Origin of the sequence: Massilia cavernae (assembly GCF_003590855.1) — a bacterium.
Lineage (GTDB): Bacteria > Pseudomonadota > Gammaproteobacteria > Burkholderiales > Burkholderiaceae_D > Telluria_A > Telluria_A cavernae.
In genome coordinates this window covers 1-40404 of record NZ_QYUP01000201.1, presented here as the reverse complement: position 1 = coordinate 40404, position 40404 = coordinate 1, and the positions used below count along the sequence as shown (strand labels likewise).

33 protein-coding genes, 1 tRNA gene and 7 pseudogenes are annotated in these 40404 nt (G+C 60.8%); 18 read left to right on the top strand and 23 right to left on the bottom strand.

The features are described from left to right. From D3872_RS25125 to D3872_RS26900, 4 genes and pseudogenes are all read right to left on the bottom strand, one after another. The coding region (locus tag D3872_RS25125; RefSeq protein WP_119813314.1) for a DUF885 domain-containing protein at positions 1–1324 on the bottom strand (1324 nt) is incomplete at its 3' end. 46 nt (positions 1325–1370) lie between these two features. After that, positions 1371–2282: a dihydrodipicolinate synthase family protein gene (locus D3872_RS25120; protein ID WP_119813313.1), complete on the bottom strand. Its 912-nt coding sequence runs from the start codon at positions 2280–2282 to the stop codon at positions 1371–1373. 41 nt (positions 2283–2323) lie between these two features. Next, positions 2324–2695, bottom strand: coding sequence for a bacterioferritin-associated ferredoxin (locus tag D3872_RS26905; protein WP_229459525.1), 372 nt, complete (start codon positions 2693–2695; stop codon positions 2324–2326). After that, a pseudogene (locus tag D3872_RS26900) lies at positions 2677–2961 on the bottom strand (proline racemase family protein); the annotation flags it as partial. The pseudogene D3872_RS26900 and the gene D3872_RS26905, both read right to left, overlap by 19 nt. 293 nt (positions 2962–3254) lie before the next feature. Here D3872_RS26900 and D3872_RS26895 point away from each other — a divergent pair. Further along, complete coding sequence (locus D3872_RS26895; RefSeq protein ID WP_229459523.1) at positions 3255–3590, top strand: hypothetical protein; 336 nt, start codon at positions 3255–3257, stop codon at positions 3588–3590. After that, positions 3575–4233: pseudogene (locus D3872_RS25110) on the top strand (DUF885 domain-containing protein); the annotation flags it as partial. The gene D3872_RS26895 and the pseudogene D3872_RS25110, both read left to right, overlap by 16 nt. Before the next feature lie 122 nt (positions 4234–4355). On the opposite strand, the gene D3872_RS25105 reads toward D3872_RS25110, so the two are convergent. From D3872_RS25105 to D3872_RS25095, 3 genes and pseudogenes are all read right to left on the bottom strand, one after another. Further along, positions 4356–6044 (bottom strand): M14 family zinc carboxypeptidase, encoded by a 1689-nt coding sequence (locus D3872_RS25105; protein WP_119813311.1) that lies wholly within the window; start codon positions 6042–6044, stop codon positions 4356–4358. A gap of 75 nt (positions 6045–6119) precedes the next feature. Continuing rightward, complete coding sequence (locus D3872_RS25100; RefSeq protein ID WP_119813318.1) at positions 6120–7697, bottom strand: aldehyde dehydrogenase (NADP(+)); 1578 nt, start codon at positions 7695–7697, stop codon at positions 6120–6122. Between the two features lie 36 nt (positions 7698–7733). Further along, positions 7734–8583: pseudogene (locus tag D3872_RS25095) on the bottom strand (proline racemase family protein); the annotation flags it as partial. Positions 8584–8958: 375 nt separating this feature from the next. On the opposite strand from D3872_RS25095, the pseudogene D3872_RS26890 reads away from it, so the two are divergent. Both D3872_RS26890 and D3872_RS25080 read left to right on the top strand, forming a co-directional pair. Then, a pseudogene (locus D3872_RS26890) lies at positions 8959–9165 on the top strand (PAS domain-containing protein); the annotation flags it as partial. A gap of 535 nt (positions 9166–9700) precedes the next feature. After that, positions 9701–9779: transfer RNA gene (locus D3872_RS25080), tRNA-Cys, on the top strand. Between the two features lie 183 nt (positions 9780–9962). On the opposite strand, the gene D3872_RS25075 is transcribed toward D3872_RS25080, so the two are convergent. Together D3872_RS25075 and D3872_RS25070 are read right to left on the bottom strand one after the other, a co-directional pair. Next, a complete protein-coding gene (locus D3872_RS25075; RefSeq protein WP_119813309.1) occupies positions 9963–10595 on the bottom strand; it encodes a cysteine hydrolase family protein in 633 nt (210 codons plus the stop codon). 53 nt (positions 10596–10648) lie between these two features. Next, on the bottom strand, positions 10649–11614 hold the full coding sequence (locus tag D3872_RS25070; protein WP_119813308.1) for an alpha/beta fold hydrolase: 966 nt from the start codon (positions 11612–11614) through the stop codon (positions 10649–10651). Positions 11615–11967: 353 nt separating this feature from the next. Here D3872_RS25070 and D3872_RS25065 point away from each other — a divergent pair, with 353 nt between their 5' ends. After that, positions 11968–13692, top strand: a complete 1725-nt coding sequence (locus tag D3872_RS25065; RefSeq protein ID WP_370660993.1) for an FAD-dependent oxidoreductase — start codon at positions 11968–11970, stop codon at positions 13690–13692. A gap of 66 nt (positions 13693–13758) precedes the next feature. Here D3872_RS25065 and D3872_RS25060 read toward each other — a convergent pair. Both D3872_RS25060 and D3872_RS25055 read right to left on the bottom strand, forming a co-directional pair. After that, positions 13759–14944 (bottom strand): annotated as a pseudogene (locus D3872_RS25060) (thiolase family protein). Between the two features lie 220 nt (positions 14945–15164). Then, positions 15165–15752 (bottom strand): TetR/AcrR family transcriptional regulator, encoded by a 588-nt coding sequence (locus tag D3872_RS25055; RefSeq protein ID WP_119813307.1) that lies wholly within the window; start codon positions 15750–15752, stop codon positions 15165–15167. A gap of 248 nt (positions 15753–16000) precedes the next feature. On the opposite strand from D3872_RS25055, the gene D3872_RS25050 reads away from it, so the two are divergent. From D3872_RS25050 to D3872_RS25020, 7 genes and pseudogenes are all read left to right on the top strand, one after another. Further along, the gene (locus D3872_RS25050; RefSeq protein WP_119813306.1) at positions 16001–16954 is read left to right on the top strand and encodes an alpha/beta hydrolase; all 954 of its coding nucleotides are present in this window, start codon (positions 16001–16003) and stop codon (positions 16952–16954) included. A 35-nt stretch (positions 16955–16989) separates the two neighbouring features. Beyond that, positions 16990–17298 carry a c-type cytochrome gene (locus D3872_RS25045; protein ID WP_119813305.1) on the top strand — a complete coding sequence of 103 codons (309 nt, stop codon included), beginning with the start codon at positions 16990–16992 and terminating at the stop codon, positions 17296–17298. A gap of 232 nt (positions 17299–17530) precedes the next feature. Continuing rightward, the gene (locus D3872_RS25035; RefSeq protein WP_119813316.1) at positions 17531–18055 is read left to right on the top strand and encodes a hypothetical protein; all 525 of its coding nucleotides are present in this window, start codon (positions 17531–17533) and stop codon (positions 18053–18055) included. A 21-nt stretch (positions 18056–18076) separates the two neighbouring features. Then, on the top strand, positions 18077–18556 hold the full coding sequence (locus D3872_RS25030; RefSeq protein ID WP_119813304.1) for a (2Fe-2S)-binding protein: 480 nt from the start codon (positions 18077–18079) through the stop codon (positions 18554–18556). Position 18557: 1 nt separating this feature from the next. Then, positions 18558–20717 (top strand): annotated as a pseudogene (locus tag D3872_RS25025) (xanthine dehydrogenase family protein molybdopterin-binding subunit). Positions 20718–20958: 241 nt separating this feature from the next. Beyond that, positions 20959–21261, top strand: a pseudogene (locus tag D3872_RS27610) (winged helix-turn-helix domain-containing protein); the annotation flags it as partial. Positions 21262–21336: 75 nt separating this feature from the next. Next, positions 21337–23748 carry an ATP-binding protein gene (locus tag D3872_RS25020; protein WP_229459520.1) on the top strand — a complete coding sequence of 804 codons (2412 nt, stop codon included), beginning with the start codon at positions 21337–21339 and terminating at the stop codon, positions 23746–23748. A 7-nt stretch (positions 23749–23755) separates the two neighbouring features. On the opposite strand, the gene D3872_RS25015 is transcribed toward D3872_RS25020, so the two are convergent. Together D3872_RS25015 and D3872_RS25010 are read right to left on the bottom strand one after the other, a co-directional pair. Beyond that, positions 23756–24460, bottom strand: coding sequence for an SDR family oxidoreductase (locus D3872_RS25015; protein ID WP_119813302.1), 705 nt, complete (start codon positions 24458–24460; stop codon positions 23756–23758). 100 nt (positions 24461–24560) lie between these two features. Continuing rightward, positions 24561–25460 carry a LysR family transcriptional regulator gene (locus D3872_RS25010; protein ID WP_119813301.1) on the bottom strand — a complete coding sequence of 300 codons (900 nt, stop codon included), beginning with the start codon at positions 25458–25460 and terminating at the stop codon, positions 24561–24563. A gap of 169 nt (positions 25461–25629) precedes the next feature. Between D3872_RS25010 and D3872_RS25005 the strand changes: the two genes are divergently transcribed. The 3 genes from D3872_RS25005 to D3872_RS25000 all read left to right on the top strand — a co-directional run bounded on the left by D3872_RS25005 (position 25630) and on the right by D3872_RS25000 (position 27953). Further along, entirely contained in the window at positions 25630–26508 is an 879-nt protein-coding gene (locus D3872_RS25005; RefSeq protein WP_119813300.1) for an SDR family oxidoreductase, read from the top strand. A 415-nt stretch (positions 26509–26923) separates the two neighbouring features. Further along, positions 26924–27220 (top strand): HAMP domain-containing histidine kinase, encoded by a 297-nt coding sequence (locus D3872_RS25445; RefSeq protein ID WP_147374012.1) that lies wholly within the window; start codon positions 26924–26926, stop codon positions 27218–27220. A 22-nt stretch (positions 27221–27242) separates the two neighbouring features. After that, the gene (locus D3872_RS25000; RefSeq protein ID WP_182915939.1) at positions 27243–27953 is read left to right on the top strand and encodes an ATP-binding response regulator; all 711 of its coding nucleotides are present in this window, start codon (positions 27243–27245) and stop codon (positions 27951–27953) included. A gap of 360 nt (positions 27954–28313) precedes the next feature. Here the strand turns inward: D3872_RS25000 and D3872_RS24995 are convergent, their stop codons facing one another. Then, a complete protein-coding gene (locus D3872_RS24995) occupies positions 28314–28733 on the bottom strand; it encodes a DoxX family protein (RefSeq protein WP_119813298.1) in 420 nt (139 codons plus the stop codon). Between the two features lie 36 nt (positions 28734–28769). Continuing rightward, positions 28770–29471, bottom strand: a complete 702-nt coding sequence (locus D3872_RS24990; protein ID WP_119813297.1) for a pirin family protein — start codon at positions 29469–29471, stop codon at positions 28770–28772. Between the two features lie 108 nt (positions 29472–29579). Between D3872_RS24990 and D3872_RS24985 the strand changes: the two genes are divergently transcribed. Beyond that, the gene (locus tag D3872_RS24985) at positions 29580–30533 is read left to right on the top strand and encodes a LysR family transcriptional regulator (RefSeq protein WP_119813296.1); all 954 of its coding nucleotides are present in this window, start codon (positions 29580–29582) and stop codon (positions 30531–30533) included. 311 nt (positions 30534–30844) lie between these two features. Here the strand turns inward: D3872_RS24985 and D3872_RS24980 are convergent, their stop codons facing one another. After that, positions 30845–33610 (bottom strand): ATP-binding protein, encoded by a 2766-nt coding sequence (locus D3872_RS24980; RefSeq protein WP_119813295.1) that lies wholly within the window; start codon positions 33608–33610, stop codon positions 30845–30847. A gap of 377 nt (positions 33611–33987) precedes the next feature. Between D3872_RS24980 and D3872_RS24975 the strand changes: the two genes are divergently transcribed. Beyond that, entirely contained in the window at positions 33988–35391 is a 1404-nt protein-coding gene (locus D3872_RS24975) for an aldehyde dehydrogenase family protein (RefSeq protein WP_182915938.1), read from the top strand. A gap of 479 nt (positions 35392–35870) precedes the next feature. Here the strand turns inward: D3872_RS24975 and D3872_RS25440 are convergent, their stop codons facing one another. Next, entirely contained in the window at positions 35871–36053 is a 183-nt protein-coding gene (locus D3872_RS25440; protein WP_147374011.1) for a hypothetical protein, read from the bottom strand. Between D3872_RS25440 and D3872_RS24970 the strand changes: the two genes are divergently transcribed. After that, entirely contained in the window at positions 36052–37020 is a 969-nt protein-coding gene (locus D3872_RS24970; protein ID WP_229459519.1) for an alpha/beta fold hydrolase, read from the top strand. The genes D3872_RS25440 and D3872_RS24970 overlap by 2 nt on opposite strands. A 158-nt stretch (positions 37021–37178) precedes the next feature. On the opposite strand, the gene D3872_RS24965 is transcribed toward D3872_RS24970, so the two are convergent. The 6 genes from D3872_RS24965 to D3872_RS26155 all read right to left on the bottom strand — a co-directional run. Then, positions 37179–38377, bottom strand: a protein-coding gene (locus tag D3872_RS24965) for an IS3 family transposase (protein ID WP_119810116.1) whose coding sequence is annotated in 2 segments (ribosomal slippage) — positions 37179–38092 and positions 38092–38377 — 1200 coding nt in all. Because the reading frame shifts where the segments join, the coding sequence is not laid out codon by codon here. A 33-nt stretch (positions 38378–38410) separates the two neighbouring features. Next, entirely contained in the window at positions 38411–38803 is a 393-nt protein-coding gene (locus tag D3872_RS27605; protein ID WP_147374010.1) for a methyl-accepting chemotaxis protein, read from the bottom strand. After that, positions 38785–38928, bottom strand: a complete 144-nt coding sequence (locus tag D3872_RS27600; RefSeq protein WP_370660992.1) for a methyl-accepting chemotaxis protein — start codon at positions 38926–38928, stop codon at positions 38785–38787. Before D3872_RS27600 ends, D3872_RS27605 begins: the two co-directional genes overlap by 19 nt. Positions 38929–39045: 117 nt before the next feature. Continuing rightward, positions 39046–39405, bottom strand: coding sequence for a HAMP domain-containing protein (locus D3872_RS27595; RefSeq protein WP_182915937.1), 360 nt, complete (start codon positions 39403–39405; stop codon positions 39046–39048). Positions 39406–39416: 11 nt separating this feature from the next. Continuing rightward, on the bottom strand, positions 39417–39665 hold the full coding sequence (locus D3872_RS24955) for an MCP four helix bundle domain-containing protein (protein WP_119813293.1): 249 nt from the start codon (positions 39663–39665) through the stop codon (positions 39417–39419). A 470-nt stretch (positions 39666–40135) separates the two neighbouring features. After that, a partial coding sequence (locus tag D3872_RS26155) for a hypothetical protein (protein WP_119813292.1) occupies positions 40136–40404 on the bottom strand: 269 nt, incomplete at its 5' end.

Here is a 40404-nt window from a genome sequence, read left to right as displayed (position 1 = left end):
ACAGCGCCCAGCCTTCGCCATACGCGGAGATATAGGCGCGGCGGAAGGCCGGGCGGCCCTTCTGCTCCAGCGCGACCGGCATCTGGAATGCGTGGCCCGGCGCCGACTCGTGCAGTGTCAGCGCCGGCAGGCTATACAGCGCGCGCGACGGCAGGTTGTAGGTGTTCACCAAATAGACGCCCGGCCAGCCCCGGCCCGAGGTGTAATACGGCGCTATGTCGTCCGGCACCGGCGTGATGGCAAAGCGGCGCCGCGGCAAATAGCCGAAGTACTGGCCGGCCTTTGCGTCGAACTTCTTGGCGATGAAGGCGGCGCGCATCAGCAGTTCTTCCGCCGTCTTGGCGTAGAAGCGCGGGTCGCTGCGCAGGAATTGCAGGAAGGCCGGGAAGTCGCCGCTAAAGCCGGTCTGGCGGATCGCCACTTGCATCTCGGCGCGGATCTTGGCCATTTCGGACAGGCCGATCTGGTGGATGCGGTCCGCGTCCATGTTGGTGGTGGTGAATTCGACGATCTTCGACTGGTAGTACGCTTTCCCGTCCGGCAGGCTCTCGGCGGCCAGCGCTTCGCTGGCGCGCGGCACGTATTCGTTGCGCATGAACTTGAGCAGCTCGGCGTGCGCCGGTATCACCGCTTCGCGGATCGCCTGCAGGCCGGCCTCGCGCAATGCGCGCTGCTCGTCGGCGGAAATGGTCGACGGCATCGACTTGAACGGCAGGTAGAACACGGTGTCCTGCGGGCTGGCCGCTTCGGTCACCGAGCTCAGCGAGATGTCGCGCCCCGTCAGCGTGACCTTCGGCGGCGTGAAGCCGCGCTGCAGGCCGCTGCGCATATTGGCGACCTGCTCGCGGAAGTAGCGCGGCACGTCGTTCAGTTGCGCGATGAATTTGCGGTAATCGGCGGCGCTGCCAAGCGGCTTGCGCGCGACGCTGGCCGTGCTCGACCAGAACGAGCTGTCGGCGTTGAGCGGCTTTTCGTATTCGCGGAATTGCTGGCTGCTGGCCAGCGCCTGGATCTGCGCCCGGTACACGGCGTAGTTGATGCGCTCCTCTGCCGACAGGCGCGCCGGCGCGATGCCGGCCAGCCGTTGCAGCACGCCGCTCCAGTACTGCAGCCGCGCAAGTTGCGTGACCGGGTCGATCTTGGGCAGTTCGGCGCGGATCGGGTTGTCATCATCCTCGCCGTCTTCCAGGCGCTGCGTCAGGCGCCATTTCCATTCCTGCGTGTAGATCTCTTTAAAACGCTCGTCCGCGGTGGCCGCATGCGACGGCGCACTAGCGGCCAACAGCAGGTATGCGCCAAGCAGCGCAGCACTCAGCTTTTCCATTGATTTTTCCTTGCGATGGGGAGGTAGTGTCTTGCTCCGCGCTTTCCTAAAGCAGTCGGCTGACGTCGGGACGCGTTGCCAACGCCTGTTGCACGATGAGCGCGACGCGTTCGCGTTCGGCGCCTTGCAGCGGCTGGCGCGGGCGGCGTACGTTCTCGTTGCCGACGCCGACCAGGAATTCGACCAGCTTCAGGTTTTGTACGAGCTTGTTGGAGACATCGAGGTGCATCAGCGGCATGAACCATTGATACAGCTTGAGCGCTTCATCCCAGCGCTTGGCCTGCATCAGCTTATACAGGGTGACGGTTTCTTTGGGGAATGCGACGACCAGGCCGGCCAGCAAGCCGTCGGCGCCCACTGCCAGGCCTTCGAACGAGAGGTCATCAACGCCCATAAACAGCTGGTAGCGATAGCCCACCGCGTTGCGCAAGTCAGTGATGCGGCGGATGTTCTCGGTCGACTCCTTGATTGCGACGATCCATTCGCAGTCGGCCAGGTCTTTGAAATCGTCCGGCGTCAGATCGACTTTATACGAGACCGGATTATTGTAGACCATGATTGGCAACTGGGCTGCTTGTGCAATCGTGCGCAGATTGTCCTTGGCCTCGCGCGCATCGGCCGCATACAGTACCGACGGCATGACCATGAAGCCTTGCACGCCCATCGCGCGCGCCTGCTCGGCGAAACGGCAGGCGTTCGCAGTGCGCGTCTCGCTGACGTTGACGAGCACCGGCACCCGCCCGTTGGCGACGTCGAGCGCGGTGCGTGTCACGGCCAGCTTTTCGTCGAACGACAGGGTGCTCGCTTCGCCCAGCGAACCGCAGGTGAGTAAGCCGTGCACGCCGTTTTCGATCTGGAACTCGAAATGCCGTTCCATCTCGGCGTGATCGAGGTCCTCGTTCGGTTTAAACTTGGTCGTTACTGCAGGGAATACCCCTGCCCATTTTGCTGCGGTCATGCTGTTCTCCTTGAAGGTGAAACGGACAGAACTCGGATGCTTTATGAAGTAATGATGCTGTCGATGCGCGCCGGCGACAGCGGCACGCGCACGGAATCGGGGCGCCAGTCGTAGAGGAAATCGGTGGCGCCGCCGCAGATGCGGCCCTGGCACGGCCCCATCCCGCAGCGTGTGTGCAGCTTGGCGCTGCGCCAGTTGCTGTGCTGCCGCAGCTCGCCGTGGCAGACGTCTTCGCAGCGGCAGACGCTGGTGTCGGCATCGGCCAAGCCGCGCAATTCGGAACGCAATGCAAACGCCCGCGCGAGCCGGCCCGCAAATTTTTGCCAGCGGGCGCGTTCGGCGAAATGCCGCTGCGCCAGGCTGTGCTGGCCGACCGCGGCGAGGCCGGCGATGCGATGGCGCCATGCCCGCACATGCCCAGATAGCCGACATTGTTGAAGAAGATGACGCCAGCAGCACAGTCGGGCGCGTGCGGCGGGCACAATAGCGCGCCGACCATCGCCTCCGATCCGCGCGGCTCGCACGCGATGGCGGTGCGAAAACGGTCATGCTGGCGGCGCAAGATCTCGAGGCGCTCAGACAAGGGGCCGTTACCAAGCGCCGGGCCGCCGTCGGTGACGAGGCGGGTCGGCTTGCCGCCGGTATGGGAATCGGAATCGATGATGGTGATTGATTGCATGCCCAAAGCTTAACCGGATGGCGCGCCGCCGTCTTGCTCGGGCAGCGCGTCTTTGATGACGAAATAGGCATAGTCGCGGGCGCGGCGGCACTCGCGCCGATGTTGTACCCGGATGTCGCGCATGTGGGAAAATAAGTGCCGGGATCAACCAGACCGGCACAATTGAGGCCACGAAGAAAGGCAATCAGCGGGCGCTGTTCGGCGCGCAGCCAGTCCGGAAGGTGCTGGACCAGCCGCGACAGGGGCACGCTGTGCGCCGCGCGCCCGCTCCATTCCGGCGCGCCGCCGGCAGCATGTTCGTAACTCTCGCGCACGTCGATCAGCATGGCGTTCGGATGGGTGAGCAGCAAGCGCACGAGCGCGTCCGCTTCGAGGTGCATTATGCTGTCCATCGGCGGCAGCAGCGGCCGGGCGAGACGTGGCTGCAGCGCCAGCAGTTCGGCCAGCGGGCCGCCCGCATGCCCCTCCGCGCCGGGCGTGGTGCAGGCCAGCGTGCCGGCATCCAGCGCGCCGCACAGGATGGTGTCGCGGTCGACCAGCGCCGCCAGCCGCTGCACGGCCCCGCGCAGTTGCGCCACCGGCTGCGCACGGCCGCTGTATCCGGGAATCGGGCCTGGCCGGTGAACTGAGCCGCGCGACGGCGTCCGACCACTACACGTCGCCGGCCACCAACGGCTCGCGCCCCGGCGTGTACTGGGCGGTGGTGAACGATCCGAAGGAATACAGCACCACCGAAATGACCACCCTGTTCCTGCATGAGGGTCAGCCTGGCCACCACTTCCACATCGCGCTGATGCAGGAACTGAACCTGCCGAACTTCCGCAAATTCGGCGGCAACAACGCCTTCACCGAAGGGCTGGGCAATGCACGCGGGAACGCTGGGCTAGGAGATGGGGCTGTACGAGAAACCGGACGACTATTTCGGGCACCTGAACCAACGAGATGCTGCGCGCGGTGCGGCTGGTGGTCGACACCGGCATGCACGCTCAGGGCTGGACGCGCGAGCAGTCGATCCAGTACATGCGCGATACGCTCGGCTATACCGAGCAGCTGGCGAAGAACCAGACTTAACGCTGCATGGCGCGGCCGGCGCAGGCGCTCGGGTACAAGATCGGTGCGCTGAGGATCGCCGAGCTGCGGGCACGTGCGAGCGCGGCGCTGGGGCCGAAATTGAGCCTGCCGAAGTTCCACGAGATCGTGCTGGGGGAAGGCACGCTGCCGCTGTCGCTGCTCGAAGCGAAACTCGATCGTTGGATCGCCGCGTCGAAGTAATCATCAATCCGCGTGGGGTCGGCATGTATGCCGACGAGCCCTCCAACGGCGTATCGGCGTGGGCACGCGCCCACCCTACGGACAGGTAGAGTGGGCACGGCTTGCCGTGCCCACGCGGACAATCAAAACACCGAGAATACCGGATAGCGGCGCCACTCCGGTTCCGCATACCGTTTGCAGTTGGCGAAGATGAAGTCGAGCACCGCGTCCTGGTCTTTCAGCAGCGCCGGATTGGCCGCCTTCCACGCATCGAACTTGACCTTCAGCTCAGGCTCGTCGCGCAGCAGCTCCATCGCGTGGTCTTCGAACACGTAATCCGAATATGCTTCCTTTTTCTCCAGCACGCTGTTGAAGAAACCCCAGCGGAAGAAGCTGTCGTGCCCTTCCGGCTCCAGCGTTTCGATCGCGTAGCGCGCGTTGTCCTGGTCCAGCGGAATCCAGTAATCGCCGGCGCGCAGCTTCACCTGCGCGCTGCGCTTCTCCAGCTTCACTTCGTCGTGGAACATGTGGCCTTCGTACGCGTTCGCGCGCGAGCACACCGATGCGACGTGGTAGTACTGCACCTCCTGCATCCGATCAGCCTCGATCCGCTCCATCTTCACGCCATTCCATTCGAGCCGTTCGATCGCCTCGCGCCACTCTTGCGGCACCACGTACGCGCGCGGCGCGTTCACCACCACATCGGCCGGGAACCGGTTGTAGTAGGCGATATCGCGTTCCCACGGTGCGCTGCGATCGTACGACAGGCGCGTGTAGTCGCCCAGCAGGCTTGGGCTGTAGCGTGCCGCATAACCCTTGAAGCGGAAGGTCGACGGCCGGCTCTCGTCCATCGCCCAGTGCACCGGCCACTCGCGCGCGCGCTTGCCCTGCTCGCGCGCCTCGCGCCGCAGCGCCTGGATCTGCGCGGCGTGCGCGACGGTGAAGTCGAGCGCCGTTTCGACCAGCGCGCGCATCGATGCGTAGCGGTCGGCGAACGGTTTGAGCATGTGCGTCTCGGGCATGAAGCCGATAGTGTGGTGCAGCGCCGCGTAGCCGGTCGAGAAGCGCGGCGTTTCGAGGAAGTCGGCGATGCCGTGATCCGGGCTGTCCTTCACCGGATTGACGTACGGGCAGGTCGGCCAGCCGCGCCGCTCCATCTCGCCGAACATATGCGGCAACATGGTATCGCGCAGGAAGTCGCCCAGCCCGCCGCCAAGCTTGTCGGCCTGGGTGTGAATCAGCGTCATCGTGTACGTGTAGTCGGCGCCGTTCGAAGTATGGGTGTCGACCATCACGTCCGGGTCCCACTCGGTGAACAGGCGGTTGAATGCCTGCGCGGTCAGCGTGTCGCATTTGACGAAGTCGCGATTCAGGTCGAGGTGGCGGCTGTTGCCGCGAAAGCCGAACTGCTCCGGACCGTCCTGGTTCACGCGCGAAGTGTTGGCGCGATTCAGGCTGCCGTCGACGTTGTACAGTGGGACGAACAGGAACACGGTCTTGCCGAGCGCCGCCAGGCGCGTCGGCTCGAGGCAGAAGTCGCGCACCAGCGCCATGCAGGCATCGACGCCTTCCGGTTCGCCCGGATGGATGCCGTTGTTGTTGAAAAAGACGGGGCGCCCTTCGCGCTTGACCTGCGCGCGGTCGAACACGCCGTCGGCGCTCACCACGCCGGCGTAAATCGGGACGCCCGCATCCGAGGTGCCGATCACCTCGAAGCTCAGGATCGCGGGAAAGCGGCGTGCGAGGTCCTGGTACCAGGCGCTGCATTCGGCCAGGGTCGTGGTCTGGTTCTGGTTGCCCAGTTCATAGGGCGTGCGGAGTTCGTTCAGCATGTTGGATATGGAATGAGGTTGTACGAATGACTCTACGATACACTGGTTAAGCGCGCCGGCCCGGACGGCGAGGCGTCAGGCTTGCGCCAGTTCGCCGTCGCGCACGCGCCACAGGCCCAGCGGGTTGTCGTCCTGCAGGGCTGCCGGCAGCAGGTAGGCCGGCAGGTCCTGATAACTGACCGGACGCAGGAAACGGTCGATCGCGCCGGCGCCGACCGACGTGCTGCGGCTGTCGGAAGTGGCCGGGAACGGCCCGCCATGCACCATCGCATGCGACACTTCCACCCCGGTCGGGAAGCCATTGATAAGGATGCGGCCAGCCTTGCGTTCGAGCACGGGCAGCAGGGCCAGCGCGGCGTCGCGGTCGTTCTCGGTCAGAAACATGGTGGCGGTCAGTTGGCCGTCGAGGTGTTCGGCGATCTGGCTGAACTGGCCGATGTCGCTGCAGCTGACGATCAGCGATGCGGCGCCGAAAATCTCGTCTTCGAGTGCCGGATTGGCGAGGAAGTTGGCGGCGTCGGTCATGAACAGCGCCGCCTGGCCTGCGCTGGCGCTGGTGCCGTTCTGGCCGCGCGCCAGCAGTGTCACGCCGGCCGCCTTGCCGAGCTTTTCGACGCCGTCGTTGAAGGCCGCGTGGATGCCGGGCGTCAGCATGGTGGTGCCGGTCTTGCCCTGCAGTGCGGTCGCGGCGGCGTCGCGAAACTTGTTGAGCGCGTTCCCTTCAACGGCAATCACTAGGCCTGGATTGGTGCAGAACTGGCCGGAGCCGAGCGTCAGCGAGTCGACGAACCCGCTGCCGATCTTGCCTGCGCCTTGGGCCAGCGCGTCTGGCAGCATGAACATCGGGTTGATGCTGCTCATTTCCGCATACACAGGGATCGGTTCGGCGCGCTGGGCCGCGGCGCGCACCAGCGCCATGCCGCCCTGGCGCGAGCCGGTGAAGCCGACCGCCTTGATCGCCGGATGCGTGACCAGGGCCTGGCCGACGGTGCGTCCGTCGCCATGCAGCATCGAAAATACGCCTTCCGGCAGGCCGCTGCTGGCCACTGCGGCCTGGACTGCGCGGCCGACCAGTTCTGAGGTGCCGGGGTGGGCGCCGTGCGCCTTGACGACAACCGGGCAGCCTCCCGCAAGCGCGGAGGCGGTATCGCCGCCCGCCACCGAGAACGCGAGCGGGAAATTGCTGGCGCCGAACACGACGACCGGCCCCAGACCGATCTTGCGCAGGCGCAGGTCAGGGCGTGGCGGGGTGCGCTCGGGCAGGGCGGAATCGAGCGCGGTGCCGAGCCAGCGGCCGTCGCGCACTACCTTGGCGAACAGGCGCAGCTGGCCGACTGCGCGGCCGCGCTCGCCTTCGAGACGGGCTTGCGGCAGGCCGGATTCCTGCATCGCGCGCTCGATCAGCACGGGGCCGAGGTCGAGGATATTTTGGGCGATCTGTTCGAGGAATTCTGCGCGCTGCTCCAGCGAGGTGTCGCGGTAGGTGTCGAAGGCCTGCTGCGCGAGTGCGCATGCGCGGCTGACGTCATTCAAGTTGGCAGCGCCGAACGCTGGCAACAATTCCCGACCGGTAGACGGGTCGATGGCGCGGAATTCTGACGCCGTGCCGTGTTGCACGGTAGCGCCAATCAGCAGGTCGCCGTTAATAGTGATGGTCAAAATAAATCTCCTTGTGCAGATGTGGTGACGGCTCGGAATCAACTGATCGCCGTTGTAACGGTAGGATGCCTCGAACACACTGCCGATAATGCTTTCCTGGCGCCACAGCGCATGCTCGGCCAGCTTGCCGTCGGCCGCCAGGCAAGCCAGCTTGGCGCTGGTGCCGGTGCCGCAGGGCGAACGGTCGTATGCCCTGGCACAGCACGAAATTCTGGCTGTCGGCAGCGGCCGTGCGGGATGGCGCGAACAGTTCAATATGGTCGATCGCCGCGCCGCCCGTGCCGGTGATCCCGGCTTGTTCGAGGGCGTTGCGCAGGCGTACCGAGAAGCTCGTCAGCGCCTCGATATTGGTGGCGCGCAGCTCGAGGCCGTGACCTGCCGTCAGAAAGAACCAGTTGCCGCCCCAAGCGACATCACCCGTCACCGGGCCGTATCCCGCCACCTCGACAGTCACGTTGTGCAGGGTTCGATACGCGACGACGTTATCGACCGTCACGCTGCCGTCAGGATGAAGCTCGGCCTCGACCACCCCGACCGGGGTGTCGATCCGGTGCCGGCCGGCGCCGATACGGCCGAGATAAGCGAGCGAGGCAATCAGGCCGATGGTGCCATGGCCGCACATGCCCAGATAGCCGACATTGTTGAAGAAGATGACGCCAGCAGCACAGTCGGGCGCGTGCGGCGGGCACAATAGCGCGCCGACCATCGCCTCCGATCCGCGCGGCTCGCACGCGATGGCGGTGCGAAAACGGTCATGCTGGCGGCGCAAGATCTCGAGGCGCTCGGACAAGGGGCCGTTTCCAAGCGCCGGGCCGCCGTCGGTGACGAGGCGGGTCGGCTTGCCGCCGGTATGGGAATCGATGATGGTGATTGATTGCATGCCCAAAGCTTAACCGGATGGCGCGCCGCCGTCTTGCTCGGGCAGCGCGTCTTTGATGACGAAATAGGCATAGTCGCGGGCGCGGCGGCACTCGCGCCGATGTTGTACCCGGATGTCGCGCATGTGGGAAAATAAGTGCCGGGATCAACCAGACCAGCACAATTGAGGCCATATGAATATTGCAGTCAGCCCGGCATCGGAGACAGACGGCGGCAGCGCGCGCGACGCGCTCAGCGATCGCATTGGCAACGCCTTTTCGCCGAACCCTTGTTCGACGCCGTGCCCGACGTCGTGTTTTTCGTGAAGGATGCGCACGGCCGCTCTATGTGGTGGTGAACCAGACGCTGGTCAAGCGCTGCGGCGTCAGGGACAAGGCGGCGCTGGATTGGACGCACGCCGGTCGAGGTGTTCGCGCATCCATTCGGCCAGACTTATCTGGCACAGGACAGGGCGGTATTGGCGGGTGGTGCGGAAATTGGCGATCAGCTTGAGCTGCATCTCTACCCGAACCGCGACCCGCGCTGGTGCCTGACGCGCAAGATCGCGCTGCGCGACCCCGAATATGCAGGTCTGGAAAAGTAATCAAAAACCGTGGCCATTTGACGAGGTCCTGAAATTTGCAAGCGACTTCCGCCACACAAAATTCCTGACAATCCCGGCCAAGTTCCCGCGAGCCACCAGCGCTCTCGTCAACTTTGTCGCGCCGGGAAAAGAAGCCGCCCATGCGCGTACAGGTGATTTATTTCCGAGATACGCATCCCGCGGATGCAGAAGAGCGAGATCAGCCAGCGCAGACAGAAATAATGCTCGCGCTCCCTCGAGGTCAGGCGGGGAAGGGCATCGATGGTCGCCTTAATCTTCGGCGAGATGCCGGAGTCGGGGTAACGGGGCACCTGCGGCGCCGCCCTGCGCTTGCGCTCACGCGACAGGGACAACTGGGTGCAAGGATCATGCATTCGAGAGCGGCGATTGCCAAGAATTGCTCATCACCAGGGATCTGAGTTGGCATTTTTGAGGAGCGCGGCTGCATTTGGATGGCGGGTTAACTCGACATTATAGCGATAATGTCATGCTTCATTCCCGTGATTTCTATGTCGTCCTATCCGCTGTTGCGTCGGTTGAGGTGGGGCAAAGAGGTGGTGCTCCAACGGCCTGCAAAGCCGTTTAGACGGGTTCGATTCCCGTCCTCGCCTCCAGTGATTCAAATACTTAGCTCTTATAGTCAAAACGGCTTTGCCTCGATCATTCCAACGAACGCACCGCCATGCTGCCGAACGGCGTCACAACTACGACTGGCACCGGCGAACACCATGGCATCGCCGAGCAGGCGCCTGTGACCCGGCTCAAATCAAGCTGCAAGACTTCGTGTAGCTTCACAACTAGGCTTCCACAGCGGACAACGCGGAAACTAGTTCGGCCGTAGTCAGTATTTCGTTCGCATACGTCGGACCATTGATCTCGTGCGCCGCATGCAGGCCTTCGTCAGTGAATGCGGCGGTCGCGTCGCGCACCAGCGTGACGTGATAACCCAGCTCGGAAGCGAAGCGTCCCGTCGATTCGATGCAGGTATTCGCGACCAAGCCAATCAAAATGACATGGGTTATCTGCCGCTGCTTAAGCAGGAAGTCCAGGTCGGTGTTTGCGAAGCCGCTGCTTTGCCAATGTTCCTTGACGATGATGTCGCCCGGCTGCGGCGCGAACTCGGGAAACCATTCGCCACCCCAGCCTCCTTTTTCGAACATCAGGACCTTTGCACTGCCAGCCAGATAGGGTGACGGATGAGCGAATCCGGCCAGATCTCCCGGCGCGAACCTGTGATGCGGGACGATAAAAATCTGCGCGCCGGCAGTACGCGCGCTCACCACAGCCTCGCGCAGATTTTGATGGAGATGGGCGGCGTTGGCTGTATTGGCGACGCGCGGCCACAATTTGCCGCCATCGGCAAGAAAGTCATTGTAGGGATCGACGAACAGTAAGGCGGTGCGGCCTTTTGGATACGATTTGGTGGTCATGTCGGCCTCGATATTTAGGTTGGTGGCGCCTGCTTCGCTCTGATTGCGGCGGATCAGGATTTGGCGAACGCCAAGAAATCGGCGTTGAATTTTTCTTTGTGGGTATCGGTCAGGCCGTGCGGCGCGCCGGGATAGGTGATCAGCTTGGCGTGCTTGACGATCTTGGCCGAGGCGCGGCCGGCGGCGTCGATTGGCACGATCTGGTCGTCCTCGCCGTGGATGATCAGGGTCGGTTTGTCGAATTTTTTCAAGTCTTCGCGAAAGTCGGTTTCCGAGAACGCCTTGATCGATTCGTAGGTGTTCTTGTGGCCGCCCATCATGCCCTGCATCCACCATGACTGGATGATTCCTTGCGATGGCTTGGCGCCTGGGCGGTTGAAGTTGTAGAACGGGCCGGACGCGATATCCAGGTAGAGTTGCGCGCGATTGGCACGGGATCCGGCGCGGATACCGTCGAAAACCTCGATCGGCAAACCGCCCGGGTTGGTGTCGGTCTTCAGCATCAGCGGCGGAACAGCCGAGATCAGGCCCAGCTTGGCAATGCGCTTGGTGCCATGGCGACCCACATAGCGTGCCACTTCGCCGCCGCCGGTAGAGAAGCCCGCCAAGATTATGTTCTTCAGGTCCAGTGTATCAATCAACTGCGCCAGATCGTCAGCGTAATGGTCCATATCATTGCCGTCCCAGGGCTGGCTCGAGCGACCGTGACCACGACGATCGTGGGTGATGACGCGGAAACCGTTACTAGCAAATTCAAACGCCAAGGATTCCCAGCTGTCCGCGGTCAGGGGCCATCCATGGCTCAACACTACGGGTTGGCCGCGTCCCCAATCCTTGTAGTAAATTTGTACGCCGTCTTTGGTTGTTATCGTGTTCACGGTTATCCTCGCAGTTTGCTTGCTGGAAGTGACCTGCGCTGCCGATGCCGTGCTACCCGCCAATGGAAGACTGACGGCAGCCGCAACGCCTGCACCGCTTAGCATCGCCGAGCGGCGCGACATGTTCACTTTCTGTACCATATGTAGCTCCCATTCAGGTAAAAGGTGGATGCCTGAATCCATACTAAATGCGGCCCCGATATAACACGAGTAATTCTTTGTTAATTGATATAAAAGCGAGCCCCAACGCGCGCTAGTACCGACGCCGTAGCGCGCGCCGGTATGCGACATGGTGTGAGCCAAGGTGAATTTGTTACGCCGATGTCAGCGGTGGCACGTGGTACCGTGCAAGGGATCGGTTTGGGATTTTCCAGTCCAGTCCGTTACGTCGGTCGCCTATCTGGCGGTCGGCTTCTTCGCCGAGTCCGTCTAGATCTTGGCGGGGTTTCGGCGTACAAAGTGAGCGGCGGTCCCGTCGCAAAAGGAGAGTCATGATGTTGAAATCTGACATGGCAGACCTGTTTCCGCCGAGCGATAGGGCCGACGATCCGGCGCCAACGACCGTCGATATCGAAAGCCGACGGCATCAGATGTTTCCCGTGTTGGGTAATGATGATATCCAGCGCCTGGTTCGCTTCGGCACGCGCCGCCAGTGGGCCGATGGCGAACTGATATTCCAGGCCGGGCAGAGCTCACTCGGCATGCTCACAGTGGTGTCGGGGCGCGTCGCCCTCAGTCGTTGCGACGGACTCGGCAACAGTGCGCCGATCACGGAAATCGGCCCCGGGGAGTTTAGTGCCGAAGTGGCCCAACTGTCTGGCCGGCCCGCGTTGGTGAATGGGCACGCGGTTGGCGACGTCGATCTCCTTGTCATCGATCCCGAAGCGCTGCGGGCGCTGGTCGTGACCGAGGCCGATTTAGGCGAGCGCATCATGCGCGCGCTGATCCTGCGCCGCGTTGGCCTGATCGATGGCAGCGCCGGCGGGCCGATCCTGGTTGGGGCGCCAGGCAACGCCGCCATGTTTCGACTGCAAAGTTTCTTGTCGCGTAACGGCCATCCGCACTCTCTGCGCGACCCGGAAACCGATGCGCAGGCCGTCGCCCTGGTCGCCCGTTACCAACCTCGGCCTGAGGAGTGGCCCCTGGTGGTCTGCCCCGATGGCTCGATCCGGAAAAATCCGTCGCTGCTCGAACTCGGACGCTGCTTGGGCATGTTGCCGGATCTGAGCACTAATACGCTGTTTGACCTACTGGTCGTCGGCGCCGGTCCGGCCGGCTTGGCGACCGCGGTATATGCAGCATCCGAAGGTCTGTCGGTGCTTGTCGTCGAGCAGTATGCGTACGGTGGCCAAGCCGGGGCCAGCGCCAGGATCGAAAATTATCTTGGTTTCCCCACCGGGATATCCGGCCGCGCGCTGGCGGGCCGCTCGTATATGCAGGCGCAGAAATTCGGTGCTGAGATCGCCATTCCCGCGACGGCGGCACGCCTGTGGTGCGAGCAATCGCCGTTCCGGCTGACGCTGAGTGATGACACCGCTTTGCGTGCGCGCACCGTCGTCTTGGCATGCGGCGCACGCTATCGGCGGCCGGCCTGGGACCAGTTGAGCCTGTACGAGGGGCGCGGGGTATATTACTGGGCCTCGCCGCTCGAGGCGAAACTATGCCGGGGCGCGGAGGTCGTCGTCGTCGGTGGTGGCAACTCGGCCGGACAGGCGGCGGTTTTCCTGTCCGGCCACGCGTCGCGCGTCCACATCGTTATCCGTGGCGCGACGCTGGCCGCCAGCATGTCGAGTTACCTCGTAGAACGAATCGCCGCAACCACGAATATTCTCTTGCACACTCACACCGAGATCATCGCGCTCGAAGGCGATGCGAGCGGGCTTTCCGGCGTGCAGTGGAGAAATCGGGCCACGGGCATGGAAGAACAGCGTGCGATGCGTTGGGTTTTTCTGTTTGTGGGGGCCGACTCAAATACCGAGTGGCTGCGCGACTGCGGCGTGGCGGTGGACAATGATGGCTTTGTGCTCACCGGTCCCGACGTGCAAGGCCATGCGGGGCCAATTGCGCGCTCGTCTCTAGAAACGAGCGTGCCGGGCATTTTTGCGATTGGAGATGTGCGGGCGGGCTCAACCAAGCGGGTGGCAGCCGCGGTGGGCGAGGGTGCTGCTGTTGTCGCCCAGGTTCATACGTACTTGGCGACGCTGACGCCGCAGCGCTGACCAGGCGCCACAAGAGGCGCGCCCGCATCGCCCCGCAGGGCGAGACGGTGCGGGCAGGCAGCGACATCAAGTGGTGCTTTGTAGGCAGAGCGCGATGCCTTGTCCGCCGCCGATGCACAGCGACACTACTCCCTTGGTTTCGCCGCGCCGCTGCATGGCGTGGGCAAGCTTGGTGATCAGAATTGCGCCGCTCGCGCCGATCGGGTGGCCATGCGCGATCGCGCCGCCGTCGACGTTGAAGCGCACGTCATCGATCTTGAGTTCCTGCTGGACGATCAGGGCAATTGCCGCAAACGCTTCGTTGACCTCAAACCGATCAACTTCATTGACTTGCCAGTCCGCTCGTTGCAGAGCAGCGCGTATCGCTGGGATCGGACCGAGTCCGAACATTCCTGGTTCGACGCCGGAGACCGCAACACTCTTGATGGTGAGCATAGGCTGTAAGCCAAATTCGGCCGCAGTCGCGCGGCTGCACACGATCATTGCTGCCGCGCCCGCATTGACGCCTGTGGCATTGCCCGCAGTGATGCTGCCGTCCGGCCGAAACGCTGGCTTCAAGCGCGATAGCGAGTCCACCGTAGTGTCGGGTCGAACGGATTCATCCGAAGAAAAGATAATGTTGCCCTTCTTGGACTGCAAGGTGAGAGGCTCGATCTCGTTGGTGAAATGGCCTGCCTGTTGCGCGGCAGCAAAGCGTTGCTGGCTGCGAGCAGCAAATGCATCCTGCTCTGCGCGGCTCACCTTGTATTGAGTGGCTAGATCCTCTGTATGCCAGCCGGAATGTTTGCCGGAGAACGCATCGTTCAAGCCATCGCGCAGTAAGGCGTCGATGCACGTAGCGTCGCCCATCCGGCTTCCGGCGCGCATCGATGGCAGCAGGTAAAGGCGCGCGTTCCATGTTTTCCATTCCACCAGCGATCACACAACGCGAAACCCCGGCGCGAATCTCGGCATAGGCCGTCAGCACCGCCTGCGCGCCGGAGCCGCAAACGCGGTTTACCGTCATCGCAGGCGTTGAGACCGGCAGACCTCCATTGATTGCAGCCTGGCGCGCGGCATTCATGCCGGCACCGGCCTGCACTACGTTTCCGAAAATAACCGAATCAATTCTGTCCGGGGCCAAGCCGGATCGGCGCAACGTCGCTGCAATAGCGTGCGCGCCCAAATCGCTGCTTGGTGTGTCTTTCAAGGTTCCGCCGAACGTGCCAATTGCAGTCCGGACCGGGGAGCAGATGACAATGTCGTCTTCCATTATATTTCCAATCATAAAAATTTACGGCAAAGGCCGTGAAGCAAGCGCGGCCCGGTTCGGCCCTGTGCGGACAAGTTTTTCGGCACAAGGGATTTAAAGATACTCCTTGTTCAAACGGACGGCCCTGCATCAGCAGATACGCGGCCGCTGCGACAACAGCGCAACTGGCGAGGACAGGCACCAACGCCATGCGCCACTTGAAGCGACGAAGAAGGCAGGACTAGGTCGCGCGCACAATGTGCTCTCGCACGACGCTGAGGAATTGTTCGGACAGCTCGTCACCGTTGGTGGCGCGCGCCAGCAGCAGCGCGCCGACCATCGCCGACAGTTGAACGATCGCCGCGTCGCGGCGTTCGTTGGAATGGTCAGCCATCGACAGCGCACCAATCTGGTCCAACAATCCCTTCACACCGTCGATATATGCGGCGCGCAGAGGCGATTCGGCCGGCTCGCGCGAAATATCCGAAGCAAATGCAGTCGCGGCGCAGCCATCGCCTAGGTTGTCACGCCTTTCGATCGACAGGTAGCCGTCCACCAGCGAACGCAGGGCCGCGGGACGATCCGGCGCTTGTCCGATCCGTGCCCCGATCCGCGCCCTGGACTGATCGAACGCCTTTTGGCACGCGACCTTGGCGAGCGCATCTTTCGACTCGAAATGCCTATAAAAGCCACCATGGGTGAGTCCTGCCGCCGACATGAGCTCATTGACAGTCACCGCCTTGAAGCCCTGTTCGCGGAACAGGCGCGCCGATGCGCCTTCAATCACATCATGGTTTTTGCTGGCCTGCTCTTTTGATACCCGAGGCATGGTGCTTCCTTTGTTGGACTTATGCCCCAATAATAGATGATAACCATCATCAATGCAAGATGGCGGCGGGATTTTGATTGGCGCCACCGTGGTGCATGCATGACGGATGCAGCGCAGCCATTTATTTCGATTTACAAGGATTAACTTACTGCGGACAGGGGCTCACCCTAAAATGAAATGTAGGTTTTCGCCGGGTACAGCGCGCTACACGCTGAAAACAACTGACATCAACCGATCTGAGGTGCCGCATGCACAAGCTGTCCCAAACCCTCTCCAAACTGGCACTCGCCTTGATCTTGCTGTCTTTCGTTGCTGGGGCATCGGCCGGCAAGGACTGCCTCAACAGCATGGCCGCTGATACGACGCCGACATTTCAAAGCGTTGTGATGCGCGCCAGCGATGGCGTGTGCCTTCGAACTTTCATGTGGCGCCCGGATCGGGAGCCGATCCGTGGCGTGTTGGTGATTACGCACGGCATCCGGGACCATGCGCTTCGCTACGATGGGTTTGCGCGCCTGCTTTCAGCTCAGGGCTATGCTGTGTTTGCCCAGGACCTGCGTGGCCATGCCCATTCCGGCGGCGAACGCCAGCGCTTCGATTCGATGCAGCAAATGGTCGCCGACGCCGACCTGGTCGTGTCCAGTGCGCGCCAGCAGTATCCGTCCCTGCCGTTGTTCCTGTACGGGCATAGTCTCGGTGGTTTGATCACGGCGGAATACACCATCGCACATTCGGAACACCTGCGCGGCGTCGTTCTAAGCGGCGCGGCGTTGATGCGTCCTCAAAGCGTCGGCGCGGTCAGTGTCTTTTTCGCCCGCCTGGTGGCGTCGCTTGCACCTGGTTTCCGCGCTGTCGCCGTGGACGACCATGAATTTTCTCGAGATCCGGTAGTGATGAGCGCGCTCGCGGCGGACCCGCTAATCAGCCGCGACAAGTTACCGGCAATTACAGCGGTGGCATCGGTGGACGGCATGCAAGATGTGCAACAGAAGTCGGCGGCGATCAGGGTGCCGATCCTTATCATGTATGGCACTACCGACAAAGTGAATCCTATCGCCGGCAGCCAAGCGCTCATGGCGAGTGTCGGCAGCACCGACAAGACGCTCAAACCCTATGAGGGGCTTTACCACGACCTGCTCCACGAGCCGGAACACCAATTGGTTGCGGCCGATGTGATCGCATGGCTGAACGCGCACCGGTAACTCGGCCGGGCGTCAACGGACTTTTAGGAGCCGATATGAAAACGATATTGATCATTGGCGCAATCGTGGGCGGTGCCACCCTTGCCAGCGCGGCGTCGGCCAGTGCCGAACTGGCCAAGGCGAAAAACTGCATGGGGTGCCACTCGATGACCACCAAGCTCGTCGGACCGGTGTTCAAGGATATCGCGAACAAATATGCTGGGCAGGACGCTGAGAACAAGATCGCGCAAAAAATTCTCAAGGGAGGCGTTGGGGCCTGGGGCAGCGTACCCATGCCGCCCAGTCCTCAGCTGAGTGACGCGGAAGCGCATCTGTTGGCAAATTGGATTCTTTCGCAGAAATGATGCAATGGCTACGCCTCCTATCTCGCTGAACTGGATGCCCCACTGTCCCTATATGCCGCCGACGTCAGCCACCTGATACTGAAGACCAGGCATCTTGGATGCCTCTGTCGATCTTTTCCGCGCTGTTGAACGCGGCTGCGTGAACGCCCCATAAACCAGCCTTCCTACGCTTCGCCATAGCACTTGCGGTTATCCACTTACCTTTATCGTATCTTTTATGAAGGAGTTCGCCATGTCCCCCCCACTTTCACCTTTCGGAATTTTCCACACCGCCATCAGCCTGGTTGCCGTTGCAGCCGGTGTCCTTGCCTTCGTGCGCGATGGCCGCATCGATTTCTCCAACCGCGCCGGCCAGACCTACGTCTGGATGACGATTCTGAGCTGCCTTACGGGATTTTTCATATTTGCTCACGGCGGTTTTGGCAAACCCCATGCCCTCGGCATCATAACGCTAGCTACGCTGGCGGTGGCCGCACTGGCGCGCTGGAGTGGCCTGTTTGGCCGCGCGGCGCTGTCCGTTGAAACGGTCGCGCTTTCGCTGACCTTTTTCTTCCACATGATCCCAGCCGTCACCGAGACCTTGACGCGCCTACCATCCGGCGCTCCGCTCTTGGATAGTCCGGACTCGCCAGTACTGGTTGGAATTACCGGGGTAATGTTCGTAATTTTCCTGGCGGGCGCCACGATGCAGGTGCGCAAATTGCGCGCGCGCCGGAATGCAAGGCAGGCGCCATTCGGAACCAAAAATCACGCCTGATGGTTTGCCGGAGCTTCCACCATGAACTATACAATCAGCATCAATGGCGCCGCGCACGAGGTTGACGTGGACGGCGATACGGCACTGTTGTGGGTATTGCGGGATGTGCTCGGAATGACTGGAACCAAATTCGGCTGTGGCATGGGGCTGTGCGGAGCGTGCACCGTGCATATCAACGGCGTGGCGCAGCTTGCATGTATCACGCCAGTTGAGTCTCTCAAGAATGCAAATGTGACCACGATCGAGGCGATCGGCAACAGCCGCATCGGACGCGCCGCCCAAGCGGCGTGGCTGAAGCTCGATGTAGTCCAGTGCGGTTACTGCCAGCCAGGTCAGTTGATGTCGGCGACAGCGCTGCTGGCGGCAAATGCAAGGCCGACCGACGCTGACATCGATGCGGCAATGGCGGGCAATATCTGCCGCTGCGGCACCTACGATCGCATTCGGACTGGCATCAAGGCGGCGGCCGAAGCCATCGGTCCGATCAGGAAGGGAGCATGACATGAAAATCGTCGATCGCCACCGGCCCGTGCAATCGCGCCGCCGGTTTCTGCGGGGGAGCCTGGCCGCCGGGGGCGGATTGCTGCTGGGGTTTCACTTTTCGGTGTCGGCACAAGACGCTCCAGCGGGGAAGGTGTTTAAACCGGACGCCTTCATTCGTATTGCGCCGAACGGGACAGTGACGCTGATTATGCCGTTTGTCGAAATGGGGCAAGGGGTCTACACGGCGATACCGATGCTTATTGCGGAGGAACTGGAGGTGCCGCTCGCTTCGGTGCGCCTTGAACATGCGCCGCCGGACGACACGCTTTACGCCAATGCGGTGTTCGGACAGCAGGTCACCGGCGGGTCGACCTCGATCCGGGCCGCCTGGGAGCCGATGCGACGCGCCGGCGCGGCGGCGCGCATGATGCTGATCGAGGCAGCGGCGCGCGGGTGGGGGGTGGTGCCAGCGAGCTGTATGGCTAAGGCGGGCATCGTATATCATGCACCAAGCGGCAGGAAAGCCCGGTATGGTGCGCTTGCCGATGCCGCTGGGCGCCTGCCGGTCCCGGCGCCCGGCCAGCGTCAAGCTAAGACCCCGTATCAATTTACCCTGATTGGAACTTCGGTCCCCGTCCGATAACGTCGAAAAAGTCACGGGCGCGCGCAATTCGGAATCGATGCGCGTCCGGCACACCTGAGATTTGCGGCACTCGCCATATGCCCGGTGTTCGGCGGCCGACTGGCCAAAGTTGACGGGAGCAAGGCTCTCGGAGTCGCAGGGGTGCGCCAGATAGTTCAGCTGGACGATGCCGTGGCGGTGGTGGCCGATCACCTTGGCGCCGCCCGCAAGGGCCTGGCGCTGCTTCGCCTGGAATGGAATAATGGGGCCAATGCCGCCGTCAATTCCGCCGATATCGTGCGCAGCATGGTCGCCGCTTCGGCAATGCCTGGCGCGACAGCTTCATCTGTGGGCGATACGACGCGCGAGCTTGCCGCAGCGGCCAAGCGGTACGAGGCCGTCTATGAAGTTCCCTTCCTGGCCCACGCAACGATGGAGCCGATGAACTGCACCGTGCACCTCCAAGACGGACACTGCGAGATCTGGACCGGCACCCAAGTCGCAACGCGCGCGCGCGCTGCCGCGGCGCATACGGCCGGCGTGGCGATCGAACGCGTGACCTTGCATAACCATCTGCTCGGTGGCGGGTTCGGCCGCCGCCTCGAGGTGGACGGCATCGTGCGTGCGGTGCAGGTGGCACGCCAGGTCAGCGGTCCGGTGAGTGTCGTCTGGAGCCGGGAGGAGGACATTCAACACGATATGTACCGGCCCTATTTCTACCACCGCATCGGCGCCGGCGTTGACGCGCAAGGGTCTCCGTCCGCCTGGCATCACCGCGTCACCGGATCTTCGATCCTGGCGCGCTGGGCTCCACCGGCGTTCAAGGATGGGGTCGATGGCGACGCGATTGACGGCGCGGCGAACCTGCCATATGCCATGCCGAACAAACTGGTCGAATACGTCAGGCATGAGCCACCGGGCATCCCGACCGCTTTCTGGCGCGGGGTGGGCCCGACCCACAACGTGTTCGTGGTGGAAAGCTTCATCGACGAGCTGTCTGCCGCCGCCGGCCGCGACCCGGTTGCCTATCGGACCGCGTTGCTGGAGAAATCTCCGCGCGCCGCTGCAGTGCTGGCTCTGGCGGCCCGGGCTTCGGACTGGGGCAGCGCCATGCCGAAAGGCAGTGGGCGCGGCGTGTCTCTGCAGTCGGTTTTCGGTACGCACATGGCGCAAGTGGCCGAAGTGAGCGTCGGTACCGGCGGTGAGGTACGCGTCACGCGCGTGGTGTGTGCGATCGACTGTGGAATCGTGGTCAATCCGGATACGGTCCGCGCTCAGGCGGTCAGCGGCATCATCTTCGGCTTGTCGGGCGCGTTATACGGCGAAATCACGCTCAAGGAAGGCCGTGTCGAGCAGTCGAACTTTCACGACTATCGCGTGATCCGCATGAACGAAATTCCGCGCATCGAGGTTCACATCGTCAAGAGCGCAGAGCCGCCCGGCGGCATGGGAGAACCCGGCACGTCCGCGCTGGCGCCAGCCCTGACCAACGCGATTTTCGCTGCGACCGGAAAACGTTTGCGGCGCCTGCCAGTCGGCAACCAACTTTCCGTATAGGCGCGTGTTATAGATTGCGGTACGGACTTCAGTGAAGCCCCTTATCGATGCACAACAAAAGAGAAATCGATGAAAACACTAAACGCTGTCTGCGCGCCCAATCAAAGCGTGGAGTCGAACTGCTGTATGCGCAGCATGCATTGAACGGCCGACATTCGCCAACACGATCCTCACTGACGTCCAGCTGCTCGAGTAGGCCTTCGCGCGTCGTCGTTCGGCTTGGGGTAATATTTAGGTTGCCATGAGCGACCCTAATTCCAGTTCCGCCGACTCCTACCTGTTCGGGCCTTTTTGCCTTACGCCGGTGCACCGCAGCCTCGCTGCGCACGGCAACAGGGTTGCGCTAAACGACCGATCTTTCGACGCGCTCCTTTGCCTGCTGGAGCGGGCAGGCGAGGTTGTCCCAGTAAAGGACCTACTCGCGCGCGTGTGGCCAAACGCCTCAGTCGACGAGTCAAATTTGCGGGTATGTATGTCTGCGCTGCGCAAGGCATTGCGTGTTGACACCACTGGCGCCGATTACATCCAGAATGTCGTCGGTAGGGGGTACTGTTTTGTCGGCCGGGTGGCTCACCCTCGCGGCCGGAGCGCTTCGGCTGACCGGCAGCATAGTGCAGGAATGGTCGGCCGCGCGTCACTAGTGGCACTGGTGCGGGCGGACTTGCAGGAACGCCGGCTGGTCTCGCTAGTCGGACCCGGCGGCATCGGCAAGACCACGCTGGCGCGCGCTGTCGTCCAAATGGCAGACCCGGGATTACCAGTTCACTTTGTCGACTTGGCAAGCCTGGACGCCCCCTCCTTGCTTCCATCCGCGCTGGTTGCCGAGTTTCGCCTTCCAATTCTTCACGCAAATCCAATGGCGGCACTGCTGGCCCACTTGCGCACGCAGAAGGTGCTGATCGTGCTTGACAGCTGCGAGCGCTTGACCGAAGCGCTGGGGCCATTGGTCGAAAAGATCCTTCACGCGACGTTCGAGGTCCGAATTCTTGCCACCAGCCGTGAGCCGTTGCGGGCGGAGGTTGAGCGCGTGCACCGACTGCCGCCGCTGGAAGTTCCTTCTGCCGAGAGCAAGCTTACGTCCTCCGCGATGCTGTCCTACTCGGCGGTTCAGTTATTTGTCGAGCGTGCCGGCGCGGTTGACGGCAGCTTTGCATTCTCTGACTCGAATGCTGCCTCGGTTGGTGCGATCTGCCGAAGGCTGGACGGGATTCCGCTGGCGCTCGAACTGGCCGCGGCGCGCATCGAGCATTTTGGCGTGGCTGGCGTCGAAGCACGCCTGACAGACCGTTTCGGCCTGCTCACGCGTGGTAAGCGGACCGCGCTACGGCGCCACCAGACTTTGCGTGCGACGCTGGACTGGAGCTACGAGACCCTGCCGCCGGAAGAGCAGAAGTTGTTGATCGCCGTAGCGATCTTCAATGGACGTTTCACGCTTGACGACGCGAGTGCGATCTCGGTACGCGATGCGTCGGGTTGCTTCGATCTGCACGGAACGCTTGAAAGACTGCTGGAAAAATCACTACTGTCGGCCGGATCCGGATCTGGGTCCGCCGGATCCACCTACCTATTGCTCGACACCACGCGCGCATACTGCAGGGAGAAATTGCAGCTCAGTGGCAATTACGCAGAATGCGCGCGTTCCCACGCAGCACTTTGCCGCGCGTGCCTCGAGCAGGCGCGCGTTGACCTGGGGAGCCTTTCGAGATCGGACTGGCTGAACAGGTACGCCGCAGCTATCGTCGAGATTCGCGCCGCGCTCGAATGGGCGTTCGGCGGGAACGGCGATGTCGAAATGGGGGCCGGGATCACAATCGCCTCGGCGCCGTTGTGGCACCAGTTGGCCATGCTGGCGGAATACCGGACCTGGCTGGCGCGCGCGCTTGACGTCACAGACGCGGTGCTGCAGGCGCGGCAAGCCCTCCAATTGACCCTGGAACTCGGCCATGCGCTGATGCATTCTGGCGGCATCCTGCAACATCGCGATTGCGCAGCAGTGTTCGAAACCGCCCTCGAACTGGCAGAGCAGACGGGGGATCGGGCCGACATCCTTCGCGCGCTGTGGGGGGCATTCGTGGATCGTATGTATTGCGGCGACTATCGACGCGGCTTGCAGTTTGCCGAACGCTATGGGGAGTCCCACTCAGTGGCGGGACCATCTGAGGTAGCGCACTCGTGCCTGATGGCGCTTGCATTTCACTATAACGGGGAGCATGCCCAGGTCGGCGCCCATGTCGACAGGGTGCTGGCCGCGCGGGTTTCCGAGCGCCGCAGCGTGCTTCATTCCAACTTTCAAATCGACCAGCGCGTCTTGATGCTGGCATTGCGTGCGCGTACCGAGTGGATGCAAGGAAACAGTGTCGCTGCTTTGCATTTGGCCGACGCATGCATTGAAGAGGCACTCGAAGTAGGGCACGGTATTTCGACTGGCTATGCGCTTGCGGTCACGGCCTCAATTGCCTTGTGGGCCGGCGATTTGCGCGCGGCGCGGCGCTATATCGACCTGCTCGGCGAAACGGCGCGCGCGTCATCACTGCCCAACTCGGGGTTCTGGCGTTTGTGTCTCGATACGGCGCTTGGATTGCGTACCGGAGACGTTGCCGAGGGTCCGGAAGTGCTTGGTGCGCTGCTCGCAAATCCCATGTGCGGTCCTCTGCACATCGATGTGCTCGGCACGCTCGACCGGCGGCTGGTGTCGCCGCTAGCGATAGCGCGCGCCGAGAATGGCTTCGCAGGAGCCAGTACGCCCGAGATTTTGCGGTTGCACGGCGAGAACATCCTGCTGCGTGCCAGTCCTGGCGGCATGGCCGACGCCGAGGCATCGTTCCGTTTGGCTATTGCATGCGCCCGCACCCAAACGGCACTGGCATGGGAGGTACGCGCCAGCCTCAGCTTGGCGCGATTACTGATTGCACAGCGCCGCGGAGCCGAGGCAGGCGAGCTCCTCGGCCAATTGTGCGGACGCGGCGACGCCATCGGTGACAATACAGATTTGGCCGAGATCCATCGCTTGATGAACTCCGTGCCAAGTTGATTGCAGCTTATGCAGGTGCGTCGAGGTAGACGCCGCGGATGTCGGAGAGTCCTTTTTTTACAGCGCGCGTTAGGTCATCGGCAAGTACTTCCTCCTGCCCGTCTTCGATTGCCGCCAAGGCAAGCCGCACCACGTCAGCCGGTGCTTCTTTCGGTGCATCGACGCCGCTGGTCATCTCGGTTTCCATGAAGCCTACGTGCAGGCCGACAACCTGGGTCCCTTGTGCGCGCAGGGACATTCGCAAGGCGTTGGTCATCGACCATGTAGCGGCTTTTGAAATCGAATAGGTTGCCGCACCTGGGAGGGTAATCCAGCTCAGGACGGACAGGACGTTAAGTATGGCCCCGCCTCCATTTTTGGCGAGCACTGGCGCGAATGCCTGGCTCATCGCCAAGGTGCCGAACAGATTGGTTTCGAGTTCGGCACGAGCCATATCGGCAGCCTCAGGTCCCATCAAATCACCACCGCGCGCGATACCGGCATTATTAATCAGGAGCGTTAAATCGGAGCAATTTTTCGCCGCTTCCGCTACCTGGTCCGGCGCGGTGATGTCCAGGCGAATTGGCACCACTCCTGGAATATCGATGCTGGCCGGGTCGCGCGCGCCAGCATACACCTTACGGGCGCCTGCGGCCAGCACCGCCAATGCCCAAGCCTTCCCCAGCCCTCGGTTGGCTCCTGTGATCAGTACGACGGAATCTTTGATATTCATGGCAAATCCCCCTTGTCCTGGTTGCGAAGGTCACCCAAGCATTGTAGAAACAGGGGAGGACGCTGGATAGTTAATCGTTGTAAACCGTCGGTCTCGCCGATCACAATAATGCGTCTTGAAACGACTCGCGCATGTAGGCAATGAACAGCCGTAAGCGGGCAGGGGTGAACTGGCGCGAAATTCTGACCGCGTATAAGCCGAAGGGATCGGGATTGTATGCCGTCAGCACCTCGCGCAGGCGGCCATCGGCAAGGGCTTGCGCTACGACGAATCTAGGCAGCAGCACGATTCCCATTCCCTGGATTGCGCATTCGGCGAGCACCTCGGCATTATTTGCCGACAGGGGGCCGTTGATCTGTGGTGTATGACCGGTGCCGTCGAAGGCAACGCTCCATTCCTCGCGAACGCTCAACAAGCTGTAATGCAGGCAGCTATGTCCCTGCAGGTCCACCGGGTGCTGTGGTTCGCCTTTTTCCATCAGGTAGGCCGGCGCCGCACAAAACAGCCGCGCCACTGTGCCGATTCGCGTGGCCACCAGCGAAGAGTCGCGCAAAGACCCGATCCGGATCGCTACGTCAATCCCTTCGGCCTGCAAGTCGGTGTAGCGATCCTCGAGCAGCAGTTCGATCTTCAAGTCTGGATGGCGCCGCATGAAGGCCGGCAACAAGGGAGCCATGCGCGCGATTCCGAAGCTGAGCGGGACCGCTACCCGCAGCAGTCCGGTCACGCTTTCGCGACCCACCCGCACGCGCTCTTCGGCTGCTCCAAGCAACTGAAAAACGCTTTGCAGGTCCTCGTAGAAGCGCCGGCCTGCTTCCGTCAGGTCGCTCCGGCGTGTGGTCCGACTGATCAGCTGGGTATCGAGCGCACGCTCTAGCGTTGCCACGTGGCGGCTGATGGCAGCGGTGCTGGCGCCCAGTTGTTCGGCCGCGCGCACAAAGCTTCCGCATTCGACCACGGTGATAAAGCTGCGCAGGCTTACCAAATCATATTGTGCCATTTTTCGAAATTATCTTTCTCATTTGAGCTGATTTATCTCGCAAGGGTAAACAGTTATTCTGCCTCTCACAGGTTGCCAGCCACATCGGCTTGGCGCCTCAAAATTATGGAAGCCATGCACATCGCGGGCTCATCCATCCCAGTCGTACCTATTCAATGGAGTTTGCATCGTGAAAAAATCTACCCTTCTGATTATCGGCGCGGCCGGCAATAACGGCGTCGCCACAATCGAGGCACTTACCCGCAAGCACGGCGATAGCGTCGTTGTTCGCGCCGGCGTACGCACTGAGGCGAAGGCCCGCTCGCTGCAGGCTCGCTTCCCATCGATCGAGACCGTAATCATGGACCTCGATCAGCCAGCCACCCTGGGCGCTACGTTCGAAGGCGTGGACAAGCTATTTCTGATTATCGGCAACGTCGAGAATCGTGAACAGCACGCCAAACACGCCATCGACGCCGCAGTACGCGCTGGAACCGTCAAACACGTGGTTTTCTATTCGGTCTTTGGCGCCGAATACGAATCAATCCTCTTCGGTCGCCAGTTCCGATTCGGTGAAAAATACCTCGAGGCATCGGGTTTAAACTGGACTCACCTTCGCACAATCTTCTTCCAAGAAAACTTCCTTGGCTGGGCAGATGGCATCAAGCAGGGCGCCCTCTACCTTGGCGTGCGCGAGGGCCGCTTCGCTCCGCTGAACATCGCTGACATTGGCGAAATCGCCGCGACGATCTTGTCAACCGATGGCCATGAAGGCAAGGCCTACGCAATCACCGGCCCGGAGCTGTTGTCCGGCGTCGAAATCGCCACACGCTTCGCCGCCGTCACCGGCAAGCCGGTTGCTTATGTCTCGCCGGATGAAGCGACGACTCTGCAGTCGCTACTTTCGACGGGCTGGCCGGCGTGGCAGGCGAATGGCATGTTGGAACTGTTCGAAGTGTTCGCTTCGAACCAGGCCGCCGTGGTCTCGCCGGACGGAGAACGCCTGCTGGGGCGTCCACTGACCCCGCTGAGCGCTTACCTGGCATCCAACAAGCCTGCATTTGTCTGATCTCCACTCTTCTCAATGGATTCCTTTATGGAACTCATTGTTTGTCGATCTTAATCCGATCGAGCGCACCACATAGAATACTTAGGAAGACGGGCGCGTGATCGAGCAAGTAAAAAAATAATCCTGGCAAGTTCATGGTGCGGAGCGGTTTCGCGGGGCTGACGTGAGTCGCGCCGGCTCCCATGCCATGGCACTGCCAGGATTTCTTGATATTCGCCGGCGTTTCGCCGGCACAGTTAAAGTGGCAGGCCCTTGCACGCAACTGTCTACATCGCCCATCTGCCCGTTGCGGTACCAGTCCATCCATTGGTCGTCGAAGACGATAGCGCGATCCGCCAGATGATCGCCACATACCTTACGGATAATAATTCTGCGCGTCGGTGCGCTTCCCGACGGGCGCGAAATTAGTGGCCTGATGGAGCGGGACCTCGTCGATGTGGTTATCCCCGGCTTGAAGCTGCCTGGTGAGGACGGGATGCATACCGCGCGCCGCGCGCCGCGTGCGCGACGATTCAAAAATCCCCACTATCATGCTGACTGCTTGACCTTCGACACAGTGCATGCTGCCGCCGATAATTTACGACACTCGGCCGAGACCAAAGGAATCAGCCTGGAAGTGGTTTGTGGTCCCAAGCCGGTCCTGGTAAGGGGCGACTCGGTACGGCTCGGACAGGCAATCCTTAACCTTGCGGAAATCGCGATTAAAGATTAAATTCACGCCAGCCGGGGGCGCGGTGCGTATTATCCTCGTCTGCACACAGTACGCTCAAGTGATTGTCGAAGACAACGGTGGCGGCATTGATCCTGATTTCCTCCCGCTCCTGTTCGATCGATTCCGCCAAGGCGACGCCTCGACCACGCGAATCCAAGGCGGCCTGGGCTTGGGGCTATCAATCGTCAAGCAGATTATGGAGCTGCACGGGGGCACGGTGTGCGCTGCCAGTGCGGGTACCGGCGAGGGCGCCCAATTAACGCTGACGTTCCCAACGCTCCAGCACGAAGTGGCCAGCGAGGGCCGGGGTCAGCAATTATTCGAACACGACCTTCGGGGCGTTTCGCTGGTTCTTGTCGGCGACGACATGGATGCCAGTGATTTTCTGCAGCAATACCTTGAAGCGCGCGGTGCTGAAGTGCGCTCCTTTGACGACGCTCTTGCTGAACTGGCGGCGACGGTACCGGATGCCATCATCAGTGACATTAGCATGCCCGGCAAAGACGGCTACACCTTCATTCGTGAGGTGCGCGGTCTGTCGGCGGCGCACTGCGCATTGCCTTCTATTGCACGGACGGCATTCGCGCGCGCCGAAGACGAACACCAGGCTCTGCGTGCCGGATTCTCGGCGCATCTCGCCAAGCCGGTCGAACTAAGCGGGTTGCTGGACTTGATCGTTTCCATGATCAAGGGCGACCGCTCGACCCGCAACCCTCCACAGAAATCCGGTTGAGCCTGCATCATAACCTTCGCACCTGCTAGTGAATCACTAGCCGACGGGGGCTGGCTATCGGGGCAGCGCAGGGAACTTGGCGGATGCCGCTGCACGCATAGCACAACTTGTGATTGTCGATGTGGCTCATCCGAATGAGGCAGCCACCTACCTCGCTGCGCTTAGGAGGGCGTATTCCATGTCCACCATCGTGCTGTCAGCGCGAGTCCTGACTGGGTAGATCCGTTCAGCTGAGCTGGCCGAGCGGTTTGGCGTGCACACGGTGCCGTCGGAGCCGTTCTGCCGTAAGGCCTTGCTCAAAGCGGTCTATGAAGCGAAGCGGCGCCCCTGACCGAGGACGCCGCTTTTGCGCAGAATCGTTTAGGAAGCTACAGCTTCGCGCTTCGAATCCAGGCTCCACGCACCGGCGCCCCATGCCGCAATGCCCAACAGACCGCCGGCAACTGCGATGTTCTTAAAGAACAGCAGTTGCTGCACGAATTGCTGATCTTGCGGAACGGCCCAGTAATTGTGGAAGAAGTAGGACGCCACCAGCGTAAAGAATGCCAGCGCCATTGCCGCCAGCCGGGTGCGGGCCCCTAGCACGAGTGCCACGCCGCCAATAATTTCAACAGCCAATGCCAGCGCCGCCGCGACATGCGGCAAAGGCAGCCCCGCCGATGAGATGTAAGAGACGGTGCCGGCAAACGCGGTGAGCTTGCTGATTCCCGCTGGGATGAATAAGGCGGCCAGCAACAGGCGTGCCGACAGCGAAAGAGGGTTTTGAAGCGATTTAAACATGATAGATTCCTATTGAATGAAGTGTGAATTTGCAAATCAGGCGGCGAGGTCGAACACGAGCACCTCCGCATCGACACCGGCCGTGAGCGTGACCTGGCTTTCGCCTTCGAGCAGCAGCGCGTCGCCGCTCGATAGCGGATAGCCGTTGACAATCAATGCGCCACCCACAAGGTGTACATAGGCCTTGCGTGCGGGATCGAGCGCCAGTTCGGCAGCTTCGCTGCCGTCGAACAAGCCTGAATACAAGGCTGCATCTGCGTTGAGCGTGATAGATCCATTGGCGCCGGTAGGCGAGCCGATCAGGCGCAGCCTGCCGCGTTTCTCGCTTGTCGGAATGGTTTTCTGTTCGTAGCTGGGCGCGATGCCGCTTGCGTTTGGCAACAACCAGATCTGCAGGAAATGCGTAGTCTGGTCGTCCGCGTGATTGAACTCGGAATGAACAACACCCGTTCCCGCGCTCATGCGCTGGACGTCACCGGGCGGGATTCCCTTGACGTTGCCCATGCTATCCTGGTGCGCCAATTCTCCCGACAATACGTAGGAAATGATTTCCATATCCCTGTGCCCGTGTTTGCCGAAGCCGGATCCTGGCGCAATACGGTCTTCATTGATGACGCGAAGATTACCCCACCCCATGTGCGCCGGGTCGTAATACTCGGCGAACGAAAATGAATGGTCGCTTTTCAGCCAGCCATGATTGGCGTGGCCGCGTTCCTGTGCTTCGCGAATAGTGATCATGATCGATGTACCTCCTGAGTTGATAGGAGCCATTGTGTACGTGGGGCGGTGCTTGGCGGTCCTGGCCAATTGATGGCATCATTCAATTTATTTGAATGAAAGCGCTTCATGTCTTCTCCACGCGACGTTCTTACACCGGCCGCCCTCGCCATGTTGCAGGAGATCGCGCGCACCGGCAGCTTCGCCGCGGCTGCGCGTGCGAGCAACATGGTGCCGAGCGCCTTAACCTATCGGGTACGGGCGATCGAGGATGCGCTGGACGTCTTGCTGTTCGACCGTAGTTCGCGTCAGGCCAGACTGACCGAGGCCGGGGCAGAGCTGCTGCGCGAGGCTGCTCGCCTGCTAGTCGACATTGACGCTGTGGCAAACCGCGTCAAACGGGTCGCGACGGGCTGGGAATCGCAATTGACAATTGCGGTCGACAGCATCATCGACCGGACCACGATGATGGAGCTATGCGAGGCCTTTTTCGCGTTGAATCCGCCGACGCGCCTTAAGCTGCGCACCGAGACCTTGTCCGGCACGCTCGACGCCCTGACCTCCGGCCAGGCAGACTTAGCGCTCGGGGTTGTGCTGGATGCCAATACCACCGTCGGGCTACAACGGAAGACGCTCGGTACGGTCGGCTTTGTGTTTGCTGTCGGGCCGAATCATCCGCTGGCATCCGCCGCTGAACCGCTGAGCGACGATGTCATCAGGCAGTACCGCGCTGTGGCCCTGGCCGACTCAATCGAGCGAGGCGGCGGGCTGACGGTTGGCGTGTTAGCAGGACAGGATGTGTTTACGGTGACCGACATGCGCGAGAAAATCGAGGCACATATCCGCGGACTCGGCATTGGATTTCTGCCCAAATGTCTGGCCCAGCCCTATATCGATACCGGCCGGCTTTTATCCAAGCGTGTCGAACGAGCCGAACACGAACTTTCCTTTTGCTATGCGTGGCGAAAAAAGGAAAAGACTTCGCAGGGGCGCGCACTGCGGTGGTGGCTTGCCCAGGTAGATAGCCCGGTGACCCGCGCGGCGTTGCTTCGGGGCCGTGGTCCAGGGGCGTGTCCGGACTGAAGCGCAGGAAATTTATCCGGCTTTGCCACGATTTATTCGCCCTGGCGCGGCGATCTATCACGGTGATTTTCCTTTGTGTGAGGTCAAGATGCAGGTCGCGACCCAGGCGCAATTGGACGCATGGGCAGTGCGTACTGGCTGTAATCCGCTTGATTCGACGAAGGCGAGGCCGCACCTCGGAACATTCTGGAACGAAAAATAATCCACTTCGACAAAGTTGATCCACTGTGCGGTCCGGGATATCGGGTCACTTTGTCAATGTCGGCTTCGGGAGTGTGAGCGGGGGCGATGCCTGATGCGGGTCACCCGGCTCAGTGCATGCTGCCAATTGTCCGCAACAAGGTGCGCGCCGTGACAAGATCGGGCGTTTCAAAGCCCTCGTCAAACCGGAGAAAGGCGGCCTCGAGCAACGTGGCGCCTTCCTGGTGACGATTCTGCGTTGTGAGATTCCGCGCCAGACTGATGGAAGTGCGCAATTCCCAAGCAAGGGCGCTTTGCTGCGCGCCAAGCTCAAGGGATCGGCGGTAAACGGCGTCGGCCTGGGCCGGCGACGCGCCAGCCTTCAGCATTGCATCCCCTTTCAGGCGTAGTACTTCGGGGCGACACCATCCGCCAAGACCTCGTTCTGCGCGCGCGAATTCCTCGGGGCCGACCCGATGCGGCATTAACGTTAAGAGCGTTTCACTGAGCGGGCCGGGATCAAGGCGAAACCCTTGACCGTGTGCGGCGCCGCTGCTGCTATCGATCAACTGGTAATGGTCGGCCCAAGACTGCCACTGCGGGAATGAGCAGCGAGTTGCCCGGTCAGTCAGGAGTGCCAGAAAAGTGGCCGAACTGGCCTTGTCGCCCACCCAGTAGGCTATAGGACATGCTCCAACTGCCAGTGCATAACACAAGGAGATTGGATGGTCGATTGCCAGCGCTCGATCCACCGCTTCCTTGGCAAGCCGCAGTGCCTGATCGGGGAGTCCCCGCAGCCAGCTGATCCTGGCCAGGATGGTGGCGGCAGCCACACACTGGTCGTATTGCACACCGCTGTTGCGGGTGTCGTGCTGGGACGAGACCGGTTGCCAATAGACGCGCTCGGCGTGCTCCCCAGCACGCGCCTGTTCACCGGAAAAATGCAGTGTTAGTGCCATCATCCGGTCAAAAATGAGTTGTGCGACTGGCGCATCATGGCGTTCCACGAATGTCGCGAAGTGAGCACCGGAGGCCAGCGCGGCAGCATAGTCGCCATCGAGCAGCTGATTCGCACAAAGACCGCTGTAGGCGCGCGCGTGCGACACGATGTCGCCCCGATTGCCGGCCAGCTGATAGGCACGCGCGAAAGCAGCTGCGGCATTGGCTCTTTCGCCGTTAAGGTGAAACAGGGCGTTTCCCAGCGCCGCCTGCAAACGCATCTCGTCGGATTCGCTTCGCGTGCTTTCGAGCGCGCGCTGGATCCAGCCACGCTGTTCATCGAGCAGGGAAAGCTCAATCCAGATCAGGGTTGAGACCGCCATCAGGTGCGCGCCGAGATCGGCATCGTCCGCATTGCCTTGCAGCGCCCAGTTAAGCGCCGATCTGATGTCTGCAATGCGGCGCCCATAGCGCGCATGCCAGGATGCCACAGGCAAAACTTCCCAATCGACTTCGGCCTCGCATGCCAGCGCGCAGCAATGCAGGGCATGGCGGCGCCGCACCTGGTCCTGCTTTCCACTAGCCGCACATTTTTCCTCAGCGTAGGCACGGGTGGTGTCGAGCAGGCGATACATTATGATCGCATCGCTTTCGCGCTCGCTCGTGATCAGCGATTTTTCAGCGAGGTTGAACAGGTATTCGCTAACTGCGGCGTCATCCAGGCCGGTGGCTCCCTGATCGGAAGCGACCGCGCACGCAGCATCTAGCGTGAAGCTGGCGCGAAACACCGAAAGGTGCTGCAACACCCGCTGCTCATCGGGGGAAAGCAAATGGTAGCTCCAATCGTGCACTGCTCGCAACGTTTGATGGCGCGGCAGGGCACTGCGCCGATTGCGGGTGAGCACGGCAAAGCAGTCGTCGATGCCAGATGCAAGCGCGCGAATGGAAAACTGGTCGATCCGTGCCGCGGCCAGCTCAATCGCCAGCGGCAGCCCGTCGAGCCTGCGGCATATGTCGGCAATGAGGCGTAGTTCGTCCGGCAAATGTCCGACATGGCCGCGAATCGCGGCGATGCGTTCGGAGAACAGGGCGAGCGCAGCGTATCTATCTACGGCCGAAGCGTCGATCTCTGCATCGATCGCCGGCACGGACAGTGATGGTAGTCGGTAGATCAGTTCGTACGAGGCCCGCAGCGATTCGCGGCTGGTGGCCAGGATGGTCAGCGAGGGCGCGCCATCGAGCAATTGTTCGGCCAATCCAGCGACTGCGTCAATACAATGCTCGCAGTTATCAAGGATTAACAGCATGCGACGCTCGCGCAGGTGCATCAGGATGCCTGCCAATGGATCCACAAAAGTCGTCGGAAGCTGCAGGGCCGCAGCAACAGCACCGGACACCAGCGTACCGCTGGCGACCGATGTCAAGTCTACAAGGCAGGGCGGAAAAGGGTAATTGCCTAGAGTGTGGTTTGCCACTGCAAGTGCCACGGTCGTTTTTCCGATTCCGCCCGGACCGACAATAGTAATCAGTCGTCGCGAGTCCAGGCACGCGGCGAGCGCGCCGATGGCGTTATCCCTGCCGAAGAGCTTCGGCAGGCCGCGCGGCGAGGTGCGCAAAGTATCGAGCCCGCGCGGCGTGGTCCCGGCGCCGACATCGCGGTCGACTGGGGCCACGAAACTGTAGCCGCGGCCTGCAATGCTGGCGATGAAACGACGCTTCTGGCGGCCGTCACCCAACGCCTTCCGGAGTGCGCTGACGTGGACGCGCAGGTTGGCTTCCTCAACGCAGGTTTTCGGCCAGGCACGTGCAATGAGTTCATCCTTTTCGACGACTTCGCCGGCGCGCTCAAGCAAGAGCGCGAGAATGTCGAACGCGCGGCCTCCCAATAGGACCGGCTGATCAGCGTCGAGCAGCAGGCGGCGTGCAGGGATGAGTTGAAATGTATCGAAGCTATACATCGTTACTTTCCGGTTCGTGCGCTTTGGCTGCGATTCCTGTGTTGGAAATCCGACTTAAATAACCGGACTGCAGTTCGGCGAGTGTTTGCATTAAGCCGTTTGAATAGTGAAATCATAGACGACATGCTGACACACGGTAAGTCGATATTCGCTAAGTGTCACTACTCCTTTACCGGGACGACATCAGCGGGTTCGCATTCAATGCGCCAAGGAAAATCTAATCGTTCAGGCTGCCTGTCGACACATTGCGGCGGCGCGCGACTCTTCGCACAGTTGGTTTACAAGGCTTTACAACATTTTATTCACCCTTGTGACCAACGGTTCATACAATGACGAACGATCTGTACCATTCTGCATTCTCGCGAGGCCCTTGGTCAATGAAAACCGAGCTAACAGGCAATTTGATTATTGGAAGGTATGACGTTCGCGGCCGGGGGCGCCTGATACACGCTGTCGATCCCGTCGGCTGCATGCAGCTGGAGCCTGGTTATCGTAGCGCTGGGCCGGAGGATGCCGAGCTGGCTTGCACACTCGCGCAAGGCGCCGCGCTCGTTGCCTCTCAAGTGCGCCTGGCGCAACGGGCGGATTTCATGGAGTCGGTCGCATACCACATGAAACGGATCGAGGTGCAGTTAGCCGCACGGATGATGCTCGAAACCGGAGTGACTGCTGAAAGGGCCGCAGCTGAACTTTCCGGTCTGGCTGACGAGTATCGTTGCATCGCCGCGGCCCTGCGTGCACGGTTTTCAATGCCGACAAGGCTGGGGTTGGGGACAATCGTCGTGTTTGGAAGCAACCGGATTTCAATGTCCGTTTCAGTGGCCGGTACCTTCACCCTCAATGCCTTAGCTGCAGGCTGCGCGGTCATCGCGGTTGCCGACCCGGGTCTCCCGGGCATATCGGAACTGCTGGGACGTGCGCTACAGGCCGGCATCGCCGAAACAGGTTTGCCCGACGGCGTCTTTTCCATGCTTTTGGGAGGGGATGATACTGGCATCCGTGCGTTGTTGAGTGGGCATTCGATCTCGGCAATTGCATCCCCCAGTCCAAATCATTACGCTACGCAGGCTGCCGCAGCCCGCGCCGGAAACTCCGACATACAAGTATTTTTGCAGGAAGGCGATGTTAATCCAGTATTCATCCTGCCATATGCGCTCAACGCACGCGCCGAAAATATCGCCAGGAAGTTCGCTGCGCAAGCAAACGATGCATCGGGGCAGCTGGCTTCACGCGCCACAGTACTGTTCGCAGTCGATTGCGAGGGGTTTGTCGACATGCGTGAGGCGTTAGTGGACGCCATTTGCGCTGCCACGTTCGGTTTTCTCACGCCAAGTGCCCACGCTGACTATATGCAGAGCCTTACCCGTTTCCTTGTCAATGGCGGCGTTGAACGCATTGGTGAGGGTGAAGTAGCTTGCGGCACGTGGGCCGCTCAGGCGGTCGTATTCGAAACAGATGCTGCGACCTTGCTTGCGCAACCGCGGCTCGCGGCAGGGATGAGCGGACCTGTCGCATTGCTGGTGCGATGCGCTACAGCCGAACAATTGCTGGAGGCGGCGAAGGAATTGACTGGGCAAGCCATGGTCTCCATCTTTGCTGATCCTGAGGACGCGGACCTGGATGACCTCCTTTGCATGATCGCGGGCGGTGAGGGCACGCGCATCGCCCACAACGACTTCGCTGGGGCTGTTGATTCAAAATGGCGTGCTTCCTATGCCGAAGGAGACGGGGACGCCAGGTATCGAATGATCCAGCGCTTCTCGAAAGCATTGCCCCTGTGAGTTGCATCGGGAATGGCCGCTGCCTCCACGCTGACTTTGCATGCTAAGTTTGCCGACCGAGCGTCGAAGCGCGCGGCCCAACGTTTTCACTACATCAGCGAGTGATGGCCTGCACGCTGTGTCGGCACATTGATCTAAACAGCGTTGGCCCTGCTGTCTGCGACGAATTCCACACGCGTGGGGACTCGTTGTTGAGCGCGATGGGGGGACGTCTCGCGGCAGCACTGCCATGAGGTCCGATTTATACGGGTTAACAACGATTTACTCACTCATCACACGCGCCTCCCCTACACTTTAATTGTTCCCCATTCATTTAGTCGAGACCGCCATACTTAACCATATTCGTGCAGGCATAAAGGCGGCTTCGCAAACCTTGCTCACCGTGTTGATAGGAGCCACCGATGGGTGAACACGACAACATTACCATCGCCGGTAAATCGTGGCCCATTTTTCTCGGTGCCAGCCTGGGCAAAGGTCGATCACTGGTCGGCTTCTGTGTTAGCGCGCAGACAGATCCTGTAGTGGCGGGCAGGCCAGCGATGATTGCCACGCCATTCGCTCCGGACACCTTCATCCGCATCGACGCGAATGGTGATATTGCTTTGGTAATGCCATGCGTAAAAATAGGGCATGGCGTCCGAAACTTCAAGGAGAAGCATCATGCACGAAATTTCGAATCGGAACACCAAGGGCGACACTGCCTCGCTGTTCATCGACCCCTACAACGACTTTCTCAGCGCTGCCGAACTTTCAATCCAGGAGATTTCAATGAGCACAAGTGCCGTCAATTCCCCCAATCAAACTGTCGAATCGAAGGGCCGTACCTTAGCCTACCGTTCAATCGGCGAGGGACGCCCAATCGTTTTGTGCGCGCGTTTTCGTGGGACGATGGATATATGGGATCCCGCGTTCCTTGATGCGCTCGCTGCCAATGGCTTTCGCGTCATAAGCTTTGACTACAGCGGCATCGGGCTGTCCAGCGGAACCAAGTCGATGAATCCGGTTGATATGGCACAGGATGCCAGCGACTTGATCGATGCACTTGACCTGCAAGATGTCGTTATCAGCGGCTGGTCGCTCGGCGGCATGGTGGCGCAGATTGTCATGGCCGCACATGCGCAGCGAGTTACCCACGCGATCCTGATCGGCACCACGCCGCCTGGGCCGATGGTCAAAGCTTCGGAACAGCTGTTTTACGATACCGCCGTCATCCCCGACTACACGATCGAGCATGAAACCATCCTGTTCTTCGAGCCAGCATCGGCGTCGAGCCGCGCCGCAGCGCTTCGCTCGTCCGCGCGCTTGGCTGCTCGGAGCGAGGGACGCAGCCCTCCAGTACCAGTCGCTTGGGCAGCCGAGAACCTCGGTAACAAGCCATCCAACCCTGTGTTTCCGGCGGATGCCATTTTAGAAATGTTGAAACATACGACAATGCCAGTGTTGCATATCGGGGGCGATCACGACATCATCTTCCCTGTGGAGAACTGGTATGCACTCAGCGGCCAATTGCCGACGCTGCAGTTGCTCACTTATCCGAGTGCCGGCCACGGACCTCAGCATCAATATCCCGAGGCGGTTGCTGCATATATGGGAATTTTTGTCCGTACGACACCGCTGCCGATGACTTAGGCCCTAAAGTGGACCCATCGGTCAAGACAATCTTTCAGCGAGTTTAAGCTGTGTCCGTTTCCACCGCTGCAGCTGGTCGGCGCTGCCCCGTGATCCTACTTCCTTGCCGCTGGAGGGCTTCATCCTCCAGGGGCCGCCGCCGGCATGGCCTGCTGCGGTCACGCGGTTTCGGGCGCCGCCACTTCAGCGCTGCCGTACTTGTCGACGATCAACGCTCCGCCGCCGATTCCACTGCGATAGACGCTGGCCGGCGTCTTGTAGCCAAGGGACTGGTGCGGTCGCTCGGCGTTGTAGAACGCGAAGTATTGCGCCAGTCCCACCATCAGCTCCGCCATGTTGGCATAGCCCTTCAAGTACACATCCTCGTGCTTCACGTTGCGCCACAATCGCTCGACGAAAATGTTGTCCAAGGCCCGTCCGCGTCCATCCATGCTGATGGCCACGCCTTCGCGCTTGAGAACGTCCGTGAAGGCCGCGCTCGTGAACTGCGAGCCCTGGTCGCTATTGAACACCTCGGGCCTGCCATGCTCGCGCAGGGCGTCCTCCAGGCAGTCCACGCAGAACGAAGCATCCATGCTGTTGCTGAGCCGCCAGGACAGCACCTTGCGGCTGTACCAGTCAATCACGGCCACCAGGTAGGCGAAGCCGCGCGCCAGCCTTAGATAGGTTATGTCCGTGCTCCACACCTGGTTCGGCCGCGTGACCGGTACACCCCGCAGCAGGTACGGGTAGACCTTGTGCCGAGGATGTGCCTTGCTGGTGTTCGGTCCGGGCGCCATGCCCGCCAGTCCCATGCTGCGCATCAGGCGCTGTACCCGCTTGCGGTTGACAACGCGGCCCGCTGCGCGCAAAAACACCACCATGCGCCGGCTGCCATAGAACGGCCTGTTCGTGTATTCCTCATCGATCAGCCGGCACAGCAGCAAGTCCTCCGCACCTGCATCCTCCGGCACCTTGGCGGCGAGCCGCCGGTACACCGTCGCGCGCGGCACTTCCGCCAGTTCGCATTGCCGGCTCAGGGGCAGCTCATCGGCACCGTCGACCCAGCCCATCCTGGCATCAAGGCTCACTCCCCCAACTTTTTTTTAAGCCAGTCATTCTCCATCTTCAGCCGGCCGATCTCGCCGTACAGCCGATCCTCGCCGCTCTTGACCTCGGTCGGTTTGGGGCCCCGCTTGGTCTCGAACAGAGCGCCGGCAGATTCCAAAATCTCCTTCTTCCACTGTCCGACCAGTTGCGGATGCACACCGTACGTCTGTGCGATTTCCGTGATCGTCTTCACCCCGCGCACCGCCTCCAGGCCTACCTTCGCCTTGAATTCGGCCGTATGCACCTTGCGTTTCTTTGCTTCACCCATTTGCTGCCATCCTTTCGAGGACGACAGCTTAAACTACCCCGTAGTCACTGTCTCAAATTGTGGATCCACTATAGGCACGCACTGGTCAACAGTTTGTTTGAGCTTTTCTGCCTGATCTTGCATGCTGGATGCAGCCGCCGCAGCCTCTTCGACGAGCGCAGCATTTTGCAGTGTCATTTCATCCATCTGCCGTATTGCGCGGTCCATTTCCTCGATGCCGGAACTTTGTTCCTGGCTCGCGACAGTAATCTCCGACATGATGGTAGCGACGTGCTGGATCGACTGAACAATTTGACTCATTGTATTGCCGGCGCAATCGACCAGGCGGCTACCTTCCTCCACTTTCTCAACTGAATCACTAATAAGAAGTTTGATTTCTTGCGCAGCCTCGGCTGCTCGCTTGGAGGCTACGCACTTCTGAAGCAACCACCGCGAAACCGCGTCCCCTGCTCCGCATGCGCAGCTTCCACTGCGGCATTCAATGCCAGAATATTGGTTTGGAAAGCAATCCCGTCAATGACACCGATAATGTCAAAATTCTGGTTGAGCATTCCCGAATCAGTTTCATCGTGGCGACGACCTTTGCAACGACCTCGCCCCCTTCAACCGCCTGGCGGGATGCTGATTGGGCGGTTTGGTGGCCTGTGTGGCATTTCCCGCATTCTGTCTCACCATGACGGTGATCTGTTCCATAGACGAAGCGGTTCCTCGATGGCACCCGCTTGCGCTTCAGTTCGAGAAGACAAGTCAGCATTTCCAGAAGCAATTTCCCTGGATGCCAGGCTGATGGTTTCGGTACCATTGCGCACATCGATGACGATATGGGCCAAGCTGGCAGTCATATTTTTTAGTGCAAGAAGAAGTTCGCTGATTTCGTCTTTGCCGGTTACTTCTCGGCCAAAAGACAGCTCGCCTTCGGCGACTCTTCTGGCGACTTGCAAGGCGCCTGAAAGTGGCGAGGTGATACTGCGGGTAAGAGCCCAGCCGATCAGTCCTGCAAAAGCGATGGTGACGACACTGACTACCACGAACGACTCGGTCAGGCGCGCCGCCGTGACTGCCGCATCTTGAATGAATGCCCCGAAGTTTTCTCTTGGTGCTTGACCAGGCGGTCCATTTGTTTCGTCCTGCCGCTCAGGGGATCGAACCTATCGGCAATGAGTTTGGCCGCAGCCGGCGTATCGGAATCCAAGGCAAGCTCAATTACCTTGACCAATGGCGCCTGGATTTCATTTTCAAGTTTTGTAATTTCCCTGAAAATCGCCTTTTCTTCCTCATCAAGAACCATTGCATTCAGTTTTTTCTTTGCATCTCCATAGCGCTGATGCAGCGCCGGGATCTTGGTAACCTCGCTTTGTACAAGCGCCAGCTCACTATAAAGGCCGAGGTTCCGAATGGTAATGCGACTTCGTACAAAGCACTTTTATTGCCAATGTGCTTGGCTTGTCATTCGATGCGTTAAGCGTGACTATCGTCGTGTCGCGATTCTCTCTGCGCTTAACCAGCCGCTGATTGCGTGAGAAATGGTGAAGATCGATACGATCAATCCAATCCCAAGGCAGAGCCTCAGCCCGATACGCAAGTCTCGAAGTTTCATAATGCTCTCCATCGTTTTTGGACCGGTCGAGGTCGTTACAAACCTTCGTCGACCCGTTATGTGGCTTAACTCAACAAAGCGAACAGGTAACTGTTCAGCCTGAATGGCCAAAGCAATCCGCGTCATCCGCATCGGTGAACGCGATGTCGCCTTGTTCGGCCTCAGCTATGCATTCCCAGGCCGTCTTGATGCAGCGCGATCGAATCGGCATTTCGCAAGTAGAACTCATCGGGATCCAGGCCATCGATCAGGACCGGACGACGTACCCGCCTTTGTTTTCCGTTGATGAAGATAGTCATGAACTGTGCCTTCTCCCTCTTCTGGGCGGTCAGTTTGCGCTTCGGGCCATGGTATTGAATGCGATTGTTAACTGTTCGGCCGCTACGCAGCTGGCATGATCGGATCGCCAGTAAATGCGCGGCGTAGCACT

Bases quoted from the DNA above. Each gene is read 5' to 3' on its own strand.
- D3872_RS25120 (WP_119813313.1), bottom strand. From the start codon at position 2,282: ATGACCGCAGCAAAATGGGCAGGGGTATTCCCTGCAGTAACGACCAAG.
- D3872_RS26895 (WP_229459523.1), top strand. From the start codon at position 3,255: ATGTTCGTAACTCTCGCGCACGTCGATCAGCATGGCGTTCGGATGGGT.
- D3872_RS25105 (WP_119813311.1), bottom strand. From the start codon at position 6,044: ATGCTGAACGAACTCCGCACGCCCTATGAACTGGGCAACCAGAACCAG.
- D3872_RS25075 (WP_119813309.1), bottom strand. From the start codon at position 10,595: ATGACCACCAAATCGTATCCAAAAGGCCGCACCGCCTTACTGTTCGTC.
- D3872_RS25070 (WP_119813308.1), bottom strand. From the start codon at position 11,614: ATGGTACAGAAAGTGAACATGTCGCGCCGCTCGGCGATGCTAAGCGGT.
- D3872_RS25065 (WP_370660993.1), top strand. From the start codon at position 11,968: ATGTTGAAATCTGACATGGCAGACCTGTTTCCGCCGAGCGATAGGGCC.
- D3872_RS25055 (WP_119813307.1), bottom strand. From the start codon at position 15,752: ATGCCTCGGGTATCAAAAGAGCAGGCCAGCAAAAACCATGATGTGATT.
- D3872_RS25050 (WP_119813306.1), top strand. From the start codon at position 16,001: ATGCACAAGCTGTCCCAAACCCTCTCCAAACTGGCACTCGCCTTGATC.
- D3872_RS25045 (WP_119813305.1), top strand. From the start codon at position 16,990: ATGAAAACGATATTGATCATTGGCGCAATCGTGGGCGGTGCCACCCTT.
- D3872_RS25035 (WP_119813316.1), top strand. From the start codon at position 17,531: ATGTCCCCCCCACTTTCACCTTTCGGAATTTTCCACACCGCCATCAGC.
- D3872_RS25030 (WP_119813304.1), top strand. From the start codon at position 18,077: ATGAACTATACAATCAGCATCAATGGCGCCGCGCACGAGGTTGACGTG.
- D3872_RS25020 (WP_229459520.1), top strand. From the start codon at position 21,337: ATGGTCGGCCGCGCGTCACTAGTGGCACTGGTGCGGGCGGACTTGCAG.
- D3872_RS25015 (WP_119813302.1), bottom strand. From the start codon at position 24,460: ATGAATATCAAAGATTCCGTCGTACTGATCACAGGAGCCAACCGAGGG.
- D3872_RS25010 (WP_119813301.1), bottom strand. From the start codon at position 25,460: ATGGCACAATATGATTTGGTAAGCCTGCGCAGCTTTATCACCGTGGTC.
- D3872_RS25445 (WP_147374012.1), top strand. From the start codon at position 26,924: ATGGAGCGGGACCTCGTCGATGTGGTTATCCCCGGCTTGAAGCTGCCT.
- D3872_RS24995 (WP_119813298.1), bottom strand. From the start codon at position 28,733: ATGTTTAAATCGCTTCAAAACCCTCTTTCGCTGTCGGCACGCCTGTTG.
- D3872_RS24990 (WP_119813297.1), bottom strand. From the start codon at position 29,471: ATGATCACTATTCGCGAAGCACAGGAACGCGGCCACGCCAATCATGGC.
- D3872_RS24985 (WP_119813296.1), top strand. From the start codon at position 29,580: ATGTCTTCTCCACGCGACGTTCTTACACCGGCCGCCCTCGCCATGTTG.
- D3872_RS24980 (WP_119813295.1), bottom strand. From the start codon at position 33,610: ATGTATAGCTTCGATACATTTCAACTCATCCCTGCACGCCGCCTGCTG.
- D3872_RS24975 (WP_182915938.1), top strand. From the start codon at position 33,988: ATGAAAACCGAGCTAACAGGCAATTTGATTATTGGAAGGTATGACGTT.
- D3872_RS24970 (WP_229459519.1), top strand. From the start codon at position 36,052: ATGCACGAAATTTCGAATCGGAACACCAAGGGCGACACTGCCTCGCTG.
- D3872_RS25440 (WP_147374011.1), bottom strand. From the start codon at position 36,053: ATGATGCTTCTCCTTGAAGTTTCGGACGCCATGCCCTATTTTTACGCA.
- D3872_RS27600 (WP_370660992.1), bottom strand. From the start codon at position 38,928: ATGCTCAACCAGAATTTTGACATTATCGGTGTCATTGACGGGATTGCT.
- D3872_RS24955 (WP_119813293.1), bottom strand. From the start codon at position 39,665: ATGGTTCTTGATGAGGAAGAAAAGGCGATTTTCAGGGAAATTACAAAA.